The 55,837-nt window shown below is 67.3% G+C and carries 55 protein-coding genes (1 of these 55 running past the window's edge); 30 read left to right on the top strand and 25 right to left on the bottom strand.

From position 1 onward, the window contains the following. From BLT64_RS10010 to BLT64_RS10000, 3 genes are all read left to right on the top strand, one after another. On the top strand, positions 1–256 hold the final stretch of the coding sequence (locus BLT64_RS10010) for an HPP family protein (RefSeq protein ID WP_011746664.1). It extends 929 nt beyond the left edge of the window; only the last 256 of its 1,185 coding nucleotides appear in the window; its start codon lies off the left edge, out of view; the stop codon is at positions 254–256. A gap of 90 nt (positions 257–346) precedes the next feature. Beyond that, positions 347–1,309, top strand: a complete 963-nt coding sequence (locus BLT64_RS10005) for a glycosyltransferase family 2 protein (protein WP_011746663.1) — start codon at positions 347–349, stop codon at positions 1,307–1,309. A gap of 9 nt (positions 1,310–1,318) precedes the next feature. After that, entirely contained in the window at positions 1,319–3,403 is a 2,085-nt protein-coding gene (locus tag BLT64_RS10000; protein WP_011746662.1) for an NAD-dependent epimerase/dehydratase family protein, read from the top strand. Here the strand turns inward: BLT64_RS10000 and BLT64_RS09995 are convergent, their stop codons facing one another. The 5 genes from BLT64_RS09995 to BLT64_RS09975 all read right to left on the bottom strand — a co-directional run bounded on the left by BLT64_RS09995 (position 3,404) and on the right by BLT64_RS09975 (position 8,418). Then, positions 3,404–3,916 carry an AmiS/UreI family transporter gene (locus BLT64_RS09995; protein ID WP_041529719.1) on the bottom strand — a complete coding sequence of 171 codons (513 nt, stop codon included), beginning with the start codon at positions 3,914–3,916 and terminating at the stop codon, positions 3,404–3,406. It abuts the gene before it with no gap. A 143-nt stretch (positions 3,917–4,059) separates the two neighbouring features. Next, positions 4,060–5,001 carry a hypothetical protein gene (locus BLT64_RS09990; protein WP_011746660.1) on the bottom strand — a complete coding sequence of 314 codons (942 nt, stop codon included), beginning with the start codon at positions 4,999–5,001 and terminating at the stop codon, positions 4,060–4,062. Positions 5,002–5,091: 90 nt separating this feature from the next. Beyond that, a complete protein-coding gene (locus BLT64_RS09985) occupies positions 5,092–6,186 on the bottom strand; it encodes a DUF475 domain-containing protein (RefSeq protein ID WP_011746659.1) in 1,095 nt (364 codons plus the stop codon). 133 nt (positions 6,187–6,319) lie between these two features. After that, positions 6,320–7,750, bottom strand: a complete 1,431-nt coding sequence (locus BLT64_RS09980) for a sensor histidine kinase (RefSeq protein ID WP_011746658.1) — start codon at positions 7,748–7,750, stop codon at positions 6,320–6,322. Further along, positions 7,747–8,418, bottom strand: coding sequence for a response regulator (locus BLT64_RS09975; protein ID WP_011746657.1), 672 nt, complete (start codon positions 8,416–8,418; stop codon positions 7,747–7,749). Before BLT64_RS09975 ends, BLT64_RS09980 begins: the two co-directional genes overlap by 4 nt. Before the next feature lie 79 nt (positions 8,419–8,497). Between BLT64_RS09975 and BLT64_RS09970 the strand changes: the two genes are divergently transcribed. The 5 genes from BLT64_RS09970 (at position 8,498) to BLT64_RS26815 (ending at position 13,013) form a co-directional block, all read left to right on the top strand. Continuing rightward, a complete protein-coding gene (locus BLT64_RS09970) occupies positions 8,498–9,577 on the top strand; it encodes an ABC transporter substrate-binding protein (protein WP_232290480.1) in 1,080 nt (359 codons plus the stop codon). Between the two features lie 172 nt (positions 9,578–9,749). Next, a complete protein-coding gene (locus tag BLT64_RS09965) occupies positions 9,750–10,691 on the top strand; it encodes a Bug family tripartite tricarboxylate transporter substrate binding protein (RefSeq protein ID WP_011746655.1) in 942 nt (313 codons plus the stop codon). Continuing rightward, positions 10,688–11,182, top strand: a complete 495-nt coding sequence (locus BLT64_RS09960; protein WP_011746654.1) for a tripartite tricarboxylate transporter TctB family protein — start codon at positions 10,688–10,690, stop codon at positions 11,180–11,182. The genes BLT64_RS09965 and BLT64_RS09960 overlap by 4 nt, the downstream gene beginning before the upstream one ends. Positions 11,183–11,185: 3 nt before the next feature. Beyond that, positions 11,186–12,703, top strand: coding sequence for a tripartite tricarboxylate transporter permease (locus BLT64_RS09955; RefSeq protein ID WP_011746653.1), 1,518 nt, complete (start codon positions 11,186–11,188; stop codon positions 12,701–12,703). 154 nt (positions 12,704–12,857) lie between these two features. Next, positions 12,858–13,013 (top strand): hypothetical protein, encoded by a 156-nt coding sequence (locus BLT64_RS26815; protein ID WP_164901601.1) that lies wholly within the window; start codon positions 12,858–12,860, stop codon positions 13,011–13,013. Positions 13,014–13,112: 99 nt separating this feature from the next. Here the strand turns inward: BLT64_RS26815 and BLT64_RS09950 are convergent, their stop codons facing one another. Continuing rightward, entirely contained in the window at positions 13,113–13,376 is a 264-nt protein-coding gene (locus tag BLT64_RS09950; protein ID WP_041529718.1) for a DUF1127 domain-containing protein, read from the bottom strand. Positions 13,377–13,480: 104 nt separating this feature from the next. Here BLT64_RS09950 and BLT64_RS09945 point away from each other — a divergent pair, with 104 nt between their 5' ends. Beyond that, positions 13,481–14,365, top strand: coding sequence for a LysR substrate-binding domain-containing protein (locus tag BLT64_RS09945; RefSeq protein WP_011746651.1), 885 nt, complete (start codon positions 13,481–13,483; stop codon positions 14,363–14,365). Here the strand turns inward: BLT64_RS09945 and BLT64_RS09940 are convergent. Continuing rightward, positions 14,362–14,802: a PACE efflux transporter gene (locus BLT64_RS09940; RefSeq protein WP_074810440.1), complete on the bottom strand. Its 441-nt coding sequence runs from the start codon at positions 14,800–14,802 to the stop codon at positions 14,362–14,364. The genes BLT64_RS09945 and BLT64_RS09940 overlap by 4 nt on opposite strands. A 93-nt stretch (positions 14,803–14,895) precedes the next feature. On the opposite strand from BLT64_RS09940, the gene BLT64_RS09935 reads away from it, so the two are divergent. Further along, entirely contained in the window at positions 14,896–15,789 is an 894-nt protein-coding gene (locus BLT64_RS09935) for a LysR family transcriptional regulator (RefSeq protein ID WP_011746649.1), read from the top strand. A gap of 14 nt (positions 15,790–15,803) precedes the next feature. On the opposite strand, the gene selA is transcribed toward BLT64_RS09935, so the two are convergent. After that, positions 15,804–17,204 (bottom strand): L-seryl-tRNA(Sec) selenium transferase, encoded by a 1,401-nt coding sequence (gene selA / locus BLT64_RS09930; RefSeq protein WP_011746648.1) that lies wholly within the window; start codon positions 17,202–17,204, stop codon positions 15,804–15,806. A 215-nt stretch (positions 17,205–17,419) separates the two neighbouring features. Between selA and BLT64_RS09925 the strand changes: the two genes are divergently transcribed. The 5 genes from BLT64_RS09925 (at position 17,420) to BLT64_RS09905 (ending at position 23,048) form a co-directional block, all read left to right on the top strand. Next, positions 17,420–18,325: a siderophore ABC transporter substrate-binding protein gene (locus tag BLT64_RS09925; protein WP_011746647.1), complete on the top strand. Its 906-nt coding sequence runs from the start codon at positions 17,420–17,422 to the stop codon at positions 18,323–18,325. A gap of 1 nt (position 18,326) precedes the next feature. Then, the gene (locus BLT64_RS09920) at positions 18,327–19,283 is read left to right on the top strand and encodes an ABC transporter permease (protein WP_011746646.1); all 957 of its coding nucleotides are present in this window, start codon (positions 18,327–18,329) and stop codon (positions 19,281–19,283) included. Beyond that, positions 19,273–20,232: an iron chelate uptake ABC transporter family permease subunit gene (locus tag BLT64_RS09915; RefSeq protein ID WP_011746645.1), complete on the top strand. Its 960-nt coding sequence runs from the start codon at positions 19,273–19,275 to the stop codon at positions 20,230–20,232. Before BLT64_RS09920 ends, BLT64_RS09915 begins: the two co-directional genes overlap by 11 nt. Further along, the gene (locus tag BLT64_RS09910; protein ID WP_011746644.1) at positions 20,229–20,987 is read left to right on the top strand and encodes an iron ABC transporter ATP-binding protein; all 759 of its coding nucleotides are present in this window, start codon (positions 20,229–20,231) and stop codon (positions 20,985–20,987) included. Before BLT64_RS09915 ends, BLT64_RS09910 begins: the two co-directional genes overlap by 4 nt. 102 nt (positions 20,988–21,089) lie before the next feature. Beyond that, the gene (locus tag BLT64_RS09905) at positions 21,090–23,048 is read left to right on the top strand and encodes a TonB-dependent receptor plug domain-containing protein (protein ID WP_011746643.1); all 1,959 of its coding nucleotides are present in this window, start codon (positions 21,090–21,092) and stop codon (positions 23,046–23,048) included. A gap of 31 nt (positions 23,049–23,079) precedes the next feature. Here the strand turns inward: BLT64_RS09905 and BLT64_RS09900 are convergent, their stop codons facing one another. Both BLT64_RS09900 and BLT64_RS09895 read right to left on the bottom strand, forming a co-directional pair. Then, complete coding sequence (locus tag BLT64_RS09900) at positions 23,080–23,556, bottom strand: MarR family winged helix-turn-helix transcriptional regulator (protein ID WP_011746642.1); 477 nt, start codon at positions 23,554–23,556, stop codon at positions 23,080–23,082. 46 nt (positions 23,557–23,602) lie between these two features. Beyond that, on the bottom strand, positions 23,603–23,908 hold the full coding sequence (locus tag BLT64_RS09895) for a hypothetical protein (RefSeq protein WP_128492973.1): 306 nt from the start codon (positions 23,906–23,908) through the stop codon (positions 23,603–23,605). Between the two features lie 224 nt (positions 23,909–24,132). On the opposite strand from BLT64_RS09895, the gene BLT64_RS27615 reads away from it, so the two are divergent. The 3 genes from BLT64_RS27615 (at position 24,133) to BLT64_RS09880 (ending at position 28,189) form a co-directional block, all read left to right on the top strand. Further along, a complete protein-coding gene (locus BLT64_RS27615) occupies positions 24,133–25,902 on the top strand; it encodes a Hint domain-containing protein (protein WP_011746641.1) in 1,770 nt (589 codons plus the stop codon). Positions 25,903–26,529: 627 nt separating this feature from the next. Next, positions 26,530–26,835, top strand: a complete 306-nt coding sequence (locus BLT64_RS09885) for a hypothetical protein (protein WP_041529715.1) — start codon at positions 26,530–26,532, stop codon at positions 26,833–26,835. A gap of 157 nt (positions 26,836–26,992) precedes the next feature. After that, positions 26,993–28,189 (top strand): winged helix-turn-helix domain-containing protein, encoded by a 1,197-nt coding sequence (locus BLT64_RS09880; protein ID WP_011746639.1) that lies wholly within the window; start codon positions 26,993–26,995, stop codon positions 28,187–28,189. Between the two features lie 15 nt (positions 28,190–28,204). Here the strand turns inward: BLT64_RS09880 and BLT64_RS09875 are convergent, their stop codons facing one another. The 14 genes from BLT64_RS09875 to BLT64_RS09810 form a co-directional block, all read right to left on the bottom strand. Continuing rightward, complete coding sequence (locus BLT64_RS09875) at positions 28,205–29,347, bottom strand: alcohol dehydrogenase family protein (protein WP_011746638.1); 1,143 nt, start codon at positions 29,345–29,347, stop codon at positions 28,205–28,207. Between the two features lie 3 nt (positions 29,348–29,350). After that, the gene (locus BLT64_RS09870) at positions 29,351–30,721 is read right to left on the bottom strand and encodes an aspartate aminotransferase family protein (protein WP_011746637.1); all 1,371 of its coding nucleotides are present in this window, start codon (positions 30,719–30,721) and stop codon (positions 29,351–29,353) included. Continuing rightward, on the bottom strand, positions 30,721–32,172 hold the full coding sequence (locus BLT64_RS09865) for an NAD-dependent succinate-semialdehyde dehydrogenase (RefSeq protein ID WP_011746636.1): 1,452 nt from the start codon (positions 32,170–32,172) through the stop codon (positions 30,721–30,723). The genes BLT64_RS09870 and BLT64_RS09865 overlap by 1 nt, the downstream gene beginning before the upstream one ends. After that, a complete protein-coding gene (gene doeB / locus BLT64_RS09860) occupies positions 32,169–33,179 on the bottom strand; it encodes a N(2)-acetyl-L-2,4-diaminobutanoate deacetylase DoeB (protein WP_041529713.1) in 1,011 nt (336 codons plus the stop codon). The genes BLT64_RS09865 and doeB overlap by 4 nt, the downstream gene beginning before the upstream one ends. 4 nt (positions 33,180–33,183) lie before the next feature. Next, the gene (doeA, locus tag BLT64_RS09855; protein ID WP_011746634.1) at positions 33,184–34,365 is read right to left on the bottom strand and encodes an ectoine hydrolase DoeA; all 1,182 of its coding nucleotides are present in this window, start codon (positions 34,363–34,365) and stop codon (positions 33,184–33,186) included. An 11-nt stretch (positions 34,366–34,376) separates the two neighbouring features. Continuing rightward, on the bottom strand, positions 34,377–35,354 hold the full coding sequence (locus BLT64_RS09850) for a cyclodeaminase (protein ID WP_011746633.1): 978 nt from the start codon (positions 35,352–35,354) through the stop codon (positions 34,377–34,379). After that, positions 35,351–36,307 (bottom strand): hydroxyectoine utilization dehydratase EutB, encoded by a 957-nt coding sequence (gene eutB / locus BLT64_RS09845; RefSeq protein ID WP_011746632.1) that lies wholly within the window; start codon positions 36,305–36,307, stop codon positions 35,351–35,353. The genes BLT64_RS09850 and eutB overlap by 4 nt, the downstream gene beginning before the upstream one ends. Beyond that, a complete protein-coding gene (locus BLT64_RS09840) occupies positions 36,304–37,047 on the bottom strand; it encodes an aspartate racemase/maleate isomerase family protein (protein ID WP_011746631.1) in 744 nt (247 codons plus the stop codon). The genes eutB and BLT64_RS09840 overlap by 4 nt, the downstream gene beginning before the upstream one ends. Then, entirely contained in the window at positions 37,044–37,703 is a 660-nt protein-coding gene (gene ehuD, locus BLT64_RS09835; protein WP_011746630.1) for an ectoine/hydroxyectoine ABC transporter permease subunit EhuD, read from the bottom strand. Before ehuD ends, BLT64_RS09840 begins: the two co-directional genes overlap by 4 nt. Position 37,704: 1 nt before the next feature. Continuing rightward, complete coding sequence (gene ehuC, locus BLT64_RS09830) at positions 37,705–38,361, bottom strand: ectoine/hydroxyectoine ABC transporter permease subunit EhuC (protein ID WP_011746629.1); 657 nt, start codon at positions 38,359–38,361, stop codon at positions 37,705–37,707. A 58-nt stretch (positions 38,362–38,419) separates the two neighbouring features. Beyond that, positions 38,420–39,244, bottom strand: coding sequence for an ectoine/hydroxyectoine ABC transporter substrate-binding protein EhuB (gene ehuB / locus BLT64_RS09825; RefSeq protein WP_041529712.1), 825 nt, complete (start codon positions 39,242–39,244; stop codon positions 38,420–38,422). Between the two features lie 20 nt (positions 39,245–39,264). Next, positions 39,265–40,050, bottom strand: coding sequence for an ectoine/hydroxyectoine ABC transporter ATP-binding protein EhuA (gene ehuA, locus BLT64_RS09820; protein WP_011746627.1), 786 nt, complete (start codon positions 40,048–40,050; stop codon positions 39,265–39,267). A 97-nt stretch (positions 40,051–40,147) separates the two neighbouring features. Next, positions 40,148–41,533: a MocR-like ectoine utilization transcription factor EhuR gene (gene ehuR / locus BLT64_RS09815; protein ID WP_011746626.1), complete on the bottom strand. Its 1,386-nt coding sequence runs from the start codon at positions 41,531–41,533 to the stop codon at positions 40,148–40,150. Between the two features lie 176 nt (positions 41,534–41,709). After that, positions 41,710–43,035, bottom strand: a complete 1,326-nt coding sequence (locus BLT64_RS09810; RefSeq protein WP_011746625.1) for an MFS transporter — start codon at positions 43,033–43,035, stop codon at positions 41,710–41,712. 554 nt (positions 43,036–43,589) lie between these two features. Between BLT64_RS09810 and BLT64_RS09805 the strand changes: the two genes are divergently transcribed. After that, positions 43,590–44,300 carry a gamma-glutamylcyclotransferase gene (locus BLT64_RS09805; RefSeq protein ID WP_041529710.1) on the top strand — a complete coding sequence of 237 codons (711 nt, stop codon included), beginning with the start codon at positions 43,590–43,592 and terminating at the stop codon, positions 44,298–44,300. A 72-nt stretch (positions 44,301–44,372) separates the two neighbouring features. On the opposite strand, the gene BLT64_RS09800 is transcribed toward BLT64_RS09805, so the two are convergent. After that, a complete protein-coding gene (locus BLT64_RS09800) occupies positions 44,373–44,894 on the bottom strand; it encodes a substrate-binding domain-containing protein (protein ID WP_011746623.1) in 522 nt (173 codons plus the stop codon). Between the two features lie 103 nt (positions 44,895–44,997). Between BLT64_RS09800 and BLT64_RS26810 the strand changes: the two genes are divergently transcribed. From BLT64_RS26810 to BLT64_RS09750, 11 genes are all read left to right on the top strand, one after another. Further along, the gene (locus BLT64_RS26810; RefSeq protein WP_157137421.1) at positions 44,998–46,404 is read left to right on the top strand and encodes a hypothetical protein; all 1,407 of its coding nucleotides are present in this window, start codon (positions 44,998–45,000) and stop codon (positions 46,402–46,404) included. Positions 46,405–46,418: 14 nt separating this feature from the next. Continuing rightward, the gene (locus tag BLT64_RS09790; protein WP_157137420.1) at positions 46,419–47,648 is read left to right on the top strand and encodes a phage tail tape measure C-terminal domain-containing protein; all 1,230 of its coding nucleotides are present in this window, start codon (positions 46,419–46,421) and stop codon (positions 47,646–47,648) included. Then, positions 47,648–48,274 (top strand): DUF2460 domain-containing protein, encoded by a 627-nt coding sequence (locus BLT64_RS09785; protein WP_011746620.1) that lies wholly within the window; start codon positions 47,648–47,650, stop codon positions 48,272–48,274. The genes BLT64_RS09790 and BLT64_RS09785 overlap by 1 nt, the downstream gene beginning before the upstream one ends. Beyond that, a complete protein-coding gene (locus tag BLT64_RS09780; protein WP_011746619.1) occupies positions 48,271–49,155 on the top strand; it encodes a phage/gene transfer agent baseplate hub protein in 885 nt (294 codons plus the stop codon). Before BLT64_RS09785 ends, BLT64_RS09780 begins: the two co-directional genes overlap by 4 nt. Next, the gene (locus BLT64_RS09775) at positions 49,152–49,589 is read left to right on the top strand and encodes an NlpC/P60 family protein (RefSeq protein ID WP_011746618.1); all 438 of its coding nucleotides are present in this window, start codon (positions 49,152–49,154) and stop codon (positions 49,587–49,589) included. Before BLT64_RS09780 ends, BLT64_RS09775 begins: the two co-directional genes overlap by 4 nt. A 4-nt stretch (positions 49,590–49,593) precedes the next feature. Continuing rightward, positions 49,594–53,613, top strand: a complete 4,020-nt coding sequence (locus tag BLT64_RS09770) for a baseplate multidomain protein megatron (RefSeq protein WP_011746617.1) — start codon at positions 49,594–49,596, stop codon at positions 53,611–53,613. Between the two features lie 7 nt (positions 53,614–53,620). Then, positions 53,621–53,974: a DUF2793 domain-containing protein gene (locus BLT64_RS09765; protein WP_011746616.1), complete on the top strand. Its 354-nt coding sequence runs from the start codon at positions 53,621–53,623 to the stop codon at positions 53,972–53,974. A 26-nt stretch (positions 53,975–54,000) separates the two neighbouring features. Continuing rightward, on the top strand, positions 54,001–54,258 hold the full coding sequence (locus BLT64_RS09760) for a hypothetical protein (RefSeq protein ID WP_011746615.1): 258 nt from the start codon (positions 54,001–54,003) through the stop codon (positions 54,256–54,258). 69 nt (positions 54,259–54,327) lie between these two features. Then, a complete protein-coding gene (locus BLT64_RS27130) occupies positions 54,328–55,281 on the top strand; it encodes an N-acetylmuramidase domain-containing protein (protein ID WP_011746614.1) in 954 nt (317 codons plus the stop codon). An 8-nt stretch (positions 55,282–55,289) separates the two neighbouring features. Beyond that, positions 55,290–55,574: a ubiquitination-like system serine protease family protein gene (locus BLT64_RS27730; RefSeq protein ID WP_367888670.1), complete on the top strand. Its 285-nt coding sequence runs from the start codon at positions 55,290–55,292 to the stop codon at positions 55,572–55,574. After that, positions 55,568–55,801 carry a hypothetical protein gene (locus tag BLT64_RS09750; protein ID WP_041529709.1) on the top strand — a complete coding sequence of 78 codons (234 nt, stop codon included), beginning with the start codon at positions 55,568–55,570 and terminating at the stop codon, positions 55,799–55,801. The genes BLT64_RS27730 and BLT64_RS09750 overlap by 7 nt, the downstream gene beginning before the upstream one ends. Positions 55,802–55,837 lie beyond the last annotated feature (36 nt).

Here is a 55,837-nt window from a genome sequence, read left to right as displayed (position 1 = left end):
CTTTTCCGCCGCAATGTCGGACCTGCTGACCCCAAGCCGCGGCATGCCGACCCGCGCACGCGAGATCATGCAGACCGACCCGCCGCATGTCGCGCCGGACACCCCCATCGGGGCGCTGCTGCCGATGCTGGCCTCGGGCGAATGCGATGCGGTGCCGGTGCTGGACGGGCAGCGCATCGTCGGCATCGTCACGCAGACCGACCTGATCTCGGCCCTGGCCCGGCAAAGCCTCCGGCAAGATCTGCCGGCGCATTGAACATGCCCATAACGACAGGCGCCGCCGCATTGCAGAATGCGGGGTCGCGGGGATAGGTTTCCCCTGATCGGAACAATCCTCGGGGGAATCATGACCCGTCCCACGCTGGGCGCAGTGGCCATCGGCCGCAACGAGGGCGAGAGGCTGAAGGCCTGCCTGCGCTCGCTGGTGCCGCTTTGCGAGCGGGTGGTCTATGTGGACAGCGGCTCGCGCGACGACAGCGTAGCCTTTGCCCGCAGCCTCGGCGTCGACGTGGTCGAGCTGGACACATCGGTTCCCTTCACCGCCGCCCGTGCCCGCAATGCCGGGGCAGAGGCGCTGCTGGCCGGCGGCGATCTGGATCTGGTGCAATTCGTCGATGGCGACTGCCGGGTCGAGCCGGGCTGGCTGGAGGCCGGCACCGCCGCCATGCAGGCCGATCCCGAACTGGGCCTCGTCACCGGCTGGCGGTCCGAGATCCACCCCACGGCCACCGTCTACAACCAGATGTGCGAGGTGGACTGGCATCGTCCCGCCGGCCCTATCGTGGCCTGCGGCGGCGACATGATGGTGCGCGCAGCGGCGTTTCGCCGGATCGGCGGCTTCGACCCGACGGTGATCGCGGCCGAGGACGACGAATTCTGCCTGCGCCTGGGCAAGGCGGGCTGGAAGCTGGTGCGCCTGCCGGTGCAGATGACCTGGCACGACGCGGACATGACCCGCTTTGGCCAATGGTGGCAGCGCACCATCCGCAACGGCCACGGCTTTGCGCAGGTGGGCCGCATGCACCCGCCGCATTTCAGGCGCGAAAAGCTGCGGGTCTGGGCCTATGGGCTGGTGTTGCCGCTGGTCTTTCTGCTGGGGCTTTTCACCAGCCTCTGGCTGTCGCTGGCGGCGCTGGGGCTTTACGCGCTGTCTTTCTGGAAAACCCTCAAGGGGCTTCGGGGCCAGCCGATGGCGGCGCGGCAAGCCGCGCTGCTGACGCTGGCCAAGATCCCCAATCTTCTGGGAATGCTGACATATTTCCGTCGCCGCCATAGGGGCGTCGCCATGCATATTATCGAGTATAAATAGGAGCTTGCCATGACCTCGGACCTGCGCATCGCCATTCTGGGGGCCGGCTACATCGCCTCGTGGCATGCCGATGCGATCAAGGCCGCGCCGGGCGCACGGCTGGTCGCGGTCTGCGATCCCGCCCGCGACGCGGCCGAGGCGCTGGCCGCCAGCCATGGCGTCGCGGCCTTTACCGACCTGGACCAGATGATCGCGGCCGGGGTCTGCGACGTGGTGCATATCCTGACGCCGCCGAACCTGCATCGCGACCTGGCGGTGCAATGCCTGAACGCCGGCCTGCATGTGCTGGTCGAGAAGCCCGTGGCGCTCTCGGTCGCCGAGATCGACGAGATGGAAGCGGCCGCCACGGCCGCCGGCCGCCAGTTGGGCGCCTGCCACAACTTCCTGGGCCTGCCGGGTTACGAACGGCTGAAACGGGCGGTTCAGGCGGGCGAGCTGGGCCTGGTCTCCAGCGCGCAGATCAACTGGTCGCTGCCGCTGGTGCCGCTGCGCTCGGGGCCCTATGGGCTGTGGATGCTGCGCGAGACGCAGAACCTGCTCTTGGAGCTTGGCCCGCACCCCTTCTCGTTCGCCGTGGACCTGTTCGGCCCGCTGGAGGTCGAGCATGTCAGCCTTGGCCAATGGATCACCCTGCCCGGCGGCGAGCAGCGGCCGCAAAGCTGGCGCATCCTGGCCCGCGCCGGCAAGGTGGACGTGACCATCGCCCTGTCGCTGGTCGAGACCTTTGACGACCGCTCGCTCAGCTTGCGCGGCTCGTCCGGCATGGCGCGGCTGGACTATGCGGCGGATGCACTGGTTCTGACGCGCGACAATACCGCCGACCTGGTGCTGAACCCGCTGGTCAAGGAACTGTCCCGCTCTGGCGCGCATCTGCGCGAAGGGGTGCGCAACGCCTTGCGCCAGGCCGCCTCGCTGAACCAGAAAAGCCCCTATGGGCTAAGCTTCCGCGCCACCATCGCGGCGTTCTACGACGGCATCCGCGCCGGCCGGCCCGATCCGCGCTTTGCGCCCTCTTCGGCCCGGGCGGTGATGCAGGGCATCGGGGACGCACTGGCCTGCCTGCCCGCCCTGCCCCCGGTCCCGGCCCGGCCCATCGGCACGCCGCAGCCGCGCGTGATGGTGATCGGCGGCACCGGCTTCATCGGCCGCAACCTGACCCGGCGGCTGGTCGAGCGCGGCCATGACGTGCGCGTGCTGTCGCGCGGCCGGAACGGCCCCTTCCCCGACATCGCCGATCATGTCGAGACGCTGGGTATCTCGCTGCATGACGAGGAGGGGCTGGCCGCGGCGATGCAGGGCATGGATTGCGTCTTCAACCTGGCGAAATCGACCGACAAGAGCTGGCAGGCGGCGCTGGACAACGACGTGGCCACGACCGAGCGCATCGGCCGCGCCGCGATCCGCTCCGGCGTCGGGCGGCTGGTCCATACCGGCACCATCGCCTCCTACGACATGTCGGACCCTGCCCGCACCATCACCGAGGCGACCGATTTCGGCGCCATGGACAGCCGCAACATCTATGCACGGTCCAAGGCCGAGGGCGAGCGCCGGCTGATCGCCATGCAGGCGCAGGGCCTGCGGCTGGCGATCGCGCGGCCCGGCATCGTGCTGGGCGACGGCGGCCCCTTGCAGCATTGGGGCATCGGCCGCTGGCATGGCGCCGGGGCGGTCAGGCTGTGGGGCAACGGCCGCAACATCCTGCCCTTCGTGCTGGCCGACGACGTGTCGGACGGGCTGATCGCCATGATGGAACGGGACGAAGCCATCGGCGAAAGCTTCAACCTGATCGGCGAGCCGATGTTCTCGGGGCGCGACTATTTCGACGCCATCCATCGCCGCACCGGGGCGCGGCTGAAGGTCAGCGGCTCGAACCTGACCGCGCTCTGGGCGGTCGATGCGGTCAAGCAGGGGCTGAAGCGCCACGCACTGCGCCGCAAGGGTGCCGCGCCCGCCTCGTTGGCGGACTGGAAGTCGCGCGGGCATCTGTCGCCCTTCGACAACGGCAAACCCAAGCGCCTGCTGGGTTGGGCGCCCGAGGCCGACCGCGACGCCTTCTGGCGCCGCGCCATCGACGAGGCGCATCTGTTCTGGTGATCAGATAAGCCCGTCCAGCAGCAGGAAGCCCGGCAGCCAGCCGGTGAATATCCCGGCCAGCAGCGTGACCCAGGCGGTCTGCCGCTGGATCGGGCGGCCAAGCGCCAGCAGCAGGAAATACATGAACCACAGAACGCCCCAGACGGCCCAGTTCGCCGCCAGCCAAAGCTCGGTCGCCGAGCCCGCCGCCGCCAGCGCGCGCAGAAAGACCGGCACGGTCGTCACCGCCACGAACAGGCTGAACCAGCCAAGGCCGCGCCCATCCGCGCCGCTGAGCCGGTTATAGGCAACCCACAGATAGGTGGTGCAGAACAAGAGGCTTAGCGCACCGTTGCGGATGCTCGCCGCACTCGCGCCGGTGCCAAAGGCGTCATGCAGCACCGCCGCACCCGAAACCAGCGCGGTGACGATGTTGATGACGACGATCTCGCGATCGGCGATCCGGCCCATCAGCCACAGGCCGTTGAGAAACAGCACGGCACCGACATAGAACAGCACGAACCCGGTAAGCATTGGACCTCCTGCACAAGCCCGACCGCGCTTTGGGCAATTGCCCGGAATACGATCAGCCATGCCTGCCAAGAGGGCAGAATCATCGCCGGATCAATGGGAATATTTTCAATGATCCGTAAAATCAGAATTCGGATTCTGCGCAGTTACAATCCGGTCAGCGGGTTGGTGCTGACAACCTCCCACACCACCTCCTGCATGCGCCGCGCCAACTCGGGCGAGGGTGCGTCGGCGGGACTGCCATCGGCGCGCATCAGTTCATGCGGCAGCCCGACCGGGCTTTGGCCGTAAAGCACCGCGTAATGCGTCAGCGCCACCAGATAGACGCCCAGATCGTTCGGGTGGATGGTGTCGAGCGTGCCGTCCGGGCTGCGGGCGAACAGGCCCTCGCGCGATGTCAGCTCGGCGATGCCGCCCTTGGCCTCGGCCTCGGCCACCAGCCGGGCCATGACCTGCCCCCCGGGGATCAGCCAGACCGGCCGGCCAGCGGCGCGGGCGGCGGGCCAGAGCAGGCCGGGCTTCCACATCGTCTCCAGGTCGTCGGGCAGGCGCGACAGCCAGTCCGGCTGGTCGTCCAGCGCATGCCAGCTTTCGTAAAGGAATATCTGCCCGGCCGGATTGCCGGCCGCCGCCTCGGCCGCCCATTTTCCTGCATAGGTGCGGCTTTCCTTGTATTGGATCGCATCCTTCAGCCGCACCATCTCGGTCATGACAAAAGCGTCGTAAGCGCCGCTTGCCAGCGCCTCATGGGCCTCGCGGTGATGGGGTGTGGCGTTTTCCTGGTCGAAGCCGTTGATCGCCTCGCGGCCCTGGTGATGCTCGCGCAGCGCGGTGCCCCAGCCCAGTTGCAGGGCGTAGTCATGCCCCTGCCCGGCCAGTTGCGCCAGCATGGCCGGCATGTCGCGCCCGACCAGGCTGTGGCCCAGGTGATAGACCCGCAGCGGCCCCTGCGGCAGCGGCCGGCCCGCCTGGTAAAGCGCCTGCACATCGGCGCCGTCGTCATGCGCGGCCCCGGCCTTTTGCGCATGGCGCCAGTAGAACAGCGCCGCCACGGCGACGACGACCAGCAGGGCAAGCAGGTAACGCATGTCCATCCCTCGTTCAAACCACAGGGACAGGGATAGCAAAAAGGCCGCCGCCCCGAAAGGCAGCGGCCGTTCCGCGTCGCTTGGCCGGGCTTACGCTTCGACCGCGTGGTTCTTGCGGTTCCAGCGGATCGAGGACCAGAACGAGATGCCGATCAGGGTTGCGCCGCCCAGGCCGGTGATGACCTCGGGGATATGCACCAGCGGCTGCACGAACATGATCACCGACAGCGCGATGATGGCATAGAAGGCGCCGTGTTCCAGGAAACGGTATTCCGCCAGCGTGCCGCGCTCGACCAGCATGATGGTCATCGAGCGCACATACATGGCGCCGATGCCCAGGCCGATGGCGATGACGAACAGGTTATGCGTCAGCGCGAAGGCGCCGATCACGCCGTCGAAGCTGAAGGACGCATCCAGCACCTCGAGATAGAGGAAGGCGCCGATGCCGCCCTTGGCGCCGGCCTGCATCGCCTCTTGCGAGCTGTCGAGCAAGCCACCCAGCACCTCGACCAGCAGGAAGGTCAAAAGGCCCCAGATCGCGGAATGGAAGAAGACCTGCGAATCGGCCCCTTCGAGGAAGCGTGAGAAGATCAGCACCGTGACCAGCACCACCGCCACCTCGATGCCGCGGACGGTGGCATAGCGCTGCATGCGATGTTCCAGCCAGCGCACCCAATGCACGTCCTTTTCATGGTCGAAGAAGAAGCTGAGGCCGACCATCATCAGGAAGGTGCCGCCGAAGGCCGCGATGGGCAGATGCGCGTCATGCATGATGCGCGAATATTCGTCGGGCTGGCTTGCGGCCAGGACCATCGCCTGCCACGGGCCGATATTGGCTGCGATGACCACGATCAGCAGCGGAAAGACGATCCGCATGCCGAAGACGGCGATCAGGATGCCCCAGGTCAGGAAGCGGCGCTGCCACTTCGGGGTCATCTCTTTCAGCTTGTTCGCGTTGACGATGGCGTTGTCGAAGGAAAGCGAGATTTCCAGCACCGCCAGCACGGCACAGATGAAAAAGATCGTCAGCGTGCCGCCGACGGTCCCGGTCGTCTGCCATCCCAGCACCGCGCCAAGGGCCAGGCCGAGCGCGGTGACGATGAAGGACCATTTGAAGTAGTGCAGGGTCGGACGATGGGTTCCATTCGTCGAGCCCCCCGCGGACGGGTTGTTTCCTTGCTGCATGTAAGAACAAGTCCAGGCGGCTGGTCAAAGATCGATGCCGACATCACGAACGTGCCGCCACGTTCGCCAGAGGGGCCCGGCCATCAAACTGCGTTCACAAAGACGCGAACGCGCAAAAGATGGCGAATCCATGTCACGATTGCAAGGGTTCCGTGTCGATGCCGGCATTTTCTTGCGCTGAGCGGGTCGTTGCCAGCGCCGGCAGGGTGATCCGCGCCAACAGCCCGCGCCCGCCGGCCCTCTCGTCCAACACCAGCCGGCCACCGAACAGGCTGGCGATTTCCAGTGCCACCGGCAGGCCCAGCCCCATCCCCGGTCCCGAGGTCTGGCCGCGGGCGAATCGGCTGACGGCGGCGGCACGCGCGGCGGGCGGGATGCCGGGGCCGTTATCCTCGACCTCCAGCACCGCATCGCCACCCTCGCGACCGACCCGCACCGTCACCACGGCCGCGCGGCCGGCATGCAGCAGCGCGTTCGAGATCAGGTTGCTCACCGCCTCGCCCAGAAGCAGCGGCTCGGCGCGGACCGTCACAGGCCCCCCGCCCTCGAAGCCCAGGTCGATGCCGGCCTCGGCGGCGGCGGGGATGTGCTCGGCGGTCAGGTCGCGGGCCAGCGCCGCCAGTTCCAGCGGCGCGGCAAGCGCAGCGCCCTCGGCGGTATCGACCCGGGCCAGCAGCAGCAGTTGCGCAAGGATGCGCTCGGCATGGGCCACGGCTGCATCGCCCTTGGCCGCCGCGGCCTGCGCTTCGGGCAGGCTGGCGGCCCGCGCCGCCAGCGCCAGCTGGGTGCGCACCACGGCCAGCGGCGTGCGCAGCTGGTGCCCGGCGTTGCCGGTGAAGTTGCGCATCCCGTCCAGCGCCGCGCCCAGCCGCCGCATGAAGCCGTTCACCGTGCCGACCAGCCCGCGCACCTCGGACGGGACCGGCGTTTCGATCGGGCTCAGGTCGTCGGGATTGCGGGCGGCGATTTCCTCGCCCAGCCGGTAAAGCGGGCGCAGGGACAGCGTGACCGCGATCCAGACGATCAGCGCCGCCCCCGCGATCATCAGCACCAGCCGCAGGGCCGAGCGCATCAGGATCGCCCGCGTCAGTTCGCGCCGGGCATTGGTGGTCTCGGCCACGGTCACGACAAAGGGCACCTCGTCGATGCCGGTCGAGGCGGCGCGGGCCAGGCTGGCGACCCGCACCGGCTCGCCCCGGAACACGTCGTCGGCATAGGCGGGCCCGCCGCCCGGCCGCGCCGGGGCCATCGGCAGGTCGCCATAGCCGGTGACGATATGGCCCGGCGGGCCGTCCACGCGATAAAAGACCCGGTCCTGCGCGGCGGAACTCAGCATCTCCAGCGCGCCATAGGGGATCTCGATGGCGATGCGCCCGTCCTCGTCCAGCGAGGCGCGCTCGGCGATCACCAGCGCCGAGCCGGCCAGCACCCGGTCGGCCAGCGCATTGGCCATGCGCACCGCCTCGCGCCAGGTGTCGATCAGCGCGGCGGTTCCCAGCACCAGCGTCGCCAGCAGCAGCCAGGCCAGCAGGCGACGGCGCAGGGAAAACGGCCGCCGGATCACGGCTCCGCCCGGTCGAGAAAATAGCCGATGCCGCGCGCCGTCCTGACGGTCAGCCCGGCCGGCGCCAGCCGCTTGCGCAGCCGGCTCACATATTGCTCGATGGCATTGGCGGACAGGTCGTCCTCGAGCGAGGTCAGGGACTGCACGATCGATTCGCGCGCCACCACCTTGCCGGCGCGCATGATCAGCAGCTCCAGAAGCCCGCGTTCCCGCGCCGGCAGGTCCAGCGGCTGGCCCGCCAGCAGAAAGCTGCGCGCGGTCTGGTCCAACACCAGGTCGCCGAAGCTGACGGTGGAATTGCGCAAACCCGCCTGCCGGCGCAAAAGCGAGCGGATGCGGGCCTCGAACTCGCCGATGTCGAAGGGCTTGATGAGATAGTCGTCGGCGCCCAGGTCAAGGCCGCGCACCCGCTCCTCGGGCGCGCCGCGCGCGGTCAGGATCATCACCGCCGCCGGGTTGCGCCGCGCGCGCATGGCGCGCAGCACCTCGAGCCCGTCCATCTGCGGCAGGTTCAGGTCGAGGATCACCAGATCGAAGCTTTCCGCCGCCGCCAGGGCCTCGGCCGAGGCGCCGTCATGGACCACGTCCACCGCATAGCCCGATTGCCGCAACAGTGCGGTCAGGCCTTCGGCCAGCGACAAATTGTCCTCGACAAGCAGAATACGCATGCTTTCCCTCTCCCGCCCGCAGCCTAGCGGCGCGGCGCGGGCTTGTGAACGGGTTGCCGCTTTGGCAAAGTCGCCCATCATGCGCCTGATCGCCCGCCTTATGCCAGCCATCGCCACAGCACTTGCGCTGTGGCCGGGCCCGGCATCGGCGCAGGTGACGCTGTTTCCCGCCCCGGCAGGCGACGGGCGGGAACTGTCGGTCTATTCCTCGCTCGACGACGATCTGGCCGCGCCGCTGGTCGCCGCCTTCCAGAACCTTCATCCCGGCGTCACCGTGCGCTACGAGAACCTGCTGACGACCGAACTGCACGACCGCATCGTGGCCGAGACGCAGGCGGGCGGAGGCACGGCGGATTTCGCCTTTTCCTCGGCCATGGACCTGCAGGTCAAGCTGGCGAATGACGGCTTTGCCCGGCCGGTCGAGACGCCGCACACGCGCGGCTGGCCGGGCTGGGCGAACTGGCGCGACACCGCCTATGCGCTGACCTTCGAGCCTGCGGTCTTTGCCTATCACAAGCCCAGCTTCGCCGGGCGGGAACCGCCCGCCACCCGTGCCGACCTGATGCAGTGGATGGCCGAGCACCCGGACGAGGCGCAGGGCAGGATCGGCACCTATGACGTGTCGCGCTCGGGCGTGGGCTATCTGTTCCTGGCCCGCGACCAGGAGCTTTATCCCGGCATCTGGTCGGTGGTGCAGGCGATGGGCCGGGCGGGCGTGCAGCAATTCCCGACCTCGGCCGAGTTGCTGGAGCGGATTGCCGACGGGCGGCTCAGGCTGGGCTACAACCTGCTCGGCTCCTATGCCTCCGACTGGGCGCGGCGGCATCCCGATGTGGGCGTGATCCTGCCGCGCGATTTCACCGTGGTCGTCTCGCGCGTGGCGCTGGTGCCGGCGGCGGCGCGCCAGCCGGGGCTGGGCGCGGATTTCCTGGCCTTCCTGATGTCGCCCGAGGGGCAGGGCCTTCTGTCCCGCACGCTGCGGCTGTCGGCCGTCAGCCTTGAGGTCGCGGGCCAGCCCGGCCCGGCGGGCGGCATGCAGGACCTGGCGGGGCTGCGGCTGAAGCCGGTGCCGGTCAGCCCCGGCCTTCTGGCCTATCTGGACCAGGCGACGCGGGCCAAGCTGCTGGCGCGCTGGAACAAGGCCCTGGCCGGAGAATAATTTTCGCCGCGATGTCAGGTCCATGACAGCTTTCTGTGCTGGAAAGGCACGGGGCCCGCCTGCGCGCGGGCTTACGGAGGACGCCCGCATTCCGGGAGAGATGCGGGCCAGAGCCAGAAAATACGGATAACGGGACCGGCGCACATGCGTCCGGCCGATGCGGAGGAAGACCATGAAGCAATTCGTTCTCGCCAGCCTGTTCGCGGCCGCCACGGCCCTGCCGGCCATGGCCGATTACACCATCATCGCCCCGGCCAATCCCGGCGGCGGCTGGGACCAGACCGCGCGCACCATGCAGGCCGTGATGCAAGAGGAAGGCATCTCGAAATCGGTGCAGGTCCAGAACGTGCCCGGCGCCGGCGGCACCATCGGGCTGGCGCAGTTCGCCAGCCAGAACAAGGGCAATCCCGACGCGCTGATCGTCGGCGGCTATGTCATGGTCGGCGCCATCCTGACCAACAACTCGCCCGTCTCGCTCAAGGACGTGACGCCCATCGCGCGGCTGACCGGCGAATACGAGGCGATCGTGGTCCCCGCCGCCTCGCCCATCCAGGACGTCGCCGGGCTGATCGAGGCGCTGAAGGCCGATCCGGGCGCGGTCAGCTGGGCCGGCGGCTCGGCCGGCGGCACCGACCATATCGCCGTGGGCCTGATCGCCAAGGCGGCGGGCGTCGATCCGACCAAGATCAACTACATCGCCTATTCCGGCGGCGGCGAGGCGCTGGCGGCGATCCTGGGCAACCAGGTGACGGCCGGCATTTCCTCGCTGGGCGAGTTTGAGGCCCAGATCCAGGCCGGCACCTTGCGCCTCCTGGCCGTGACCGCGCCCGAGCGGCTGGAGGGCGTCGATGCGCCGACCCTGCAAGAGGCCGGGCTGGACGTGGTGCTGGAGAACTGGCGCATGGTCGCCGCGGCGCCGGGCCTGTCGGACGAGCAGAAGGCCAAGGTCACCGCCGATATCGAAAAGATGGCCAAGTCGGAGAACTGGCAAAAGCAGCTCTCGGACAAGGGCTGGATGGACACCTACCTCGCCGGTCCCGAATTCGAGGCCCAGCTTGAACAGGACGTGACCTCGACCGAGGCGATCCTCAAGGACATCGGTCTGGTGAAATGAGCGTCAGCCGCTATGAACCGCCGCGCCGCCGGGATACGGCGGCGCTGATCATCGCCGCCGGGCTGGTGGTGATCGGCGGCGTGATGCTGTGGGACAGCGCACGCCTTGCCGATCTGGGCGGCTATTCCGGCGTCGGCCCCGCCAGCGTGCCGCGCGTCGTCGGCTTCGCGCTGATGGGCCTTGCGGTCTGGACCGCCGTCGAGGCGCTGCGCGGCGATTTCCCCCAGCGGGCGCCGCAGAACGCCCTGCCGGTCCTGTGGATCGTGGCGGGTCTGGCGGCGCAACTGATGCTGCTGCATGTCGCGGGCTTTTCCATCGCGACCGGCATCCTCTTCGCCTTTACCGCGCGGGCCTTCGGCAAGCGCAACCTGGCGACGACCATCCCCATCGGCATCGTCGTTTCCTTCGTGGTCTGGGCGATCTTCTCGCAACTTCTGATGCTGCACCTGCCCGCCGGGCCGCTTGAGCATCTGATCTTTCCGCGGGGCTGAGCCATGAGCGCATTCGAATTCCTGATGCAGGGGCTTGGCACCGCCGCCGACCCGATGATGCTGCTTTACGCGCTGATCGGCGTGACGCTGGGCACCGCCGTCGGCGTCCTGCCCGGCATCGGCCCGGCGCTGACCGTGGCGCTTTTGCTGCCCGTCACCTACCGGCTGGACCCGGCCGGCTCGCTCATCATGTTCGCCGGCATCTATTACGGCGGCATGTATGGCGGCTCGACCACCTCGATCCTGCTGAACACGCCGGGCGAAAGCGCCTCGATCATCACCGCGCTGGAAGGCAACAAGATGGCCCGCAAGGGCCGCGGCGGCCCCGCGCTGGCCACGGCCGCCATCGGCTCGTTCATCGCCGGCCTGATCGCGACGCTGCTTCTGGCCTTCCTCGCGCCCAGCATCGTCAAGCTGGCGCTGGTCTTCGGCCCGCGCGAATATTTCGCGCTGATGGTGCTGGCCTTCGTCACCGTCTCGGCCGCGTTCGGCGATTCGGCCCTGCGCGGGCTGACCTCGCTGTTCCTGGGCCTGGCGCTGGCCTGCGTCGGCATCGACCAGCTCACCGGGCAGGCGCGGTTGTCCTTCGGGGTGCCCGAGCTGCTGGACGGGATCGAGGTCACCACCATGGCCGTCGCAATGTTCGCCGTGGGCGAGGCGCTGTTCATCGCCGGCCAGCGCGTGCAGGTCGACGACGAGGTGACGGCCGTCAAGGGCTCGATCTGGATGAACCGCCGCGACTGGGCGCGGTCGTGGAAGCCCTGGCTGCGCGGCACGTTCATCGGCTTTCCCATCGGCGCCATGCCGGCGGGCGGGGCCGAGATCGGCACCTTCCTGTCCTATGCGACCGAAAAGAAGCTGACCAAGCACCCCGAGGAATTCGGCAACGGCGCCATCGAAGGCGTCGCCGGTCCCGAGGCCGCGAACAATGCCAGTGCCGCCGGCACGCTGGTGCCCCTGCTGACGCTGGGCCTGCCGACCTCGGCCACGGCGGCGATCATGCTGGCCGGTTTCCAGCAGTTCGGGCTGCAACCGGGCCCGCTGCTTTTCGCCACCAACCCGACGCTGGTCTGGGGGCTGATCGCCTCGCTGCTGATCGCGAACGCGATGCTGCTGGTGCTGAACCTGCCGATGATCGGGCTGTGGGTAAAGCTGCTGACGGTGCCGAAACCTTGGCTCTATGCCGGCATCCTGCTGTTCGCGACGCTGGGCACCATCGGCGCCAATCCCTCGGCCTTCGAGCTGGGAATGTTGCTGGCCTTCGGCGTGCTGGGCTATGTGATGCGGCTTTTCGGCTATCCCATCGCGCCTATCGTCGTCGGCCTGATCCTTGGCCCGATGGCCGAGCAACAGTTGCGGCGGGCGCTGGCGATCAGCCAGGGCGACTGGACGACGCTGGTGCAATCGCCCATCGCCGCCACGCTCCTGGGGATCGCCGCGCTGGCGCTGATCGTGCCGCTGATCCTGCGCGCCCGCGGCAAGGGCGAGGTTCTGAGCCAGCTTGCCGGCGACGAGGACTGATCAAGAAAATACAAGCCCCGGCCTGGAACGGCCGGGGCTTGTCATGTGCTGGCGGCATGGCCGCCTTGCCCTTTTGCCGCGTTGCGGCAAGGTCCGGCAGCCCCCATCTGTCTGTCATCGAAAACCTCGATGAATCGTACAGACAGGCAGAAAAATGCACCGCGCCTTCCATTCCATCGCATCGGCCCTTTCGACCTTGCGGGCCGCCATTGCCGTCGCCTCGGCGACGGAAGCGCATCGCCACCCCGCCGCCGCCGACCTGCGCCGCCTGGGTATCGACGCGACGAAATTCAACGCGATCCACCTCTGATCCGCCCGTCGTTCCGGTGCTGACCGCACTGGAACCAACCCATCCCCAGTCCATCCGCTTGCCTCGCGCCCGTCGCTTAGGGACGCGCGGCAGGGCGGTTTACCACAGGTGACGGCGCAGCGCGTCGCCTTCCTGCAAGGGGGCGGTCCCGGCTTCGCTGCGCATGTCGGCAACGCCGATGTCGCGCAGCAGATGCGACGGCAGATCGGCCAGCGCCTTGCGCGTCGCGGGATGGTCCAGCGCGGCCATCCGGTCGGCGCAAGGCGATAGGCTGGGCTTATCGCGACGCAGCACACCGAAAAGCAACCGGGCCAGGCCCGGCAGGAAGGGACGCTGGCGCTCGCATACGGAATTATCGGACATTTTTGCCCTCCTTTCGGTGATCATGGTTGATCCATGACCCGATCATGCTAGGTTTCCGCGGCATTGACCAACAAAGCCTCGGCAAGCACCCATAAGGCAAGCTTATGTCCATTCCTCCGCTTGCCGCCCTGCGCGCCTTCGAGGCGGTGGCGCGGCATCTGAGCTTTACCCGCGCTGCCGAGGAACTGGGCATGACCCAGGCCGCCGTCAGCTATCAGATTCGCCTGCTGGAGGAACGGCTGGCCACGCCGCTGTTCCTGCGCAAGCCGCGCGGGATCGTGCTGACCGAGACGGGGGCGCTGTTCGCCCGGCCGACCATCGACGCCTTCGACATGCTGCGCGAGGCCTATGCCGACCCGTCGGCGGATTCGGTCTCGACGCTGTCGATCTCGACCGTGCCGACCTTTGCCGGGGCGTGGCTGTCGCCGCGGCTGGGCAAGTTCCAGATGAACCATCCCAACCTGGCCGTCCGGCTGGAAACCAGCGACAACCTGGTCGATTTCGGGCGCGAGGACATCACCGTCGCGATCCGCGCCGGCGAGGGCGGCTGGCCGGGGGTCGAGGAACATTGCCTGATGCCCATCGAATACACGCCCATGCTGTCGCCCGAGCTGGCGAAAAAGCACGAGTTGCGCGAGCCGGCCGACCTGCTGAACCTGCCGCTGCTGGATCGGGTGGACCCGAACTGGGCGGTCTGGATGCGCGAGGCGGGGGTGGATTTCTGGGAATCCCCGCCCCGGCCGGGCCTGACGCTCTCGACCGACCTGCACGAAGCGCGGGCGGCGCTGGAAGGTTACGGCGTGGCGCTGCTGACGCCGCGCTTCTTTCGCTTCGAGCTGGCGACGGGCAGCCTGATCCAGCCCTTTCCGCTGGTGGCGCAGAACGGCCGCAGCTTCTGGCTGGTCTATCCCAAGGGCCGCCGCAACCGTCCCGCGATCCGCAAGTTCCGCGCCTTCCTGCTGGACGAGATCGCCCGCGATCCGGGCTAGGCCGGCTGCCCGCGCGGCATTTCGGGCAGCGGGAACACCCGGTCATAGATCACGTTGAAGACGAAATTGTAGACCAGGTAGAAGGCCACGATGAACAGGTCCAGCAGCAGCGTCTGCCACAGCGTCATGCCCAGATACCAGGCCATCGGCGGCAAGAGCATGACCAGCAGGCCGAATTCGAACAGCACGGTATGCAGCAGCCGGTGATGCACCGCCTTGTGGACATGCCCGACCCAGCGCCGCATGGCGTGGTCGAAGCCCAGGTTGAAGACAAAGGTCCAGACCGTGGCCAGCGTCGCCGCCCCGACCCCCACCACGCCCATGTCGAGCATCGGCTTGTCGTAAAGCCAGGCGGCTGCCGGGGTGGTGATCGCAAGGCCGATGATCTCGAACATCAGCGCATGCCGCACCCGGTCGGGGAAACTGCGCATCGTCATATTCCGAATCTTTCCGTTGTTTCGTGTTGCGCCGTTTCTATCTTGATTCTCTGCAAGGCAAAGTTAGCTTCCATCTGAAAACAAGATGGATCGATGACCGTATCGCTGGACCAGTTGGAAGCTTTCGTCGCCGCCGCAGAACATGGCTCGTTCTCGGCCGCCGGTCGGGCGTTGCGCAAGGCGCAGTCCGCGATCAGCACCCAGGTCTCGAATCTGGAAGACGACCTGGGCGTGCTCCTGTTCAGCCGCAAGGGGCGCAATCCCGTGCTGACCCCGGCGGGCGAGCGGCTGCTGGCCGAGGCCAAGGTGGTGCTGGATCGCCGCGAGCACCTGATCGGCGTCGCCGCCAGCTTCGAGGCTCATGTCGAGCATCGGCTGGTCGTCGCCATCGACGAGCTTTACCCCGAACAGCCCCTGGGCACGCTTTTCGCCGATTTCGCCGCGAACTTCCCGCATGTCGAGCTGGAGCTGCTGTTTCCGATGATGGAGGATGTCAGCCGGCTGGTGCTGGACGGCAAGGCCGATATCGGCGTGATGTGGCGGCAGGAGATCCTGCCGACCGAGATCGCCTTTCACACGCTGGGCTGGGTGCCGCTGAAGCTGGTCTGCGGCAAGGACCACCCGCTGGCCAATACGGTTGTCGATTGGGAGGAACTCAAGCGCCACCGCCAGCTGATGGTCGCGGTGCGCAGCGAGGGGCCGGAAAAGCAGCGGCTGCGCACGGCGGCCGAGGTATGGTGGGTCGAAAGCCACTGGGTGATCCTGCAAATGGTGCGACAGGGAATCGGCTGGGCATTGGTGCCCGACCATATCATCGAGGATTCTCCGGTTCGGGACGATCTGGTCACGCCGCCGCTGCAATTCGACGGCGCCGACTGGCCGGTGGCGCTGGAACTGGTCTGGCACAAGCAGCGGCCCAGCGGCCCGGCCGCGCGCTGGCTGCGCCAACGCTTTGCCGCCATGCGGATCAGCGGCCTGCCGGGCTGAAGCCAGGGCTAGGGTCACGCCGGGCCGGCAAGCGCCAGCCGGTCGAGCTGGGCCAGGAAGGGCGTCTCGTCCTCAAGGCAGCGCAGGTCCAGCAGAAACTCCCCCTTGTGCACCCGGCCGATCACCGGCAGCGGCAGGTCGCGGAACGCCTGCGCGATGCGCGAGACCGGGACGGCGCCAGTTTCGGCAAAACCCAAGCCCGCGCTTGGCAGCAGGTCGACCGGCTGCGCGCCGCTGCCGATCTGGCTGAGGCAGTCGACGACCCGGACCTCGGCCAGCCCCGACAGCGCGGCGTGGACCGGCGGGCAAAGCCGCTCGGCCAGCGCGCGGATCTCGTCCTGCGGCCGGGTCAGCAGGCGCAGGGTCGGGATCTCGGCGCGCGCGCGTTCGGGATCGCCATGGCTTTGCAGCGTCTCGGCCAGCGCGGCCAGGATGATCTTGTCCACCCGCAGCGCCCGTTTCAGCGGATTGGCCCGCATCCGGTCCACCAGCGCGCGCGAGCCGGCGATGATGCCGCATTGCGGCCCGCCCAGCAGCTTGTCGCCGCTGAAGGTCACCGCATCGGCACCGTCGCGGATCGCCTGCCGCGCCGTCGGCTCGGGCGGCAGGCCGAAGGCGTCGAGGTCAAGCAGCGAACCGCTGCCCAGGTCGATCAGCAAGGGAATGCCGTGGCGCCGGGCCAGCGCCGCCAGATCGGCCTGCGGCACCTCGGCGGTAAAGCCCTCGATGGCGTAATTGCTGGCATGGACCTTCATGAAAGCGGCGGTGTCCTCGTTCACCGCATTGGCAAAGTCGCGCAGATGCGTGCGGTTGGTGGTGCCGACCTCGTGCAGGCGGCAGCCGGCCCGGGCCATCACGTCGGGCACGCGGAAGGCGCCGCCGATCTCGACCAGTTCCCCGCGCGAGACGACGACCTCGCGCCCCAAGGCCAGCGTGTTCAGCATCAGCATCACTGCGGCGGCATTGTTGTTCACCACCGTTGCCGCCTCGGCGCCGGTCAGCCGGCAGATCAGCGCCTCGACATGGCTGTCGCGGTCGCCGCGCGTGCCACGCTCAAGATCGTATTCCAGGTTCGTGGCGCTGATCATGGCCCGGAAGGCCGCCTCGGCGGCCCGCCGCGACAAGAGCGCGCGGCCCAGATTGGTGTGGTTGACCGTGCCGGTCAGGTTCAGCACCGGCCGCAGCGAGGGCCGAGCCTGCGCGGCCAGCCGCTCGGCGCATTCGTCCAGCACGCCCTCGCCCGCCGCCCTCTCGCCCGCCGCCCTGTCGCCGCGGCCCGCCGCCATGCGCCGGTCCTGCAACAGCCTGCGCAGCATCCCGACCACATTGTCGCGCCCGTGATGCGCGATCAGTTCCCGCGCCTCGGCCTGGCGCAAAAGCCTGTCGATCGAGGGAAGGGTGCTGCGGGGGTCCATGGATCCTTCGGAATGGCGGCGGTTGCTCGGGGGGCCATCTGCCGGAAACGCGTTTTTCGCCCCTGCGGGCCAGCTTGGGTTTTGCGCCCCGCCCTGTCAATCCGGTGACCCGGATGCCCGTGGCCGGCCGACAATCCCGATAAAAACCCATGGTCAATCTTGACCCCATCCCCGGCGGGCCTTTACCTGCGCCCGACGATCCGCAGGAGGCAGGCATGTTTGTCAAATTGATCGCTTGGGCCGCAACGGCGCTGACGCTGGCGGGCCCGGCGCTGGCCGAGCCGATGACCATCGCCCATTCCCAAGGCGAGACGGTGTTGCCGGCACCGCCCTCCAAGGTGCTGGTCCTGGACATCAACGCGCTGGACATCGCCCATGCCATGGGGGCCGAGCCTGCCGGGGTGCTGGGCAGCAACCTGCCGGATTACCTGCAGGAATACGCCGCCGACCGGCCGAAGATGGGCACGATCTTCGAGCCGGACTACGAATCCATCGCCGCCTCGGGCGCCGATCTGATGATCGTCGGCACCCGCACCGCACCAGCCTATGCAGAGATGTCCCGGATCCTGCCGACGGTCGACCTGAGCCTTGGCGACGACCTGTTCGCTTCGGTCAGGGAAAATGTCGAGACGGTCGGCCGGATCTTCGGCAAGCCCGCAAAGGCGGCCGAGATGGTCGCGGCGCTGGACGCCAAGATCGCGCATCTGAAAGATATCGCCCCCGGTGCCGGGACCGCGCTGATCCTGGTCACCAACGGCGGCAAGCTGGGCGCCTATGGGCCGAAATCGCGGGTGGGCTGGGTCCATACCCAACTGGGCTTCGCCACCGTCGCGCCGGATATCGACGACCGTTTCCACGGCGGCGACGTGATCTCGTTCGAATACATCCTGGAGCGCGACCCCGACTGGATCTTCGTCATCGACCGCGATGCCGGCGTGGGCGAGGCGGGCGCGGGTGCCCGCGCCGCACTGGACAATCCGCTGATGGCGCGGACCCAGGCGGTGCGGAACGGGCATGTCGTCCATCTGGACCCCCATGCCGCCTATATCGCCTTTGGCGGCTATACCGCGCTGAACCGGCTGCTGGACCAGTTGACCGAGGCGCTGGCCGCGACGTCCTGACATGACCCGGCTGGCGGCAGCGGTGCTGGTGACGGCAGGGCTTGCCCTGGCAAGCCTGTTCGTCGGCGTATCGAATGTCAGCCTGCGGGGCATCCTGGCCGGGCAGGAACTCGACTGGCTGGTGCTGGTCGAAAGCCGGCTGCCGCGCATGCTGGCCCTGTTGCTGTCAGGCGCCTCGATGGCGATCGCCGGGCTGCTGACGCAGATCGTGATCCGCAACCGCTTCGTCGAGCCGGCCAATACCGGGACGATGGAATCCGCGGGGCTGGGCCTGCTGGTGATGACGCTGGTCGCGCCGGGCGCGCCGGTCATCGCCAAGATGGCCGCCGGCGCGGGCTTTGCCATGGCGGGCACGGCGCTGTTTCTGGCCATCCTGCGCCGGGTGCCGCTGCGCGATCCGATGCTGGTGCCGCTGGTCGGCATCCTGCTGAGCGGGGTGATCTATGCCGGCACCGCCTTCGTCGCCTATCGCTTCGACCTGATCCAGACCGTGTTGGCCTGGACGCAGGGCGACCTGTCGGGCGTGCTGCGGGGTCGCTATGAGCTCTTGTGGCTGGGCGCGACCCTGGCCGCCGTCGCCTGGCTGGCCGCCGACCGCTTCACGGTCGCGGGGCTGGGCCGGGACATCGCCAGTTCGCTGGGGCTGGCGCATGGGCGGGTGGTGGCGCTGGGACTGACCATCGTCTCGCTGGTGACGGCGGTCGTGGTGGTGACGGTGGGGATGATCCCATTCCTCGGCCTGATCGTGCCGAACATCGTCAGCCTTGCCCTGGGCGACAACATGCGCCGGGCGGTGCCCTGGGTCGCGGTCTCGGGCGCGGCGCTGGTCCTGGCCTGCGACATCCTGGGCCGGGTGATCCGCGCGCCCTACGAGGTGCCCTTGGGCACGGTGCTGGGCGTGCTGGGCAGCGCCGTGTTCCTGGTCCTGATCCTGCGGAGCCGCGACCGTGCCGCATGAGCGTCGCGCAAGGCTGGCCCTGCTGGTCCTGGCCCTGCTGGCCCTGAGCGCGATCCTCGCCTTCATGACGCTGGGCGCGCGCGGCAACTGGGGCTTCGTGCTGCCGTTTCGCGGCAAGAAGCTTTTGGGCCTGCTGCTGGTCGGCCACGCCGTCGCCTGCTCGACGGTGCTGTTCCAGACCGTGACCGCGAACCGCATCCTGACCCCGGCGATCATGGGGTTCGATTCGCTGTTCGTGCTGTGCAGCACGGTGCTGATGGCTCTGTTCGGCTCGACCATGGTGGCGGGGCTGGACCCACGGCTGGTCTTTGCCGGCAACGTCCTGCTGATGGTCGGGGCCTCGATGGCGCTTTACCTGTGGCTTTTCGGCGGCGAGGAACGCAGCCTGCACCGCCTGCTGCTGATCGGCGTGGTCTTTGGCATCTTCCTGCGCATGCTGGCGGAATTCGTCCAGCGCATGCTGGACCCGAACGAGTTCATGGTGCTGTCGGACATGCTGTTCGCCAGTTTCGGCACCATTCCCGCAACACTGCTGGGCATCGCCAGCGCCATGGTCGCGGGCGTGACGCTGTGGCTGATGCCGCGCCTGTCGCGGCTGGACGTGATCGCGCTTGGCCGGCCGGTGGCGGTGAACCTGGGCATCCGCTGGCGGGCCGAGGTGCTGGCGGTCCTGGCGGCGGTCTCGGTGCTGGTCGCGGTCTCGGCGGCGCTGGTCGGGCCGGTGCTGTTCTTCGGCCTGATCGCGGCCAGCCTGGCGCATCTGGCGGTCGGGCAATCGGCGCATCGCTACCTGCTGCCCGCCGCCTCGCTGATCGGCGTCACCATGCTGGTCGGCGGCCAGACCGTGCTGGAGCGGGTCTTTGCCTTCAATACCGCGCTTGGCATCATCGTCGAATTCGCCGGGGGCATCACCTTCATCGCGCTATTGATCGGAAAGGGCCGCCGATGATCGAGGTCAGCAGCCTCTGCAAAAGCTACGGCGCGGCGCCGGTGCTGCACGATGTGTCGCTGAGCCTGCCAAGGGGCGGCGTCACCTCGCTGATCGGCCCGAACGGGGCGGGGAAATCCACGCTGCTGTCGCTGATCGCCCGGCTGATCGTGCCGGATTCCGGCAGCGTGACGGTGGACGGGCTGGACGTGACCCGCACGCCCGGGCCGGTGCTGGCGCGGCGGCTGGCGATCCTGCGGCAGGAAAACCACCTCGTCGCCCGGCTGACGGTGCGCGAACTGGTGGGCTTCGGCCGTTTTCCGCATTCCGGCGGCCGGCTGACGGCCGAGGACCGCGCCGCCATCGACCGGGCGCTGGACTATCTGGAACTGGCCCCGTTGGCCGACCGCTTCATCGACCAGCTGTCGGGCGGGCAGCGGCAGCGCGCCTTCGTCGCCATGGTTCTGGCGCAGGACACCGATTACCTGCTGCTGGACGAGCCGCTGAACAACCTGGACATGAAGCACGCGCAGGCGATGATGCGGCTGCTGGCCAGCGCCGCGCACGACCTGGGCAAGACGGTGATCGTGGTGCTGCACGACATCAACTTCGCCTCCTGCCATTCCGACCGCATCGTCGCCATGCGGCAGGGCCGCATCTTCGCCGCCGGCACGCCAGCGGAAATCGTCACCCCCGACCTTCTGGGCGAGCTTTACGAGATGCAGATCGCCGTGCGCGAGATCGACGGCCAACGGATCGCGCTTTTCTACGGCTGACCCCAAACATGCAGTTGCATGTTTAGGCTGGAATCGTTATCCGGCAATGGAAAAGCCAAGGCCCCGCGCCTCAGCCAGCCTTCCCCGGAACGGAGCTTGCTAATGGCCGCACCCTTCACCCCCCGCCTGATCCTTGTTGCCGGCGCCGCCGCGGCGCTGGCCCTGCCCGCCTTGGCCCAAGAGACCGTGGTCCTGCTGGACCCGATCACCCTCCGCGCGCTGGACGCCGACGGTAGCGCCGCCGACCGCGGCGCCAGCCAGTATGTCGCGGCGGCCGAGTTGGAGCGGGCCCGGATGGGCGACCTGAAGGACCTGTTCACCGGCATCGCCTCGGTCTCGGTCGGGGGCGCGATCCCGGTGGCGCAAAAGATCTTCATCAACGGCGTGGACATGCTGAACCTGTCGGTGACGGTGGACGGGGTCGAGCAGAACAACCGCGCCTTCCACCATGTCAGCGCCAATGCCATCGACCCCGGCCTGCTGAAATTCGTCCGCGTCGATGCCGGCGTGGCGGCGGCGGATGCCGGCCCGCATGCCGTGGCCGGCGCGGTGGTGATGGAAACGGTAGACGCCGCCGACATCCTCGAGGACGGGCGCAGCTTCGGCGGCAATGTCCGCCTGTCCTATGGCGACAACGGCCGGACCTTCGGCCGCGCGGCGACGCTGGCCGGACAGATGGGCGGTTTCGAATGGCTGGGCTATCTGAAATCGGCGACCGGCGACGACTACCAGGCCGGGGGCGGCCAGACGATCAGGGGCTCGGCCGCCGACCTGCAAAGCGTGCTGCTGAAGCTGGCCCATGAGACGCCCGGAGGCCATCGGATCGAGCTTTCCGGCCAGCGGCTGCGCGACGATACGCTGCGCCCCTATCGCGCCAATATCGGCCATATCGAGGGCGGCGCCCCCCTGCCCGAACTGCGCCGCTATGACACCACCCGCAGCAGTTGGTCGCTGTCCTACGAGAACACGCAGGCTGGCGGGCTGTGGGATCCGAGATTCGTCATCGGCCGCTCGGAAAGCCGGGTGCATGTCGACCAGCCGACCGTGATGCCGCCCTATGTCAGCAAGGGCGACAGCGACACTTTCTCGGCCAAGCTGGAAAACCGCTTTCACCTGTCCGACGCCAACAGCGTGACGGCGGGGATCGACTGGTATGACCGTTCCAGCACCTACAGCGATCCTTTCGGCGGGCTGGACGAGAACGCCCGCAATATCGGCCTTTACGCCCAGGCCCGGCTGGAGCCGGTCGAGCGGCTGGACCTGTCCTTTGGCCTGCGCTGGGACCGGCAGGACTTTACCGGCACCAGCGGTTGGAAGGACACCAACTCCGGCTTCAGCGGCAATGCCTCTCTCGCCTATGGCCTGACCGATGCGCTGGTGCTGCGCGCCGGGGCCTCGACCGTCTTCGGCGGCATCGCCATCGAGGACAACTACATCTTCAACGGCGCCTGGGACTACGACACGCTGCGGCCGGCGCGGGCGCGCAACTATACGCTGGGCTTCGACTACGAGGCGGGCGACCTGCGGCTGGATGGCGAGTTGTTCCTGACCCAGGTGGACAATGCCCGCGGCGGCACCTATCGCGGCATCGAGAATTTCGACTTTGAAAGCCGGGGCTACAATCTCGGCCTGGGCTATGGCTGGAACGGCGGCTATCTGCGGGCCAGCATTTCGGACAGCCGGGTCAGCGTGAACGGCAACCCCGCCTCCAGCTACGAGGCGCTGGATTTCGGCGCGCCGCTGGGCCGGGTGTTTTCCATCGAGGCGCAGCACACGCCCCAGGGCAGCGCCTTCACCTATGGCGGCAGCATCGAGGCCGCGGCGAAATACGACCGGATCGAGGGCGACTCCGACCGCACCATCCCCGGCTATGCGGTGCTGAACCTGTTTGCGGAATATGCGCCGGAGCAGGTCGAGGCGCTGGTGCTGCGGGCCGAGGTGGCGAACCTCTTCGACAAGGATTACGCCGACCGCGCCACCTATGGCGGCGACTACGCCACCGTCACCCCGCTACGCGAACCGGGGCGCACCTTCTCGCTGGTGGCGACGAAGCGGTTCTGACGCGGCAGACGAGCACGGGCCCCCTGGCCGATCAGCGGTAAAGCCGGTTCAGGGTCCGCACCAGATCATAGGCCTCGTCCGTGGTCAGGGCGGGGGCAAGGGCGGACTGGATCCGCTCGACATAGATCTGCCAGATCCGCGCGTGCAGGCCCCTGCCCGCCTCGGCGATGTAAAGGATCTGGCCGCGCCCGGCACCCCCAGCCGCGGCGCGCCGGATCAGCCCCGCCTTCTCGATCCGCGCGACATGGCGCGACAGCGCATATTGCGGCACGAACAGCCGCCGCTGCAGCACCTGCATCTGCACGCCGTCCTCGCCCGCCTCTTCGGTGGCCAGCAGGATCTCATACCAGATCGGATCGGGGACGCCGATCTCGCGCAGCGCCTTCTCGATCTGCGGCATCAAGGTGCGGTGGATGCGCAGGATGGCGAAGAATACGCGGTTATAGGCGATCCGCGGATCGGCGTCGCCGAATTGCGGCTGGGCGGTCTGGGCTTGGTGCGTGGTCATGGCGATCGGGACGGGCTCATGCAGGAATGGCGTCGGCTGCCCCTGCCTAGTCGAGAACGCAGTCCCATGCCAACCGCTGTTGCGGCATCGCCTTGGCGGCCGCGCATATCGCGCAGGTTGCAGCCGGCCATCGGAGCCCGACATGCCAGCCTTGCGGCGCCCCGGCATCCGGGAATTCGGCGTAAGGCAGGTCAAGGCGAAATTCCGCAGCTTTTTCGCGATCGGAAGCATCCATCGCCGCCTGCCGACATTTCATGACGCGCGAACTGCAGGAGCCGATGCTGTCATTCTGCGGTTCATGACAATCAATCGGCAGTTCAAGATATTTCAGCCTCTCGGAATGGCGATCCAAGGCATCGCGCTGGGATGCGGAAAAGGCATCCGATAGCCGGATTCGCATCGGAAGATGGTGCGCGCGAGGTGCCTTACTTCACCAGAATGGTCCTAACGGAGAGCCGCTGTGTTTAAATTCGTCAATTGTTTAAAAGTTATAGCAAATAATGGGCATCTGCCCGCCCTCCCTCTCCGTCGGACCCGCACCAGGGTAAGCGAACAGGTTCGCACGGGTGAAGACAGATGACGGACCCGACCAACAACCAACCGCTGAATACCGCAGCCATGGCCTTTTCCTCGTCCGCGCAGCCGGACGGCATCGTGGACGGCACCGATGGCGACGACTACATGGTCCCCGGCTATGTCGACCATCAGGGCGATGTGGTCGACGGCGCTGACGGTGTGAACGACTGGATCAACGCCGGCGCCGGCAACGACACCGTGAATGGCGGCGCGGGAAACGACACCATCGAGGGTGGCGAGGGCGACGACCTGCTGCGCGGCAATGCCGGGCACGATATCATCCGGGGCGACGCGGGCAACGACACGATCAACGGCGATGCCGGAAACGACACCATTGAGGGCGGCGAGGGCGATGACCTGCTGCGCGGCGATGCCGGAGACGATGTCCTGCGTGGCGGCGAAGGCAACGATACGTTCAACGGCGGCATCGGAAACGACACCATCGAGGGCGAAGAGGGCGACGATCTTCTGCGCGGCGACGACGGGGACGATCTCCTGCTGGGCGGCGTGGGCAGCGATACGCTCAACGGCGGCTTGGGCAACGACACCCTTGACGGCGGCGACGACGACGACCTGCTGCGCGGCGACGACGGGAACGACCTCCTGCTGGGCGGCGCGGGCAACGACACGCTCAACGGCGGCAACGGCGACGACACCCTGGAGGGCGGCGAGGGCGACGACCTGCTGCGCGGCGATGCCGGGCACGACCTTTTGCAGGGCGGCGACGGCAACGACACGCTTGAGGGCGGGCAGGGAAATGACGTCCTGGAAGGCGGGGACGGCGACGACTCGCTGATCGGCGGCCCCGGCGCGGACACGATGACCGGCGGGGCGGGGAACGACCGCTTCGTGGTCAGTGGCGGCGGCGACCTGATCACCGATTTCGACGCGGTGACCGGCATCGGCGACGGACAGTCCGACAACAACGATTTCGTCGATCTGAACGCTTTCTACAACGGCACCACGCTGGCGGCCTGGAACGCCGCCAATCCGCATCAGACCTACGCCTCGCCGGAAAGCTGGATGCAGGCGGACCAGGCCGATGGCGTGCTTGATGCCGTCGGGGGCCTGCGCATTCAGGACGGGACCGGCAATTCGGTCCTGGGCAGCCAGCTGACCACGGAAAATACCGGCGTGCTCTGCTTTCTGCGGGGCACCCTGATCAAGACCGCGGATGGCGAGGTTCCCGTCGAGCAGCTGGAACCGGGCACCAAGGTGATGACGCTGGACCATGGCTGCAAGGCGCTGCGCTGGATCGGCAAGCGCGTGCTCTCGGCCGAGGAACTGGCGGCCCAGCCCAAGCTGCGGCCGATCCGCATCCGCGCCGAGGCCCTGGGCGAGCGCCTGCCCGAGCGCGACCTGATCGTCTCGCCCCAGCACCGGGTGCTGCTGCGCTCGGTCGTGGCGCGGCGGATGGTCGGCGAGGCCGAGGTCCTGCTGGCCGCGCGCCATCTGATCGGGCTGGACGGCATCGAGGTGGTCGAGGACATGCAGGAGGTGGAATACTGGCACTTCATGTTCGACCGGCATGAGGTGGTGTTTTCGAACGGCGCCCCCACCGAAAGCCTGTTCACCGGCCCCGAGGCGATGAAGGCGCTTGGCCCCGAGGCCCGGCACGAGATCCTTACGCTGTTCCCCCAATTGGCGCAGCCCGAGCCGCAGCAACCCGCCGCAGCGCGGCTGCTGATGCGCGGCCGGCAGGGGCGGCATCTGGTGCAACGCCTGGTCGCCAACGGCAAACAGCCCTTCAACTGGGGAAAAGTGGGCTGATGGCGGCCGGGACGATATGCCGGGTTGGCCGGGCGGAACATTGGTGACGCCGGCCGAACGGTCCTGGCGGCGGCAGAGGCAGCGCCGCCGGGGCCGGCTCTTGCCCGGGGCGGCAATTCCCTCTTGCCGCCCCGGACGAGAGCCGGCAGCGCCGTCATCTGCACCACCGCCCGGGATCGGTTGCACCAAGCCGGCCCGGCGGGATGCGGCGCCTTATGACGGGAACGGTTGCAGGCGCATGGCTGCCCGCAAAGCCGATACGGAGCCCAAGGCGATCATGCCCGCAGGACATCGCCGCCCAGATCCGCGGCAATGGCACCATGATCCTCGGGGCAATCCTTGCGCATGGGAAGCATTCTCCATGAGCCGCCATCCGACGATCATGCCGAGAGCATCGGCATTCCCGGCCATCCTCGCCCCATGCGCCGGGGATGCTCCTGGCACCGACCGGGTGGGCCTTTGCACGCTCGATGCCTGCGGGACGGGGACGAAGGCCAGGCCGGTCCCGACCGCACCACCCCGCCGAGGCATGGGTGGCGCGCAGAAGCGCGGCCGCTTCGCGATGCCCTGCGGTTTCCGCCTGCGCCATTCCGGCGCCGTCCTCCCTTTCACCAAAAGAGCCGAACCATGCTGAAGAAACTCACGCCGGATAGCGTTTCCCGATCCGACAGGGATCAAGACCGCGGCTTCCCCCTTGGGATCGTCGTCCTTGCGTCCTTGGCGGCGGTCGCGGCGACGGCTCTGGCCTGGCTGATGGGCTGGGGGCTGCCGTGGCTTGTCGCGACCTATTGCCTGACCGGCTCGGTGGCCCTGCTGGGGCTTGCCTGGCACAAGGCCAGCCGGCCCGACAGCGAGGAGCGATACGAAAACGCGGATGCGGCGGAAACCGGCCATGCGCCGCGTCGAGCGGCCGTGAGCGGCCGGCCCCGGTAGCGCCTCGCCTTTTCCCACCCACAGGATACAGAATCGCCGGGGCGGCGCGGCTTCGCGCTGCACCTGATGCCCCCGCTTGGCAGCCGGCATCGCATTGGCCATCCTTCATCGCCTGCTGCTATGACAGGCTGACAGACGCGACGAACAGGTTTCGACGATGGCCCGCCCCCTGCTGACGAACCGCGATGCCCGCCGGTTGTTTCTGGACCGGCACTTGCTGCTGCGCCCCGGCGCGGGTCCGGGCAAGGGCGCGGATCTGGAGAATGTGCTGTCCGGCCTTGGCTTCGTGCAGGTGGACAGCGTGAACACGCTGGCCCGCGCGCATGACCTGATCCTGTGGTCGCGGCGCGGGCAATACCGCCCGCAGGGGCTGGAGAGCCTGATCGCCCGCCACCGCGCCGGTTTCGAGCATTGGACCCATGACGCCGCCGTCATCCCGATGCGCTTTTACCCGATGTGGCGGCTGAAATTCGCCCGGGACGAGGCGCATATGCAGCGCCGCTGGCCGAAATGGCGGCGCGAGGGCTGGGATGCGGAATTCGACAGCGTGCTGCGGCACATCGCCGATCACGGCCCGGCCAGTTCGTCGGATCTGGGCGGCGACGAGCCCAAGGGCTCTGGCGGCTGGTGGGACTGGCACCCGTCCAAGACCGCGCTGGAATACCTGTGGCGCTCGGGCCGGCTGGCGATCTGCCATCGCTCGGGCTTTCGCAAGGTCTATGACCTGGCCGAGCGGGTGATCCCGGCCGAGCACCTGAATGCACGGCTGGACGACGCCGAGATCATCGACTGGGCCATGACGGCGGCGCTGGAGCGGCTGGGCTTCGCCACCAGCGGCGAATTGGCCGGTTTCTTCGCCATCGCCAGCCGCGACGAGGCGAAGCTGTGGTGCAGCGAGGCGCTGGCGGCGGGCCGGATCGTGGAAATCGACGTGGAAATGGCCGATGGCTCGGTGCGGCGCAGCTTCTCGGCCCCGGCGCTGCTGGACCTGGTCCCCGCGCTGCCCGATCCGTCCTCGCGCATCCGCCTGCTCTCGCCCTTCGATCCGGCCTTGCGCGACCGGGCGCGGGCCGAGCGGCTGTTCGGTTTCCGCTATCGCATCGAGATCTTCGTGCCCGCCGAGCGGCGGCAATACGGCTATTACGTCTTTCCGGTCATGCAGGGCGACCGGCTGGTCGGGCGGGTGGATACCAAGCGCGAGGATGGCGCGCTGGCCGTCCGCGCCTTCTGGCCCGAGCCGGGGGTGCGCATGGGCCAGGGCCGCGTTACAGCACTGGCGGCCGAGTTCCAGCGCATCGCGCCGCTGGCCGGGGTGGACGAGATCCGCCATGCGCCGGACTGGCTGCGGGCCTGAGCGACGCGCCAACTGTCAGGCCATCGTTTCCAGGCCCTGTTCGGCGACGACCCGATCCGGCACGATGACCAGCTTGCCGATGAAATCGCGACCACGCTCGACGAACAGGCGCTCGGCCTCGCGCAATCGCGACAGCGGCATGATCCCGGCCAGCACCGGCTTCAGCCGGTTCTCCCCGATCCAGCCGATCAACTGCCGTGCCTCGGCGCGGGTGCCGTGCGAGACGCCGAAGATCCGCACCTGGTTCAGGTAGATCAGCGTCCAGGGCAGCGCGGTGACGTTGCCCGCACTGGCGCCGGCGATGGACAGGCGGGGCGGCGTGGTCCGGCGGCGCATGTCGCGGCACATGGCCTGGATCAGCGGCACGGTCATCTCGCCGCCGACGAGGTCCATCACCGCGTCGATGGTTGCCCCGCCGGTCGCCCGGTCGATGGCCGAAGGCCAGTCGCCGACGGCATTGCGGTCGATCACCGTTTCCGCGCCAAGCGCATGCAGCGCCTCGGCCTTGCCGGCGCTGGCGACCGCATGGGGTATGGCGCCGATTACCCGGCAAAGCTGCAAAAGCGCGGTCCCGACCCCGCCCGAAGCGCCGGTGACCAGCACATGCTCGCCCGCCCCGACCCCGGCCGAGGTCAGCATCCGGTAGCCCGTCTGCCACGAACACATGCCCAGCGTCGCAAGCTCGGCATCGCCCAGCGCGGGATTGGCGATGGCGTGGAACTGCTCCGAGGGGAAACAGCCGTATTCCGCAAAGCCGCCATCGGCACCATGGCCGAAATAATCGGGCGCCAGGTTCAGGTCGTCCCGCGCATCGGGGTAGATGTTGAAGTCCAGAAGCCCCCTTTCGCCGATCCTGTCCGTGGGCACGCCCTGGCCAACGGCGACGACATGGCCGACCACATCCGCGCCCTGGATGCGCGGAAAGGACAGCGTGTTCCCGGCCATGGCAAACGAGGTGACGGCGCCATCATCGGCGGTGGAGTATCGCCCCTCGCGCACCTTGCGATCGGTGTTGTTCTTGGCGCAGGCGGTGATGCGCACCAGAACCTCGCCCGGGCCGGGACGGGGGACCGGCCAATCCTCGCGCCATTCCAGCCGCTCGGTGCCGCCATGGCCGGTCAGGACCATGGCGCACATCGTCTCGGGGATCGCCGTCACGGGTCAACCCAGCGTTTCGCGCAGTGCCACGGCGGTGACATCGACGATCACATCCGCCTCGGCCTCGGTCAAGCAGAGCGGCGGGGCAAGGCCGACGATGTCGCCCTGCGGCATCGCTCGCGCGATCACGCCGCGCTTGAGCATGGCGCCGACCACCTTGCCGCCAATGCCCTCGGCCGCGTCGAAGAAACCGCGCGTGTCGCGGTCGCGGACCAGTTCGACGGCGCAGAGCATGCCCTCGCCGCGAATCTCGCCCACGTTCGGGTGATCGCCAACTGCCGCCCGCATGCGATCGTTCAGGTAGCGGCCGACCCTGCCGGCATTCCCGACCAGCCCCAACTCGTCGATCAGCCGCAGGTTGGCGATGCCGGCCGCGGCACCGATGGGATGGGCGGAATAGGTCCAGCCATGGCCGAGCACGCCATATTCGTCGGTGCCCTGCATCAGCACCTCCCAGACCTTCTGCCCGACGATGCTGCCCGACAGCGGCGCATAGGCCGAGGTCAGGCCCTTGGCGCAGGTGATGATGTCGGGGGTCATGCCGTAATGGTCGCTGCCGAACATGCTGCCCAGCCGGCCAAAGCCCGTCACCACCTCATCGGCGATCAGCAGGATGTCGTGGCGCGCCAGCACCTTCTGGATCGCCTCCCAATAGCCCTTGGGCGGCGGCACGATACCGCCCGTGCCCAGCACAGGCTCGCCGATGAAGGCGGCGATGGTGTCGGCGCCCTCGGCGGCGATCAGTTTTTCCAGCTCATCGGCGCAATGGGCGCTGAACTGTTCCTCGGACATGCCGGCGTCCTTGCGGCGATAGTAATAGGGCGCCTCGGTATGGATCACCTGCGCCAGCGGCAGGTCGAACTTCTTGTGGAACAGCTCCAGCCCGGTCAGCGAGCCGGTCATCAGCCCCGACCCGTGATAGCCCCGCCAGCGCGAGATGATCTTTTTCTTCTGCGGCAACCCGCGGATGTTGTTGTAATACCAGACCAGCTTGACATTCGTCTCGTTGGCATCCGAGCCGCCAAGGCCGAAATAGACCCGCGCCATGTGCCTGGGCGCCCGGTCCATGACCATCTTGGCCAGCGTGATCGAGGCTTCCGAGCCGTGCCCGGCATAGGCGTGGTAATAGGCCAGCTCGCGCGCTTGCGTCGCGATGGCCTCGGCGATCTCGGGCCGGCCGTAACCCACATTTACGCAATAAAGCCCGGCAAAGCCGTCCAGCAGCCGGTTGCCGTCGCGGTCGGTGACATAGACGCCTTCCGCGCCCGAGACGATGCGCTGCGGACCCTCGCCGCGCGCGAACTGGCCGAGATTGGTCGAGGGGTGGAACAGGCTCTCGCGGTCCCACTTGGACAGCTCGTCATTGGTCAGCATCATGCTCTCCTTGTCTCTGCCCAGTCGCGGCAGACGTATTTGATCTCGGTGAAGGCTTCGAGCCCGTGGCGGCTGCCCTCGCGGCCCAGCCCGGACTGCTTCATGCCGCCAAAGGGGATCGGCGCGCCGGTGACCTTGGTGCGGTTCACCGCGACCATGCCGAACGACAGCGCGCGCGACAGGCGGTAGATGCGGCGCGGATCGCGGCTGTGGACATAGGCGACAAGCCCGTATTCGGTGGCGTTGGCGATGCCCACCGCCTCCTCCTCGGTCTCGAAGGGGGCGATGGCGGCGACGGGGCCAAAGGTCTCCTCTCGAAAGACCAGCGCCTCGCCCGGCACGTCGGCCAGCACGGTCGGGCGATAGAACAGCGGTCCCTGCGGATCGCGGGCACCGCCGGTCAACAGGCGCGCGCCACGGGCCAGCGCGTCGGCGACATGCTCCTCTTGCTTGCGGACCGCGCCCTCGTTCATCAAGGGGCCAAGGTCGCGATCCTCGACCCCCGGCCCCAGCGCCAGCGCGGCGGCAGCGGCAGTGAAGCGGCGGCAGAACTCTTCATAAATCGGCCGCTCGATCAGGAAGCGGTTGGCGCCCAGGCAATCCTGCCCCGAGGTGGCGAACTTGGCCTTGATCGCCTCGTCCACCGCCAGGTCGAGGTCGCAATCGGCAAAGGCGATGAAGGGGGCATGGCCGCCCAGTTCCAGCACCAGCCGCTTTACCGTATCGGCGCTTTGGCGATAAAGCAGCTTGCCCACCTGCGTCGAGCCGGTGAAGGAAAGCGCCCGCACACGCGGATCGGCGCACCATTCGCCGACGATCTCGGGCGCGTCCCCGGTCACCACGTTGAAGACTCCGGGCGGAAAGCCCGCGCGATCCGCCAGTTCCGCCAGTGCGGTCGCCGACAGCGGCGTCTCGGCCGAGGGATGCACCACCACGGTGCAGCCCGCCGCCAAAGCCGCCGCCGCCTTGCGGGTGATCATGGCGCAAGGGAAATTCCAGGGCGTGACCAGCGCCGCGACGCCCAGAGGTTCGCGCCACAGTTCCATCTCGGCAGTCGAAAGATGCGAGGTCACGCTTTCGATGTTCGGCCGCTTGGCTTCCTCGGCATAGAACTCGACGAAGCTGGCGGCATAGTCGATCTCGCCGCGCGATTCAGACAGCGGCTTGCCCTGCTCGGCGGTCATGATCCGCGCCAGGTCCTCGCGCGCGTCCACGATCAGCCGGTGCCAGCGCATCAGAACGGCAGCGCGCTCCTGCGGCAGAAGCGCCGCCCAGCCCGCGAAAGCCGCCTGCGCCGCATCGACCGCCGCGCGGGCCTGCGCCGCATCCAGCCGCGCCACCTGCGCAATGGCCGTGCCGGTCGCGGGGTCGGTGACGGCGAAACGCTCGCCCCCCAACCAGACGCCGTTCACGAAGGCATCCTCGCGCATCAGGGTCTTGTCGGTAATCATTCGTCGACCTCCACGCCGATGACGGCGACGCAATCGCCGGGTTTCACGATGCCGGGGAAATGCCGAGCCATCATCAGGCCGGCGCGGCCGGCGGGAACCGTGACCGGGGCAAGGCCGGTGCGCGTCACCGGAAAGATGCGGGCGACGGGCTGGCCCTTTTCCACGGCATCGCCAAGATCGGCCAGGAACTCGATCAACCCGCCATCCTCGGCAAAGGTGAAACAATCCGCATCGGGCATGTCGAGCCATCGCGTCGGCTGCGCCGCGACCTCGCCCCGCATCACGCCCGCCGCGACCAGCAGGTTGCGCAGGCCCCGCTTGGCGATCCCGGCGGTGCGGGCGGACGCCGTGCCGCCGCCGCCAAGTTCGGTGGTGACGAAGACCTTGCCCATTTCCTCGGCCGCGGTGTCATACATGCCGACCGCGTCGATCTCGAGCATCCTGACCGACCATGGCGCCCCGAAGGCGCGCACAAGATCGAAGGCAGCCGCCTGCTGCCGCTTGTCGGGCAGGATATGGGCGGCGCAATAGGGCAGGAAATCCAGCGTCTTGCCGCCGGAATGGAAATCCAGCACCACATCCGCCATCGGCAGCAGCACGCGCTGGAAATAGTCCGCGATTTTCTGCGTGACCGTGCCGTCCGGCCGCCCCGGAAAGCTGCGGTTCAGGTTGCCCCGGTCGATGGGCGAGGTGCGGGTGGCCGCCGCGAAGGCCGGATAATTCATCGCCGGCACGATGATGAGGCGGCCGGTGACGTCTTCGGCCCTGACGGTCGCGGCCAGGTCGAACAGCGCGATCGGCCCTTCGTATTCGTCGCCATGATTGGCGCCGGTCAACAGTGCCGTCGGCCCCTCGCCGTTGTTGACCACGGTGATCGGGGTCATGATCGACCCCCAGGCCGCGTCGTCGCGCGAATGGGGCAGGCGCAGGAAGCCGTGGCCGACCCCCGGCGCCGCGAAATCCACCGTCGCCGCGATGGGCGAGGGCGCAGGCTGCATCTGCAACATGGCCCTAGTCCTTCACGAACAGTTGCCGCGGGACATCGGCAAGACATTCCACGCCGGTCTCGGTGATCAGGATCGACTCGGTGATCTCCAGCCCCATGTCCTCCAGCCACAGGCCGGTCATGAAATGGAAGGTCATGCCGGGTTGCAGCACGGTGCGGTCGCCGGGGCGCAAGCTCATGGTGCGCTCGCCCCAGTCCGGCGGATAGCTGACGCCGATGCCGTATCCGGTGCGGTTGTCCTTGACGATGCCGTATTTCGCCAGGACGTCGAAGAAGCCCTTGGCGATGTCCTCGCAGGTATTGCCGGGCTTCGCGGCGGCGAGCCCCGCCTCCATCCCCTCCAGCGTCGCCTTTTCCGCGTCCAGGAAAGCCTGCGTCGGCTTGCCCAGGAACACCGTGCGCGACAGCGGCACATGATAGCGGTGATAGCAGCCGGCGATCTCGAAAAAGGTGCCCTCGCCCGCCTTCATCGGCTTGTCGTCCCAGGTCAGATGCGGCGCCGAGGCATCGCGCCCGGACGGCAGCAGCGGCACGATGGCCGGATAGTCGCCGCCGATCCCATCGACGCCGCGGGTGCCGGCGTCATAGATCTCGGCCACCAGGTCGCATTTGCGCATCCCCACCTGCACCTTGTCGAGGATGCGGGCATGCATCGCCTCGACGATCCGCGCGGCATTGCGCATATAGGCGATCTCCTGCGGCGACTTCACCGCGCGCTGCCAGTTCACCAGCGCGGTGCAATCGGTAAGCCTCGCATCGGGCAGGTTCGCCACAAGGCTGGCAAAGGCGGCGGCGGTGAACCAGTAATTGTCCATCTCGACGCCGATGCGCTTCGCGCCCCAGCCCTTGTCGCGCAGGATGCCCGACAGATGGTCCATCGGGTGCATCGCCGGATTCTGCACGTAATGGTCGGGATAGCCGACGATGTTCTCGGGCTTCAGATAGGCGGTCAGCTTCGCGCCGTTCGCGTCCTGCCCGCGGCCATACCAGATCGGCTCGCCCTCGGGCGGCACCACCACGCATTGATGGACATAGAAGGACCAGCCGTCATAGCCGGTCAGCCAGTTCATGTTGGAGGGATCGGTGACGATCAGCAGATCGACGCCCTTTTCCTCCATCGCCCGGCGGGTCTTGGCGAGGCGCTGCGCATATTCCTCGCGGGTGAACTTCAATGCGACGTCTGTCATGGCGGTTTCTCTTACAGGGTGAAGGTGCGGCCGGCCCCGGCCTTGCCCGCGCGGGCAAGCGCCAGGGTGGCGATGGCGGTGTCCTGGATGCCGGTGCCGGTCAGGTCGGCCAGGGTGATCTGGGCGGGATCGGTCCGGCCGGGGCGCTGTCCGGCCAGGATCTGGCCAAGCTCGGGGAAATCCCGCCCGACCAGCGGCGAGTGGTGCAGTTCGCCCAAGGTCCGGGTCTGCGACAGGCGGTCGGCGACGTAATGGGCGGCGGCGATCAGGTCCGGCGCGATTTCGTTCTTGTGCCCGGCATCCGAGCCCATGGCGGTGACATGGGTGCCGGGGGCGATGTCGGCGGCGCTCAGGATCGGGCTTTCGGACGGCGTGGTCGTGACCACCAGATCGGCATCCCGTGCAGCCTCGGCCACGCTGGCGCCGGCGGTCACGGGAATGCGCAGGATGGCGGTCATTTCGGCCGCGAAAGCCTGCGCCTTGGCGGGATCGCGCGCCCAGACCCGCACGCCGGTCAGACGCCGGACCAGCGCCAGCGCCTGCAACTGCATCCGCGCCTGCATCCCGGCACCAAGGATCGCCGCCGTGGCCGCATCCGGTCGGGCCAGCGCATCGGCAGCCACCGCCCCGGCGGCGGCGGTGCGCACGTCGGTCAGATAGCCGTTGTCCAGAAGCAGCGCCTCGACCAGCCCGGTGCGCGAGGACAGCACCACCATCATGCCGTTGGTCGAGGGCAGGCCAAGCGCCGGGTTGCCGAAGAAACCGGGCGAGATCTTGATGGCGAAATGCGTAAGCCCCGGAACATAGGCGGTCTTGACATCGACCTCTCCCCGATGCTCGGGGATGTCCAGGCGCAGGATCGGCGGCATGGCGACGGGCTTGGTCGCCAGCGCCACGAAGGCGTCGCGGATGCAGGCGACGGCCTTGGCGTCCAGCGGCACCAGGGCGCGCAGATCCGTCTCGGTCAGGATGGTCACGGGCGGTCTCATGCGGCCTCCGCCATGATGCGGGCATGCAGCGCGGGGTCGATATTCGCGCCGGAAAGAATGGTGACGGTCGGGCCCTGCGGGACGAACTTGCCCGCCAGCATCGCGGCGGTGCCGACGCTGGCCGCGCCCTCGACGACATGGCCGGCGCGGCCCAGATGGCGGATGCCCTCGGCGATCTCGGCCTCGGTCAGCAGGATCGCATCGTCCAGCAGGTCGCGGCAGATCGCAAAGGTCACGCGGTTCTGCAATCCGATGCCGCCGCCAAGGCTGTCGGCGAGGCTGGGGCTTTCGGCAACCTCGACCGGATGGCCGGCGGCAAGGCTCGCGGCCATCGCGGCGCCGTTCTCCATGGTCAGGCCGATGACGCGCGTGGCGGGCGACAGCGCCTTGATCGACACCGCGACCCCGGCCGCAAGCCCGCCGCCGGACAGCGGCACCAGCACCGCATCGGGGGTCAGGGGCGCGATCTCCGGCCCCAGCGTGCCCTGGCCGGCGACCACCGCCTCATGGTCGAAGGGCGGGATCTCGGTCATGCCCTCTTGCGCCACGGCGCGGGCGACCTCGACCATCGCCTCGTCCTGGCTGGCGCCGGTGATGCGGACCGTGGCCCCCAGGTCGCGGATCGCCTGGACCTTGTTGCCCGGCACCAGCCGCGACAGGCAGACGGTGGCGGGCACGCCCAGCGCGCGGGCGGCATGGGCCAAGGCGCGGCCGTGATTGCCGGTCGAGGCGGTGACCACGCCGCGCGCCAGCGCATCGGGCGCAAGCGACAGGATCGCGTTGGTCGCGCCGCGCAGCTTGAAGGCGCCGGTGGCCTGGCGGTATTCGCATTTCAGCCAGACCGGCTGGCCCAGCCGCGCCGACAGCACCTCGTCACGGACCAGCGGGGTTTCCACCACATGGCCCCGGATGCGCCCGGCGGCGGCGCGGATGTCGTCCAGCGTCACGCTCATGCCAGCCTCATCAACTGTCCGGGCGCCACCGGCCCGGAGATGCCGCAGGCCCGCGCCGCGGCCCAGAGCGTCGCCGAATTGGCCGAGACCACCGGCACGCCCAGCGCATCCTCGATCCGGTCGATGATCGCGGCCGCGCGGACGGCGGTGCAGGCGACAAACAGCGCCTGGCTGCCCGGCGCCAGCGCGGCGCGGGCGGCCTCGACGATCGTCGCATGGGAAATCCGCGCCATCTCGCGGTCGTCGGTCAGGTTCAGGCAGGACACGCCTTGCAGCACGAAACCACCCGCCTCGAAGCATTCCGCCATCGGCTGGGTCGTCCGGGGAGTATAGGGGGTCAGCAGCGTGATCCGCCCTGCCTCCAGCGCCCTGAGCGCAGCGAAACCGGCCGAGATCGGCGTGATCGGTTCCGCCGAGGGCTTGCCCAGCCGGATCGCGTCCCGCACGGCCTGATCCCCGATCACCACCGAGGCCGAGGTGCAGCTATAGACCACCGCATCCAGTTCCTCGTCGGGCAGGATCAGCGCAGCGGCCGCCGTCACGTCGCGCGCCATGGCGGCCAGCGTCTCGGGCGTCACCGGGTTGGCAAAGGGGATGCGGGTGGCATAGACGCCCACGCCATGCGCCGGCAGGGCCGAGAAATCGACCTCGGTCGTGTGGTCGGTGGCCAGCGTCACCAGACCGACGCGGCGCGGCAGCGGGCGTTCGTCAAGGGCGACGGGAACGGACAGGACAGTCACCGCGAAATCCTCCCATAACGGCGTTCCAGCCAGCGCAGGCCGATGACCGAGATCAGGCTGACGACCAGGAACATCACGCCGACCAGCGTCATCGGCTCGACATAGCGATAGGAGCTGTTGGCCACCGACTTGGCCTGGTTCATCAGTTCCAGCACGGTGATCGCGGAAAGCAGCGGCGTTTCCTTGAACATGGCCAGCAGGTAGTTCGCCATGGCCGGGATCATCGGCGGCACGGCCTGCGGCAGCACGACATGCAGCCAGGTCTGGCGCGTGGTCAGGTTGGTGGCCTTGGCCGCTTCCCATTGCCCGCGCGGCACCGCCTCGATGCCGCCACGATAGACCTCGGCGGCATAGGTCGCGTAATGCAGCCCCATGCCGATCACCCCGGCGGTCAGCGCCGGCAGGCGGATGCCCAGATCGGGCAGCACGTAGAAGATGAAGTAAAGCTGCACCAGCAGCGGCGTGCCGCGGATGAACTCGACCACGAAGCCGGTGGTGCGGGCGACCAGCCGGTTGGGCGAACGGCGCAGGATGGCAAAGACCAGCCCCAAGACGGCGGCAACCATCGCACCAAGCACCGTGGCGATGAGGGTGATCCGAAAGCCGGCCAGCAGGGTCGGCATGATGGACCATGCGAAATCCCAGTCCCATTCCATCTCAGCGCACCCCGTCCAACCCGCGCGTCACCCGCCGCTCCAGCCGGCGCATGCCGAATGAAAGCGCCGAGGACATCGCGAAATACAGCAGCAGGATGGTGACGAAGGGCATCAGCGTGCTGCCGGTCTGCGAGCGCACCACCTGCGCCTGGAAGGTCATGTCCGAGAGCGAGATCAGCGAGACGACCGAGGTGGCCTTCAAAAGCTCGATGGCGTTGTTGCCGAAGGTCGGCAGCATCAGCGGCAGCGCCTGCGGCAGGATGATGTGGCGCATGCGCTGGAACCGCGTCAGGTTGACGGCGACGCAAGCCTCGTGCTGGTCACGCGGCACGGCCAGGATGGCGCCACGCACCACCTCGGCCCCATAGGCGCCGACGTTCAGCCCCAGCGCCATCACTCCCGCCTGCATCGGCGTCAGTTCCGCCCCGGTCATCGGCAGCACGAAATAGATCCAGAACAGCTGCACGAAGATCGAGGTGCCGCGGAAGAACTCGATATAGGCGGTCGCCAGCCAGCGAACCGCGGCGTGGCGCGAGATGCGGCCCAGCCCGGCGACGAAGGCCACGACCAGCGCCAGGGCCGAACCCATCAGGGTCAGCTTGACCGTGACCCAGGCCCCCATAAGGATGAGTGTCAGATATCCTGCCCAGTCGCCCATGCGCCGTGCCTGCCCTTCTGTCGTTGTCGGGTGGGCGGGGACGACCCCCGCCCCGATGTCACTGGGCGGCGCAGAGGGCGTCGCGAGTGGTGGACATGGCCGCAGCCGCCGAGAAGCCGTAGGGCTCGACGATGGCAGCGAATTCGCCCGATTCCTTCAGCTTGGCCAGTTCCACGTCGAAGGCGTCGCGCAGTGCCGTGTCCTTCTTGTTGAAGGCGGCGCCGTCGCAATAGACCGGGGCGCCCTCGACCGGAGCAAAGACCTCGAGGTTGGCATCGCCGGACTTCGCCAGCAGGTCGTTGAGCGACAGGACCGGCAGCGAATAGGCGTCGATGCGGCCGTCCTGCACCATCTTCAGCCCCGATTGCGGATCGGGCACCACGACCAGCCGGTCGCGCGGCACGCCGGCATCCAGCGCCAGCTTTTCCTCGGTGCCGCCGCCAGGAGCACCCAGCCGGGCCGAGGCGTCGTTCGCGATATCGGCATAGGAGTTGAAGCCCTTGGGATTGCCCTTGGGGACCAGGAGCGCCTCGGCATCGCAGAGGATCGGCTCGGAATAGGCGACCGCGTTGCAGCGCTCCGGCTTCATGAACAGGCCCGCGGTGATCGCATCGACGCGGCCGGCCTGAAGGCTGGGGATCATCGCGCCATATTCGGCGATGGACGCCTCCAGATCCTTGATGCCCAGCTTTTCGAACACCGCGCGGGCCACGTCCGGCGCCGCGCCCGAGACCTTGCCGTCCGAGGCCACGGCGGTATAGGGCGGCTCGTTGCCGATGGCGATGCGGACATAGCCCTGTTTCTGCAGGTCCTCCAGCTTGTCGGCCAGGGCGGGCAACGGCACGGCCAGAAGGGCCGCGGCAATCAGGCATTTCTTCATCATTCTCTCCTGTCGGGTTGGCATCACACGCGCTGTCCTGCGGCGATGATCTTGCGCAGGAAGGACTTCGTGCGGTCCTCTTGCGGCGCGGTGAATATCTGGGCGGGCGGGCCCTGCTCGACGATGCGGCCCTTGTCGAAGAACAGCACGCGATCGGCGAAATCATGGGCGAAACCCATCTCATGGGTGACCAGCAGCATGGTCATGTCGGTCTCGGCGGCCAGGCGCTTCATCACCTCCAGCACCTCCTCGACAAGCTCGGGGTCCAGCGCCGAGGTCACCTCGTCGAACAGCATGATCTGGGGCTGCAAGGCCAGGGCGCGGGCGATGGCGACGCGCTGCTTCTGGCCGCCGGAAAGCTGGCTGGGCATGTAGTCGGCCTTGTCGGACAGCCCCACCATGTCCAGAAGCTCGCGCGCGCGCTTTTCGGCTACGGCGCGAGCCTCGCCCTTGGTCAGCATCGGCGCAAGCGTGATGTTCTGCAGCACCGACTTGTGCGGGAACAGGTTGAAATGCTGGAACACCATGCCGATGTGACGGCGCATCTTGTGCAGGTGCGCCTCGTCCGCCGGCACCTCGGCGCCGCTTCGTTGCATGTGGTAAAGCGGCTCGCCGCACACCTCGATGCGCCCGCCCGAAATATCCTCGAGCGTCATCAGGATGCGCAGGATGGTGGTCTTGCCCGAGCCAGAGGGGCCGATCAGCGCCAGCTTCTCGCCCTTCATCACGTCGAAATTCAGCCCGTCGATGACGGTCAGCGTCCCAAAGGACTTTCGCAGGTTCTGGATGCGAATGATCGGCTGGTCCAAAAGCGTCCCCCTTGCTGTCCAGAGGAACTTTGCAGCGAGATTAAATCAGGTCAATATTTAAATAATATCATAACAATTTTCTGGTGTAATCTGCCCATCAAATCAGCGGAAGCAGGGGTTCGGCGCTGCCGCCCAGGGTCTCGGCCACCAGCGTAAGGCCCCGGCGCAACTCATCCGCCCCGGTCGAGCCGAGCGCGATTCGCACCGCATCCCGCCTGCCGCGCTCGCTCAGCCGAAAGGCCCGGCCCGAGGCGACGGCAACGCCGCGCTGGCGGGCCTGGGCCACGAACTCCTCTTCGTCGCGGCCGGGAGGCAGTTCCAGCCAGATATGCAGGCTTTGCGGATGGGCGCGGAACGGCGCCGCGCCCAGAACCTCGCGCGCGATGCGGTGACGGGCGCCCAGCGCCTCGCGCTGCCAGAGGATCAGCCGGTCCACGGTGCCGTCGCCGATCCAGTGGCTCAGCAACTCGACCATGGCGGGGGTGGCCATCCAGTTCGTCACCAGATGCCGATTGGCCGTGGCCGAGGCAAGGCGCGCCGGCGACAGCAGCCAGGCCACCCGCAGGCCGGGCAGCGTGGTCTTGGTAAAGCCGTTGATATGCAGAACCCGCTCGGGCGCCAAGGCGGCCATGGGCGGCGGTCGGTCCGGTATCATCACGTTCAGCATGTCGTTCTCGATAACCAGCAGGTCGTGGCGGCGGGCGATGGCGGCCAGTTCGGCGCGACGCTCGGCGCTGCTCATGATCGCCATCGGATTGATCGCCGCCGGCTGCATGTAAAGCGCGCGCAGGCTGCCCTTGCGCGCCAGATGGTCCAGCGCCTCGGGCACGATGCCGTCTTCATCGACCGGCAGACCCTCCAGATGCAGGCCCAGATACTTGCATAGCGGCATCAGCAGGTGATGGGTCAGCGCCGCGGCGGCCAGCGTGTCGCCGGCGGGCACTGCGCTCATGACCGCGGTGGTGATGGCCGAAGTGGCGCCGTCGGTGATGGTGATGTTTTCGGGCTGCGCATCGATGCCGCCGCGGCGCAGCCAGTCGGCGGCGATCTGCCGGTGCTGCGGCAGGACCGAGCTGGGCCGGAAGGACAGCGCCGCCGGCACGGGCAGGTTCTCGGCCACCCAATGCAGCCCCTCGCGAAAGGTCTCCACATGCATCCGCTCGGTCACGGGCTTGAGGATCGACAGGTCGATAAGCTCGCCCAGCCGCTCGGCCAGATAGGGCGGCGTATTCTCGGAACCCGGCGGCAGCACGAAGGACCCGCGCCCGACCTCTCCGACCACGAGGCCGCGGCGGATCAGCTCTTCATAGGCGCGCGAGACGGTCTGGACCGACAGCCCCAGATCATCGGCCAGCCGGCGCTGGGGCGGCAGGCGGGTTCCGGCAGGCAGCATGCCGTCGCGGATCGCCCGCGCATATTGCTCGGCAAGGGAAAGATAGGCCGGGCGATGCAAGCCGCTGGGATCAGGGGTCCATATTGTCATGAAGCAAGGCCGAGACAATCTATTTCACAGGCCATAATGCTATGATTTATCGAACCGGCCTGCAATCGCCCTCTTGCGGCCGAGGAACTTGACGTCTCGCATGGGCCAAGCCGACGAGCAGCAGGCCAAAACGGCCTGCCGCAGCAATAGGGAAAGGCGCGATCGACGACCTGCGCCTAGCGCAGGTGCTTGCCCTTGGTTTCCGGGGCCCAGAATATGGACAGAACCAGGCCGAGAAGCGGAAAGCCCGCCATCATCACCAACGTCGCCGAGAAACCGAACTTCTGCAGCAGCCAGGACAGCAGGTACGTCACCCCCGCCGCCGATATCCGCGAGAAGGCGGCCGAGAAGCCGATGCCGGTCGCGCGGATATGGGTGTCGAAGATCTCGGGCGGATAGACGAACTGGATGTTATTCGCGGCCGGGGCGACGAACATGTAGGTCGCAAACAGCGCCACGACGACCCAGGTCGGCGCCTGCGGGAACAGGCCCAGCGCCAGGAAGGTCAGCAGCACGATCACGAAGGTCCAGATCACGAAGCCGCGCCGGCTCATCCAGTGCAGCAGGAAGACGCCGACAACCGCACCGGCGATCTGGATGGCGTTCAGCGACATGTCGACCGCGGTCGCATCCCGCAGGCCCAGCGATTCGAGCACCGGGGCCAGGAAGGTGAAGATACCGAAGAAAGGCCCGACCTGGCAGAACCAGAAGAGGCCGGAGTAAAGCGTCTGCCGCCAGATCTCGGCCGTGAAAAGCTCGCGCGGGGAGGCGTGGTGGGGGTTCGGATCGACATCGGGGATCGCGTATTCCGAACCGAAATGCTTGTCGACGATGGCCCGCGCCTCGGCATCGCGGCCCTGCGCCTTCAGCCACATCGGGGTTTCGGGCAGGGTCATCCGCAGGACAAAGGTGATCAGCGCCGGGATCACGCTCGATGCCAGCAGCATGCGCCAGTTGTCGCCGTCATAGAACGAACCGACGACGAAGGCGACGGTGAAGCCCACCTGCCAGCCGATGGAAAAGCAGCCCAGCAGCACGCCCCTGCCCTTGCGGCGCGAAAACTCGGCCAGCACCGAGGAGCCTACGGCATATTCCACGCCGATCGCCAACCCCAGCGCCAGCCGGATCGCGACCAGTTGCCAGACATCCTGCACGAAGATCTGCAACACCGACAGCACGATGAACGCTGCCAGGTTCCAGCCGAAGACTGGCCTGCGGCCGAAACGATCCGCCAGGTTGCCGAAGAACAGCCCGCCGATGAACACGCCGATCAGCGCACTGGAGGCGATCAGGCCCTGGCTGATCGCAGAAAGCTGCATTTCCTGCCTGGCGATGGACAGGGCCGGCCCGACGATGCCAAGCACATAGCCGTCCAGAACCGCCCCGCCCAGCACTGCGGCCGCCGCCACGATGTGGATCGGCTTCAGCGGCGCCTCGTCAATCGGCAGCCGCCCGAAAGCATCCCGCATCGCGGGCCCGCCGGGCAAGATCGATATAGCCATGGAATACCTTCCTGAATTCAAGATCGGACGTTCCGCTGAAGGCTGGCGGGCGGTCCCCTATACGCATCGTGCTTTCCATGGCCCCCCACCGGCGTGGCTCCTCCACGGGTCCATGAAATTGCCGGCCGTGCAGCTTCGGGCGCTCCGGGGCTGCACCAGCCTGTCCTGGCCGCCGGTGCCTGGACGCGCGGCCCCATCCTCCCCGAACGCTCGGCCTGGACAGGTTGTCGACCAGGCAGCCGAAGCCCATGCCGCCGGAAGGCCCGGCATCTGCTTTCAATCGGCCGGGGCTGATGACCGGTCATGTTCGCCCGGGCGCCCCGCAACCCGGACACGCGGCTTATTTCCCGACGGGCCCGTTGGAGCAAACGAGAATATTCTCTCAGAAAGCATTAGAATTTCTAACGCCACCGTCCTTTTGCGGCTGGAACGCCAATGGCGAATGCGAAGCATCCTGTCCGACGCGCCGTTACTGCCCCGGTTTCGGGTTGACCCCGGATCGCGCTGGCAGGAACCTTGCGCGGATGGAACTGTCGCCGCCCGCAGGAAACCTTATGTCCAATTGTCGCCCCATCGTGCTGTCCGACGATCACGTCGCCCGCGTGGCTTCGGCCGAGGAGGGGCTGTTGCACGATCCGCGCTGGCGGATGCTCGAGGACGCCGACCTGGACCTGCTGGCCGACAGGCTCACCCGGGGGCGGCCGCGGCCCATCCCGGTCTTTGCCTACGGCTCGCTGATCTGGAACCCCGGCTTTGCCGTCGGCGGGCGCCGCCGCGCCACCGCCATCGGCTGGCATCGCCGCTTTTCGATCTCGCTCGACCATTTCCGCGGCACGCCCGAGCGGCCCGGGCTGATGCTTGCGCTCGCCTCGGGCGGCAGTTGCGAGGGGCTGGTCCTCGACATCGCCGAAGGGACCGAGGCGCAATCGCTCCGCGCCATCCTGCGGCGCGAACTCGTCGCCCATGAGCTGTCCGCCAATGCCTGCTGGATCGAGGTCGAGACCGACCGCGGCCGCGAGGATGCGCTGACCTTCTATGCCGACCCGGTTGGCACGCAACTTGCCGAACTCACGGTCCAGGAACAGGCGCAGCGGTTGGCCCGCGCGGCAGGTGCCGCCGGATCGGGCGCCGAGTATCTGCTGCGCACGGCCCGGGGGCTGGCGGAAATCGGCATCCATGACGACTATATCTGGACGCTCCAGCAGCTCGTGGCCGAGGAAATCGACGCCGGAACGGCAGAGCCCGAGGAACGGCCCAGCGAATGATCGCCTTGCAGCGATCAAGCCCGGCATGAGACGCCGAAGCCGGCAAGGCGTGGCTGAGGGGCTAGCCGGCAACTACACCAGCTTCCCCTGCCCGACCGAGCCGCGAAGGATCAGGTCGGGCCGCGACACTTCGCAGACAGGCTCGGGGGCAAGCCTGCCCTCGAGCCGGTCGATGAGGATCTCGGCCAGACGGCGCCCTGCCATCTCTACGGATTGCTGGGTGGCGGTCAGTGCAGGGGCGAAGTCCGCCGCCGAAATGCCGCGCAGCTGGTCGTCATGGGCCACCACCGACAGATCCTTGCCGATGGTCCGCCCCGCCTCGGCCGCGGCGCGATAGACGCCTTTCGCCAGGAAGATCGAACCGCAGATGATCGCCGTCGGCGGCTCGGGCAAGGACAAGAGCCGGGCGCCTAATTTCAGCCCGTCCTCTTCCGTCATCGCGGTTTCCAGAACCAGATCCGGGTCGACGGGCACATGACGGCCTTCCATCGCGGCGCGATAGCCCGCGTCGCGGGCCGCGGCATAGCGAAACCGCCGATAAGAGTTCAGCGCCGCAATGCGCCTGTGCCCGTAATCGAGCAATACCTCGGCCATGCCAGGGGGTGACACACCTGTAGCTGCGCGCCTGATTTTCGAGCTGAATGATTGGGCGAAGCACGGGGCGAACGTGTTTGTTCCTGGCCCGCAGGAGTTCCCCGTGGGGGCCAGCGGTTCATTCTCGATCTTTCTGCAGAGCAGCGAATTGCTGCCCGTTCGCTATACCGTGCATGTCGGGTATCGAGTTCTTCCTACAGGCCGGGACTACATAAAGCGCCTCGGTATGATCAGCGTTCCATCTACCGGGCCTGTGACGCTTTCGAGCCTTCTTTCTGTTCCGTCTCCTATTCCCTCCGTTCCTGATGCTCTGGCGCAAGCTCTCGCGGCGGCGGCGGCGGCACTGGCCAGCGCTGCAGATGCCGGGCAATATGCTTCCGATGCAAAGCATGATGCCGACCGCGCCGAAACCGCGGCGGGAGCAGCCGCCGGCCATGCCGCCGCCATGGGCGATGCGATCAACGCGGCCTATACGCTGCCGGAGGATCGTCTCAGCCTGCCCGCCACCAACGGGGCGCCGCTTGACGACGACCTGACGCCGGGCACCCAGACCTTCACCGATGAAATCCGCGAGAACTACGCCGCACCGCCGCCCGGCGTGGTCAACGCCGCCGCCCGCGCCACCGGCCTGATCGTGTTCGACCCGCCGTCGCAGGAAAGCACCAACTACGTCTATACGGACGTGCCATGGTTCACCCACCGCGGCTCCACCTTCCGGGCGCTTCCGGTGGATATCAGCGCCACCGTGTTCAACTCGCTCGTAGGCCCATGCCTGTTCGAGCCGGTCGCGACAAACTCGTGGGGTATGCTGGTCTGGCGCTATATCGGTGACAAGCCGATCCATTCGTTCCTGCAAGGCCAGATGGCGATGCGGGTCCGCACCTCGGGCACCACAAACGACGCCTTCCACAAGCTGATCCTCAATCTGCGGACCTGGGATGCCCCGCATATGGAAGCGGGCGGGCAGTCCAACGGTCGGCGGTTCCTGTCCACCTTCATCGGCTCCTACCAGCAACCTGTGAAGATGACAGATTACGAGGGCATGAACGACGAATGCCTGCCGCTGACGCAGGCCGTCTGGACCGCGCATAATGCCGAGCCTGACCGCTTCGTCGGCTATGACAACGGGTATTTTGACGAAGGCAGCGGCGAAGTCCTGTTGACCACCGAGGGCGGCAGTCCGGTCGGGGCCGAGGTCCGCACCACCAAGTGGATCGACGTGTCCGACATCGACGCTTCGGAGCGGTGCCTTGCGGTCTGGGTCGCAGGCAAGTCCCGCCGTTCGCGGATGCAATGGAAGGACAGCAACGGCGACGTGCATTTCTACCCCGTGATGAGCCGCGACCAGCATTGCCGCAGAGTGTTCCGGTTGCCGCACGGGGCGCAGGAGGTCCGGTTCCACTACTCGGGGCCGGGCGACGATGTGTCCAGCATCGCCGTCAAGCGCATGCGGTCGACGCCATTGCCCCTTGGTTCGATTGGGCGTGGGATCAGGTGGCCGCCGGGGTGAAGTGGGTCGGCAATATGCTGATCAACGGCATCAAGGCTGCGGTCAGTGGTATCCGCGCCGCCGTCGATGCGATCCCGCTGCTGTTCGAGCAGGGCTTTGAAAAGGCGAAGGCGGTCGCGCTCAAGGCACTCGGCGGGATCATGGATGGCATCGGCACCATGATCAACGGGATCGCGACGGCCTGGGATACCCTTTTCGGCACCAACCTTGCGGGCAGCAACGCGGCCTGGGGAATCGGCGCTCAGCTTGAGGATATGGCCGGGGTTGCAGAGGCGAAAGCCATGACGGCCGGTGCCAAAGCCCGGCGGGGCCTCGAGGCTGGCCTGGGGGATATCCGAGATATCATGAGCGAAGACCCTATGGGGGATTTCTTCGACCGGGTTCGGGAACAGGCCATCAAGAACGCCATCGACCGCCAGAAGGATGACAAAAAGAAGAAGGGCGGCGGTAAGTCGAAGAGGGAGGAGAAGGACGAAGCCGACGAGTTGATCAAATCGCTTGAGCGGGAGTTGGCCGTTCTGAAGGAGACGGACCCGATCAAGAAGAAGATGCTGGAATATTCCAAGCAACTGAAGGACGCGACCGCCGAGCAGAAGGCAAAGGTGCTGGAACTCGTGACCGCGCTTGATCAGGAAAAAACCGGCTGGAACGCAATCGGCCGGTCGCTTGCCGAGTATGCTGAGGAGGCGAAGCGCATTGGCGACGATATCGGGGATGCTCTCGTTGGCGCATTCGACGGCGCTGCTGCCGCGGTCGGTGAATTCGTCAAAACCGGCAAGGCAGATTTTTCCGATCTGATCACCTCCATGCTGGGTGATCTGGCGAAGCTGGCGGCGCAGCGGTATATCACCGGCCCCTTGGCCGGCCTTGTTTCCGGCTTTTTCGATCCGCTCGGCGCAGCCCTGAAGGGCGCGGGCCTGAATCCTGTTTCGGTGATGCATACCGGCGGCAAGGGCGGCGGCGCATTGCGCTACGTCTCTGCCGCCAACTTCGCCAACGCCCCTCGCCTGCACAACGGGACACCGCTCGGCCTCCGCTCGGACGAATATGCCGCGATCCTTCAGCGCGGTGAGCGGGTGCTGAACCGCCGGCAGACCCGCGATTGGGAGGACCGGCATTTCGGCGGCGGCTCTGCACCCATCATCAACTTCAACGTGCGGGATGCGCAGAGCATCCGCCAGTCGCGGACGCAACTGGCGGCTGACGCCTCCCGCATGCTGTCCATGGCCGGACGAGGCAGGTAATGGCGTTCCACGAAATCCGTTTTCCCGACAACATCAGCCGGGGCGCACGTGGCGGGCCCCGGCGCATGACGCAGGTGGTCGAGCTTTCCTCGGGCGACGAGGAGCGCAACGCCTCGTGGGCCAACTCCCGGCGCGTCTACGATGTCAGCTATGGCATCCGCAATGCGGACCAACTGGCCGAAGTCGTGTCGTTCTTCGAGGCCCGCAACGGACGGCTCTACGGTTTCCGCTTCAAGGATTGGTCCGATTATAAATCCTGCTCGCCCATGCAGGTTTCGCATCCGGCGGACATGGCCCTTGGGGTCGGAGATGGAACCCGCACCGAGTTTCAGTTGCGCAAGTTCTATATCTCGGGCTCACAAAGCTGGACCCGCATCATTACGAAGCCGGTGGCGGATACCGTCCGCGTGGCGGTCAACGGAGTCGAGCAGCTATCCGGCTGGACGGTCGATACCACGACCGGCGTCGTCACCTTCGCCAACCCGCCGGCCGCCGGCCAGCAAGTGCGCGCCGGATTCCAGTTCGACGTGCCCGTGCGCTTCGACACGGACCAGCTGGACCTGATCCTCGATATCGAGCGGCTCGGCTCGATCCCTTCCATTCCGCTGATTGAGGTGCGGCGATGAAAACCCTCCCCGCCGGGATGCAGGCGCATCTGGACGAAGGCACGACCACCCTGTGCTGGTGCTGGAAGATCACCCGAAATGACGGGGTGGTGCTGGGCTTCACCGATCACGACAACCCACTGAATTTCTCGGGGGTCGAGTTCGAGCCCGAGAGTGGTTTCGCTGCATCGGAGATCCGCGCAGGCTCGGAGTTGAACGTGGATTCGCAGGATGCGGAGGGGGTGCTTTCCTCGGGCCGCATTACCGAGGCCGATATCATCGACGGGCGCTATGACAATGCGGCTGTCGAGGTCTGGCGGGTCAACTGGTCGGCGCCCGCTCAGCGCGTTCTCATGCGGCGTGGGGCCATCGGGGAGGTGCGCCGCGGGCAGGTGGCGTTTAACGCCGAGATGCGCTCACTGGCCCATATGCTCGATCAGGCGTCCGGGCGAACCTACCAGTATGCCTGTGACGCGGCCTTGGGCGATGCGCGATGCAAGGTGGCCCTCTCGGCCCCCGAGTTCAATGGCGCGGGCGCGGTCACCAGCGTTCTGCGAGACCGCGGCTTCAATGCCTCGGGCCTCGGTGCTTTCGCTGGCGGCTGGTTCGATCATGGTGTTCTCACCTGGACGAGCGGGCCGAATGCCGGCCGGCAAGCGGAGGTGACGCTGCATGGCAAGAGCGGCAGCGCGGTCAGCCTGTCTCTGCTGGAGGCGCCCGTTTACGCAATCGCCACCGGCCACGCCTTCACCATCGTAGCCGGGTGCGACAAGCAGCATGCCACCTGCTTTCAGAAGTTCTCCAATATCGTGAACTTCCGAGGCTTTCCCGACATTCCCGGTCAGGACACGGTGCTGCGCTATGCCAGGAAGAGCGGCCTCAATGACGGGCAGCCGCTATGAGCGCCGATCCCGCCATCGTCATTGCCGCAGCCCGCGCCTGGCTCGGGACGCCCTATCACGACCAGGCCAGCACCATCGGCGCGGGTTGCGATTGCCTCGGCCTCGCGCGCGGCGTTTGGCGGCAGATCGTCGGGCACGAGCCCACCGAGATCCCGCCTTATGGCCGCGGCTGGGGCGAGATCGGCCAGCGCGAGGTGCTGGCCGAGGGGGCGCGCCAATGGATGATCCAGATCGATCCGCTTGAGGCGGGCCCCGGCTCAGTGGTGCTGTTCCGCATGCGCGAAAACGGCATTGCAAAGCATGTCGGCATCCTCACGGGCCCGGACAGCTTCATTCATTCCTATGAGCGGCTGGGCGTGATCGAGCAGCCGCTGACTACCGCGTGGCAGCGCCGCATCGCCTTCGCCTTCCTCTATCCCAACCCGGAATCCTGATCACATGGCGACTCTTATCCTTGGCGCAGCGGGCACCGCCCTCGGCGGCGCGATGGCCGGCACCGTTTTCACTGCCTTCGGCACGGCAGTAACCGGGGCAATGATCGGCGGCGCGATTGGCTCCATGGCAGGCTCCATGGTCGATGCCTGGATTATCCAGTCCATGATGCCAGGACAGAAATTCGAGGGGCAGCGCCTCGATGCGCAGCGCATCACGTCCTCGACCGAGGGAACGGTGATTCCGCGCGTGTTCGGTGCGGCCCGGATCGGCGGGAACGTCATCTGGGCGACCGATTTCCGCGAAGAGGTCACCACAACGCGGCAGGGCGGCAAGGGCGGCGGCGGCGGCGTCGAAACCACCGAATACACCTATTACGCATCCTTCGCGATCGCCATCTGCGAGGGGCAGATCGGCGGCATCGGTCGGGTCTGGGCGGACGGCGAGTTGCTCGACATGACGAACGTCACCATGCGGGTCTATCGCGGTGGCGAGGGGCAGCAGCCCGACCCGCTGATTTCCTCCCTCATGGGCGCAGATCGGACGCCGGCTTATCGCGGGACGGCCTATGTCGTGTTCGAGGATATGCTGCTGACCGACTTCGGCAACCGCATCCCGCAACTGACCTTCGAGGTGTTCCGTCCGCTTGCTCATGCCGACTCCATCGAAGGGCTGGCGCGGGCCGTCACCCTGTTCCCGGCAGCGGGCGAGTTCGGCTATTCGACGCAGGTGGTGCGCACCGTCGCGGGCGTGCTCGTTCCGATAAACTCTTCGGAGAGCGGCGAGTTCGTCAACTCGAATGCAGCGGAGGGTAGGACCGATTTCCGTGTCTCGCTCGACCGGCTCGATGATATCGCACCAAACGTGATGAGCGTGTCTCTCTCCGTTCCATGGTTCGGAAATGATCTGCGTTGCGGAAATTGTCTGTTGAAGCCGGGGATTGAGCACGAGCAACGGAATACGACGCCGATTTCATGGTCAGTGAATGGTATCACCCGAGGTTTGTTCGGTAGTGGTGCTCATCTGGTATCGAGGGATGGCCAGAACCGCCCGAATTTCGGCGGGACGCCCGCCGATGTATCTGTCGTTCAGGCGATCAAGGCGCTGAAGAACCGCGGCAAGCGGGTGACCTTCTACCCATCCATCCTCATGGATATCCCCGCCGGGAACAGCTTGCCGAATCCCTATTCGCACAACGCAGCCAGCGTGGGTCAGCCGGCATTCCCCTGGCGCGGCCGGATTACCTGCTCGCCTGCGCCGGGCTTTGCAGGAACCGTCGACAAGACCACCGATGCAACCGCCCAGATCGCAGCCTTCTTCGGCAGCGCCGCGGCGGGCGATTTCAGCGTCTCGGATGAATCCGTGTCCTGGACCGGCGGCGAGGATTGGGGCTATCGCCGCATGATCCTGCACTATGCCTATCTGTGCGCGGCGGCTGGCGGCGTCGATACCTTCCTGATTGGCTCCGAGCTTCGCGGGCTTACCCAACTGCGGAACAATGCGACCACCGGCTATAATGTCGTGGCCCGGTTGCGGACTCTGGCTGCTGACGTCCGGTCCATCCTCGGCCCAGGCACGAAGATCAGCTACGCAGCCGATTGGTCGGAATATTTCGGCCATCATCCCAGCGATGGAACGGGGGATGTGTTTTTCCACCTCGATCCGCTCTGGGCTGACAGCAATGTCGATTTCGTCGGTATCGACAATTACATGCCGCTGTCCGACTGGCGTGACGGCTGGGATCATCTCGACGCCCAGGCCGGGGCTGGCAGCATCTACGACCTCGGGTATCTGCGCGGCAATGTCGAGGGCGGCGAGGGCTACGACTGGTTCTATGCTTCGGACGCGGCGCGGAACAACCAGGCCCGGACGCCGATCACGGACGCGGCTGCCGGCAAGCCATGGGTGTTCCGCTACAAGGATATCCGGGCATGGTGGTCCAACCAGCACCGGAATCGGCCTGGCGGCGTCGAGCAGGGCGGCGCTACCGCTTGGGTTCCGCAGTCAAAGCCCATCCGGTTCACCGGACTCGGTTGTCCGGCTGTCGACCGTGGCTCGAACCAGCCGGCTGTGTCTTTCGATCCGAAATCCTCGGAAAGCGCCCTGCCCCATTTCTCGCGCGGCTGGCGCGACGATTCGAACCAGCGCGCCTATATCGAGGCCATGCTCGGCTATTGGGCCGACAGCACGAACAACCCCCAATCGTCGGTCTATGCCGGGCGGATGGTGGAATCGGACGAGTGCGCCGTCTGGGCATGGGATACGCGGCCCTATCCGCATTTTCCGGCGCTGACAGATGTTTGGGTCGACGGTGAAAACTGGCGGCTCGGGCATTGGATGACAGGCCGGCTCGGGTCCGTCTCGCTGCGGGCGCTGGTCCGAGCCTTGTGTAAAGAGGCAGGGTTGGCCGACAGCCAGTTCGACGTCACGGGACTTCATGACGCGGTCGAGGGATACTGCATCACGTCCATCGAATCCCCGAAATCCTCCATTGCGATGCTGGCGCGGCATTTCGGGTTCGATGCCTGCGAGACCGGCGGCCTGATCCGCTTCGTCTCGCGCGGCCGGGCTCCCGCAGGGTCGGTCACGACCGCCGATCTGGTCCGGCGCGGCGAAGGTGGGGGCGAGGTGATCGAGATGGTTCGGGGGCAGGAAACGGAGATCCCGCAGGCGCTGAAATGGCAGGTGGCGCGCAACGACGAGGAATATGACGGGGTCATGGTCGAGGCCCGCCGTGCCACGGTCGATTCCACACGGATCGCAGCGGAATCCTTTTCCATCGTCGTGCCGCCCGAGGAAGCGGATCGCCGCTGCCAGCGCGCCTTGCAGGAGGCGTGGGTGAGCCGCGAGCGCGCGACGTTCAGTCTGCCCCCATCCCGCCTGGCGCTCGATCCCACTGACGTCCTGACGCTCGAGCATGATGGCCGGGGCTATGAATATCGGCTGATGCAGATCGGGGATGCGGAAGCGCGCACGATAGATTCGGTTCGGCAGGACCGGGAAGCCTATGACCTGCCGCCAGCCGTTACCCGGCGGGCGCACCTGTCCCGGCCCCTGCCTTATGACGCGCCGACGACGATCTTTCTGGATCTGCCGCTGCTGCAATCCAGCCAGCAGGCCCATCGCCCGCTGCTGGCCGCGACAGCCGCGCGGTGGCCGGGACAGATGGCGGTCTATCGCAGCGAGGATGAGAACGAAGGTTTCACCCTTCTCACCACCTTCAATCGGCGGGCTCGGATCGGCTCCCTCGCCTTCCCGCTCCATTCGGGGCCGGTGGATCGCTTCGACCATGGCAACGAACTCTGGATCGATCTGGCCTGGGGGACGCTGGTCAGCGTCAGCGAGCAGCAGCTTTTCTCGGGGGCGAATGCCTTTGCCATCGAAACGGCGCCCGGCGTCTGGGAGATCGTGCAGGCCGCGAACGCCGAGCTCGTCTCGCCCGGCCGCTACAGGTTGACGAAGCTGCTACGGGGAGTCCGCGGCACGGAATGGGCTATGACCAGCGTCGTGGCATCCGGCGCGACCGTGGTCATGCTGGACGAGGCGGTCATAGAGCTTCCGATCTCGGCCGAGGATGTGGGGGTTCCCTGGTATTGGCGGGTCGGGCCGGCCAGCAAGACGATCAGCGATGCCTCCTATCGGCAGGCGCAATTCACGCCTCGCGCCATCGGGCTGGAACCTTTCGCGGGGGTGCATGCCGTGCAGCCCTATCGGCGCGGCCGGGCGGTGGGCGATCTGACCATCGAATGGATCAGGCGCTCTCGGGCTCTGGCTGCCGATATCTGGGGCAACGGCGAGGTGCCGCTGGGCGAAGAGAGCCCGGCCTATGAGGTCGATATCCTCGACGGTGCGGCGGTCAAACGGACCTTGTCCTCGACCACCACCAGCGTGGTCTATACCGGCGCACAGCAGACTGCGGATTGGGGTGCCCCCCTCGCTCCGGGGGATTCTCTCCGGGTCGATATCTATCAGGTCGCGCCCGTTGCCGGTCGCGGCATCGCCTATTCCGAAACCCTGTTCTTCTGAGGTCGCCATGGCAAACTCCGCCAACCTCGCGCTGCCGTATCTCGCGGCATCGCAAGCGCAAAAGCACGTCACCCATAACGAGGCGCTCCGGCTGCTCGACGGCATCGTGCAGCTTTCGGCTGCCGACCGGGCCGTAAACACGCCGCCGGGCAGCCCGTCCCCGGGCACCCGCTACATCGTCGGCGGCGCGCCGACCGGCGAATGGGCAGGCTGGGATGACAGCATCGCCTTGTGGGCTGATGGATCGTGGTTTCGGATGATTCCGAAGCCGGGCTGGACCTGCTGGGTCGAGGACGAGGGCATGTTCTATGTCTTTGACGGCTCCGGCTGGGTGACGCTGGCCAGCACCCTTGGCCTTTGAAAACAGAGAAAGGAAAGAGGGACACAATGCCTGATTGGAGCGCAATTCAGCAGGTCTGGCCGCTGCTTATCGCAGTCGCCGGCGTATGGGCGAAACTGGAGGTCACCATGATGCGAAACCGTGAGCAAAGTGCGCGCAACGAGGCCGAGATCACCAAGCTGGAGGCACAGCTCGAAGCGCAGAAGCTGGTCACGCAGAAGCAGGGCCTGACGCTCGCGCGCATGGAGGAATCTCTGGTGTCCATCGGGCGCACCCTCGAACGGATCGATCGCAAGATTCCCTGAGCCTTACCACCCCACTGCTTCCCCGCCCGCCTGACGGCGGGTTTTTTATTGCCGACAGGAGACCCGGAAATGTCGAAACCCTGGAAAGGGGCGGCGCAGCGCGCGACCGCCCAAGACTTCGTTACTGCCGCCGAGGAACTCGGTTGCGAGGTCGCCGCCCTTGAGGCGGTCTGGCAGATCGAGGCGTCGGGCAAGCCCTTCCGCTCGGACGGGACGCTCGAGCGCCGGTTCGAGCCTCACAAGCTGCGCAAGCCCGAGGGCAACTACAAGACCAGCGCGGCGCTGTCGTTCGCCGCCCGCGAGGCGAAGTTCGACGCGGCCTATGCCCGCAATGCCGAGGATGCCATGCGCGCGAGCAGCTGGGGCGGGCCGCAGATCATGGGGTTCAACGCGAATGCGGCCGGCTATCCCACCGCCGGCGCGATGGTCGAGGCCATGGCGGCATCCGAGAGTGAGCAGATCCGCGCCTTTGTCCGGCTGATCAAAGCATGGGGGCTGGCGTCGGCGCTGCGTTCGCATGACTGGCGCGCATTCGCCGCCCGCTACAACGGCAACGCCAACGTGGCGGAATATTCCGCCCGGATCGAAACCGCATATCAGAAGCTCTCGGGCAGGGCTTCGCCGGTCGTGCTGCGCTCGGGTGACAAGGGTGTGGCGGTCAGGCGGCTGCAATATGCCCTCGGGATCGATGTGGACGGCAGCTTCGGCCCGGACACGGACAAGGCCGTGCGCGATTTCCAGAAGCGCCATGGCCTGACCGTCGACGGCGTGGTGGGGCAGCGCACGTGGAAGGCCCTCGAGGGCTATTCGGGCATCCAGCCTGTCAAGCAGCCCGCGGCACAGGATCGCATCGCCCAGGCGAGCGAGATCGTGGCGCTGGCCTCGACCGCCGCCGGCGCGATGGCCACGGTCGGCGGGGCGCTGCCGGAATCCTCGGTCAACCTGCTGATCATCGCCGCCGCCGTCATCGGCATCGGCGCGCTGGCGCTGCATGCCTTCCGCAAGCTGCGGGGGGTGGCCTGAAGCGGGCGGTGGTTGTCGGAGAGGTTTCGGACCTCCGGGGTGGGCAGCGGATCGCCGGGGCGATCTGCTTTCGCCGCTGGTCGAATGGCGAAGTGGCAGGGCTTTCCTTCATCTGCCCCTGCGGCTGCGGCGAGGAAAGTTACTTGCCGGTAAACGGGTCCGGGCGACCGGGCCCTTCGTGGGATTGGGACCGCGAGCTCGAATATCCGACCCTGTCCCCTTCTATCCACAATACCGGCATGCCCTGCCAATGGCACGGCTGGTTGCGCCGGGGCGAGTGGGTCGCATGCTGACCTGGCTGCTGGGGACGCGGCTCGGCCGCGCACTGGCGGCGCTCGGCGGGTTGATCGTGGCGGTGATCGCCGCCTTCAGCCTCGGGCGCCGCGATGGGCGTCGTGACGCTCGGGAGGCCGATCTCGAGCGCTATCAGAAAACCAGAAGGGAGATGGACCATGCGGATGTTGGCCATGGCGATCCTGCCGATGATCTTGAGTGGCTGCGCGACAGGAGTAAGCGGTGAGGCGGTATGTGACGGGACGAGGGCATCGCGGTCGGC

Source organism: Paracoccus denitrificans (assembly GCF_900100045.1).
GTDB classification, from domain to species: Bacteria; Pseudomonadota; Alphaproteobacteria; order Rhodobacterales; family Rhodobacteraceae; genus Paracoccus; species Paracoccus denitrificans.
The sequence above is the reverse complement of the archived record's forward strand: the minus strand, read 5'-3'. Positions and strand labels throughout refer to the sequence as shown.

Excerpts from the sequence above, each read along its gene's own strand:
- BLT64_RS09770 (WP_011746617.1), top strand. The coding sequence starts at position 49,594 with ATGGCGACTCTTATCCTTGGCGCAGCGGGCACCGCCCTCGGCGGCGCG.
- eutB (WP_011746632.1), bottom strand. The coding sequence starts at position 36,307 with ATGAGCGTGACGCTGGACGACATCCGCGCCGCCGCCGGGCGCATCCGG.
- BLT64_RS09765 (WP_011746616.1), top strand. The coding sequence starts at position 53,621 with ATGGCAAACTCCGCCAACCTCGCGCTGCCGTATCTCGCGGCATCGCAA.
- BLT64_RS09985 (WP_011746659.1), bottom strand. The coding sequence starts at position 6,186 with ATGCAGCAAGGAAACAACCCGTCCGCGGGGGGCTCGACGAATGGAACC.
- BLT64_RS09920 (WP_011746646.1), top strand. The coding sequence starts at position 18,327 with ATGACCCGGCTGGCGGCAGCGGTGCTGGTGACGGCAGGGCTTGCCCTG.
- BLT64_RS27615 (WP_011746641.1), top strand. The coding sequence starts at position 24,133 with ATGACGGACCCGACCAACAACCAACCGCTGAATACCGCAGCCATGGCC.
- BLT64_RS09790 (WP_157137420.1), top strand. The coding sequence starts at position 46,419 with ATGCTGATCAACGGCATCAAGGCTGCGGTCAGTGGTATCCGCGCCGCC.
- BLT64_RS09870 (WP_011746637.1), bottom strand. The coding sequence starts at position 30,721 with ATGCTGACCAATGACGAGCTGTCCAAGTGGGACCGCGAGAGCCTGTTC.
- ehuD (WP_011746630.1), bottom strand. The coding sequence starts at position 37,703 with ATGGAATGGGACTGGGATTTCGCATGGTCCATCATGCCGACCCTGCTG.
- BLT64_RS09960 (WP_011746654.1), top strand. The coding sequence starts at position 10,688 with ATGAGCGTCAGCCGCTATGAACCGCCGCGCCGCCGGGATACGGCGGCG.
- BLT64_RS09885 (WP_041529715.1), top strand. The coding sequence starts at position 26,530 with ATGCTGAAGAAACTCACGCCGGATAGCGTTTCCCGATCCGACAGGGAT.
- BLT64_RS09995 (WP_041529719.1), bottom strand. The coding sequence starts at position 3,916 with ATGCTTACCGGGTTCGTGCTGTTCTATGTCGGTGCCGTGCTGTTTCTC.
- BLT64_RS09800 (WP_011746623.1), bottom strand. The coding sequence starts at position 44,894 with ATGGCCGAGGTATTGCTCGATTACGGGCACAGGCGCATTGCGGCGCTG.
- doeB (WP_041529713.1), bottom strand. The coding sequence starts at position 33,179 with ATGTTGCAGATGCAGCCTGCGCCCTCGCCCATCGCGGCGACGGTGGAT.
- BLT64_RS09775 (WP_011746618.1), top strand. The coding sequence starts at position 49,152 with ATGAGCGCCGATCCCGCCATCGTCATTGCCGCAGCCCGCGCCTGGCTC.
- BLT64_RS09955 (WP_011746653.1), top strand. The coding sequence starts at position 11,186 with ATGAGCGCATTCGAATTCCTGATGCAGGGGCTTGGCACCGCCGCCGAC.
- BLT64_RS09940 (WP_074810440.1), bottom strand. The coding sequence starts at position 14,802 with ATGACGATGCGCAGTTTCCCCGACCGGGTGCGGCATGCGCTGATGTTC.
- BLT64_RS09780 (WP_011746619.1), top strand. The coding sequence starts at position 48,271 with ATGAAAACCCTCCCCGCCGGGATGCAGGCGCATCTGGACGAAGGCACG.
- BLT64_RS09950 (WP_041529718.1), bottom strand. The coding sequence starts at position 13,376 with ATGTCCGATAATTCCGTATGCGAGCGCCAGCGTCCCTTCCTGCCGGGC.
- BLT64_RS09760 (WP_011746615.1), top strand. The coding sequence starts at position 54,001 with ATGCCTGATTGGAGCGCAATTCAGCAGGTCTGGCCGCTGCTTATCGCA.
- BLT64_RS27130 (WP_011746614.1), top strand. The coding sequence starts at position 54,328 with ATGTCGAAACCCTGGAAAGGGGCGGCGCAGCGCGCGACCGCCCAAGAC.
- BLT64_RS09925 (WP_011746647.1), top strand. The coding sequence starts at position 17,420 with ATGTTTGTCAAATTGATCGCTTGGGCCGCAACGGCGCTGACGCTGGCG.
- BLT64_RS09970 (WP_232290480.1), top strand. The coding sequence starts at position 8,498 with ATGCGCCTGATCGCCCGCCTTATGCCAGCCATCGCCACAGCACTTGCG.
- ehuR (WP_011746626.1), bottom strand. The coding sequence starts at position 41,533 with ATGACAATATGGACCCCTGATCCCAGCGGCTTGCATCGCCCGGCCTAT.
- BLT64_RS09990 (WP_011746660.1), bottom strand. The coding sequence starts at position 5,001 with ATGCGTTACCTGCTTGCCCTGCTGGTCGTCGTCGCCGTGGCGGCGCTG.
- BLT64_RS09945 (WP_011746651.1), top strand. The coding sequence starts at position 13,481 with ATGTCCATTCCTCCGCTTGCCGCCCTGCGCGCCTTCGAGGCGGTGGCG.
- BLT64_RS26815 (WP_164901601.1), top strand. The coding sequence starts at position 12,858 with ATGCACCGCGCCTTCCATTCCATCGCATCGGCCCTTTCGACCTTGCGG.
- BLT64_RS09910 (WP_011746644.1), top strand. The coding sequence starts at position 20,229 with ATGATCGAGGTCAGCAGCCTCTGCAAAAGCTACGGCGCGGCGCCGGTG.
- BLT64_RS09935 (WP_011746649.1), top strand. The coding sequence starts at position 14,896 with ATGACCGTATCGCTGGACCAGTTGGAAGCTTTCGTCGCCGCCGCAGAA.
- doeA (WP_011746634.1), bottom strand. The coding sequence starts at position 34,365 with ATGACAGACGTCGCATTGAAGTTCACCCGCGAGGAATATGCGCAGCGC.
- BLT64_RS09905 (WP_011746643.1), top strand. The coding sequence starts at position 21,090 with ATGGCCGCACCCTTCACCCCCCGCCTGATCCTTGTTGCCGGCGCCGCC.
- BLT64_RS09900 (WP_011746642.1), bottom strand. The coding sequence starts at position 23,556 with ATGACCACGCACCAAGCCCAGACCGCCCAGCCGCAATTCGGCGACGCC.
- selA (WP_011746648.1), bottom strand. The coding sequence starts at position 17,204 with ATGGACCCCCGCAGCACCCTTCCCTCGATCGACAGGCTTTTGCGCCAG.
- ehuB (WP_041529712.1), bottom strand. The coding sequence starts at position 39,244 with ATGATGAAGAAATGCCTGATTGCCGCGGCCCTTCTGGCCGTGCCGTTG.
- BLT64_RS09805 (WP_041529710.1), top strand. The coding sequence starts at position 43,590 with ATGTCCAATTGTCGCCCCATCGTGCTGTCCGACGATCACGTCGCCCGC.
- BLT64_RS09750 (WP_041529709.1), top strand. The coding sequence starts at position 55,568 with ATGCTGACCTGGCTGCTGGGGACGCGGCTCGGCCGCGCACTGGCGGCG.
- BLT64_RS09810 (WP_011746625.1), bottom strand. The coding sequence starts at position 43,035 with ATGGCTATATCGATCTTGCCCGGCGGGCCCGCGATGCGGGATGCTTTC.
- BLT64_RS09965 (WP_011746655.1), top strand. The coding sequence starts at position 9,750 with ATGAAGCAATTCGTTCTCGCCAGCCTGTTCGCGGCCGCCACGGCCCTG.
- BLT64_RS09850 (WP_011746633.1), bottom strand. The coding sequence starts at position 35,354 with ATGAGACCGCCCGTGACCATCCTGACCGAGACGGATCTGCGCGCCCTG.
- BLT64_RS10000 (WP_011746662.1), top strand. The coding sequence starts at position 1,319 with ATGACCTCGGACCTGCGCATCGCCATTCTGGGGGCCGGCTACATCGCC.
- BLT64_RS09975 (WP_011746657.1), bottom strand. The coding sequence starts at position 8,418 with ATGCGTATTCTGCTTGTCGAGGACAATTTGTCGCTGGCCGAAGGCCTG.
- BLT64_RS09865 (WP_011746636.1), bottom strand. The coding sequence starts at position 32,172 with ATGATTACCGACAAGACCCTGATGCGCGAGGATGCCTTCGTGAACGGC.
- ehuC (WP_011746629.1), bottom strand. The coding sequence starts at position 38,361 with ATGGGCGACTGGGCAGGATATCTGACACTCATCCTTATGGGGGCCTGG.
- BLT64_RS09880 (WP_011746639.1), top strand. The coding sequence starts at position 26,993 with ATGGCCCGCCCCCTGCTGACGAACCGCGATGCCCGCCGGTTGTTTCTG.
- BLT64_RS09785 (WP_011746620.1), top strand. The coding sequence starts at position 47,648 with ATGGCGTTCCACGAAATCCGTTTTCCCGACAACATCAGCCGGGGCGCA.
- BLT64_RS10005 (WP_011746663.1), top strand. The coding sequence starts at position 347 with ATGACCCGTCCCACGCTGGGCGCAGTGGCCATCGGCCGCAACGAGGGC.